The sequence below is a fragment of the Acinetobacter genomosp. 15BJ genome (genome assembly GCF_000400715.1).
GTDB lineage: Bacteria > Pseudomonadota > Gammaproteobacteria > Pseudomonadales > Moraxellaceae > Acinetobacter.
This window is the reverse complement of the sequence record NZ_KE007347.1, coordinates 1-55288: the sequence shown is the minus strand read 5'-3', so window position 1 is coordinate 55288 and position 55288 is coordinate 1. Positions and strand designations below refer to the sequence as shown.

General features: G+C 40.0%; 70 protein-coding genes, 3 other RNA genes and 1 pseudogene (1 of these 74 cut by a window edge). 25 read left to right on the top strand and 49 right to left on the bottom strand.

The annotated features are described in order from the left end of the window. The 3 genes from ubiH to F896_RS13670 form a co-directional block, all read right to left on the bottom strand. On the bottom strand, positions 1 to 1049 hold the 5' portion of the coding sequence (gene ubiH, locus F896_RS13660) for a 2-octaprenyl-6-methoxyphenyl hydroxylase (RefSeq protein ID WP_016163027.1). It extends 163 nt beyond the left edge of the window; 1049 of the gene's 1212 nt are visible here — the first part of the coding sequence; the start codon lies at positions 1047 to 1049; the stop codon falls past the left edge of the window. A 452-nt stretch (positions 1050 to 1501) separates the two neighbouring features. Then, a complete protein-coding gene (gene pepP, locus F896_RS13665) occupies positions 1502 to 2821 on the bottom strand; it encodes a Xaa-Pro aminopeptidase (protein WP_016163026.1) in 1320 nt (439 codons plus the stop codon). A gap of 69 nt (positions 2822 to 2890) precedes the next feature. Next, positions 2891 to 3523, bottom strand: a complete 633-nt coding sequence (locus F896_RS13670) for a UPF0149 family protein (RefSeq protein WP_005202352.1) — start codon at positions 3521 to 3523, stop codon at positions 2891 to 2893. A 66-nt stretch (positions 3524 to 3589) separates the two neighbouring features. On the opposite strand from F896_RS13670, the gene F896_RS13675 reads away from it, so the two are divergent. The 6 genes from F896_RS13675 (at position 3590) to F896_RS13685 (ending at position 7087) form a co-directional block, all read left to right on the top strand. Then, positions 3590 to 4144 (top strand): hypothetical protein, encoded by a 555-nt coding sequence (locus F896_RS13675; RefSeq protein WP_004808598.1) that lies wholly within the window; start codon positions 3590 to 3592, stop codon positions 4142 to 4144. Positions 4145 to 4146: 2 nt separating this feature from the next. Then, positions 4147 to 4431, top strand: a complete 285-nt coding sequence (locus tag F896_RS13680; RefSeq protein ID WP_016163025.1) for a cell division protein ZapA — start codon at positions 4147 to 4149, stop codon at positions 4429 to 4431. A 309-nt stretch (positions 4432 to 4740) separates the two neighbouring features. Then, positions 4741 to 4930: non-coding RNA, 6S RNA (ssrS, locus tag F896_RS20360), on the top strand. Between the two features lie 139 nt (positions 4931 to 5069). Beyond that, a non-coding RNA gene (gene ssrS, locus F896_RS20355) (6S RNA) lies at positions 5070 to 5258 on the top strand. A gap of 137 nt (positions 5259 to 5395) precedes the next feature. Continuing rightward, a non-coding RNA gene (gene ssrS, locus F896_RS20350) (6S RNA) lies at positions 5396 to 5577 on the top strand. 148 nt (positions 5578 to 5725) lie between these two features. Beyond that, positions 5726 to 7087: a tyrosine-type recombinase/integrase gene (locus F896_RS13685; protein WP_016163024.1), complete on the top strand. Its 1362-nt coding sequence runs from the start codon at positions 5726 to 5728 to the stop codon at positions 7085 to 7087. A gap of 67 nt (positions 7088 to 7154) precedes the next feature. Here the strand turns inward: F896_RS13685 and F896_RS13690 are convergent, their stop codons facing one another. Further along, positions 7155 to 7904, bottom strand: coding sequence for a hypothetical protein (locus tag F896_RS13690; RefSeq protein ID WP_016163023.1), 750 nt, complete (start codon positions 7902 to 7904; stop codon positions 7155 to 7157). 102 nt (positions 7905 to 8006) lie between these two features. Here F896_RS13690 and F896_RS13695 point away from each other — a divergent pair, with 102 nt between their 5' ends. From F896_RS13695 to F896_RS13720, 6 genes are all read left to right on the top strand, one after another. Beyond that, complete coding sequence (locus F896_RS13695) at positions 8007 to 8651, top strand: SOS response-associated peptidase (RefSeq protein WP_016163022.1); 645 nt, start codon at positions 8007 to 8009, stop codon at positions 8649 to 8651. A gap of 122 nt (positions 8652 to 8773) precedes the next feature. After that, complete coding sequence (locus F896_RS13700) at positions 8774 to 9400, top strand: LexA family protein (RefSeq protein WP_016163021.1); 627 nt, start codon at positions 8774 to 8776, stop codon at positions 9398 to 9400. A 14-nt stretch (positions 9401 to 9414) separates the two neighbouring features. Further along, positions 9415 to 10710: a Y-family DNA polymerase gene (locus F896_RS13705; RefSeq protein WP_032882118.1), complete on the top strand. Its 1296-nt coding sequence runs from the start codon at positions 9415 to 9417 to the stop codon at positions 10708 to 10710. 5 nt (positions 10711 to 10715) lie between these two features. Beyond that, the gene (locus F896_RS13710) at positions 10716 to 10934 is read left to right on the top strand and encodes a hypothetical protein (RefSeq protein ID WP_016163019.1); all 219 of its coding nucleotides are present in this window, start codon (positions 10716 to 10718) and stop codon (positions 10932 to 10934) included. 189 nt (positions 10935 to 11123) lie between these two features. Beyond that, positions 11124 to 11363, top strand: a complete 240-nt coding sequence (locus F896_RS13715) for a PAAR domain-containing protein (RefSeq protein WP_016163018.1) — start codon at positions 11124 to 11126, stop codon at positions 11361 to 11363. A gap of 42 nt (positions 11364 to 11405) precedes the next feature. Next, complete coding sequence (locus F896_RS13720) at positions 11406 to 12014, top strand: hypothetical protein (RefSeq protein ID WP_016163017.1); 609 nt, start codon at positions 11406 to 11408, stop codon at positions 12012 to 12014. 215 nt (positions 12015 to 12229) lie between these two features. On the opposite strand, the gene F896_RS13725 is transcribed toward F896_RS13720, so the two are convergent. The 40 genes and pseudogenes from F896_RS13725 to F896_RS0119665 form a co-directional block, all read right to left on the bottom strand. Next, positions 12230 to 12538, bottom strand: coding sequence for a ubiquitination-like system serine protease family protein (locus tag F896_RS13725; RefSeq protein ID WP_016163016.1), 309 nt, complete (start codon positions 12536 to 12538; stop codon positions 12230 to 12232). After that, a complete protein-coding gene (locus F896_RS13730) occupies positions 12535 to 13113 on the bottom strand; it encodes a glycoside hydrolase family 19 protein (protein WP_016163015.1) in 579 nt (192 codons plus the stop codon). The genes F896_RS13725 and F896_RS13730 overlap by 4 nt, the downstream gene beginning before the upstream one ends. A 59-nt stretch (positions 13114 to 13172) precedes the next feature. Continuing rightward, positions 13173 to 13394: a hypothetical protein gene (locus F896_RS13735; protein ID WP_016163014.1), complete on the bottom strand. Its 222-nt coding sequence runs from the start codon at positions 13392 to 13394 to the stop codon at positions 13173 to 13175. Beyond that, positions 13384 to 13665, bottom strand: coding sequence for a phage holin family protein (locus F896_RS13740; protein ID WP_016163013.1), 282 nt, complete (start codon positions 13663 to 13665; stop codon positions 13384 to 13386). The genes F896_RS13735 and F896_RS13740 overlap by 11 nt, the downstream gene beginning before the upstream one ends. Positions 13666 to 13733: 68 nt before the next feature. Beyond that, positions 13734 to 16223, bottom strand: a complete 2490-nt coding sequence (locus F896_RS13745) for a phage tail protein (RefSeq protein ID WP_016163012.1) — start codon at positions 16221 to 16223, stop codon at positions 13734 to 13736. Beyond that, positions 16220 to 16645 carry an NlpC/P60 family protein gene (locus F896_RS13750; RefSeq protein ID WP_032882326.1) on the bottom strand — a complete coding sequence of 142 codons (426 nt, stop codon included), beginning with the start codon at positions 16643 to 16645 and terminating at the stop codon, positions 16220 to 16222. Before F896_RS13750 ends, F896_RS13745 begins: the two co-directional genes overlap by 4 nt. Beyond that, entirely contained in the window at positions 16645 to 18411 is a 1767-nt protein-coding gene (locus F896_RS13755) for a hypothetical protein (protein ID WP_016163010.1), read from the bottom strand. The genes F896_RS13750 and F896_RS13755 overlap by 1 nt, the downstream gene beginning before the upstream one ends. A 62-nt stretch (positions 18412 to 18473) precedes the next feature. Next, positions 18474 to 19331 (bottom strand): DUF2163 domain-containing protein, encoded by an 858-nt coding sequence (locus tag F896_RS13760; protein WP_016163009.1) that lies wholly within the window; start codon positions 19329 to 19331, stop codon positions 18474 to 18476. Then, entirely contained in the window at positions 19328 to 19978 is a 651-nt protein-coding gene (locus tag F896_RS13765) for a DUF2460 domain-containing protein (protein ID WP_016163008.1), read from the bottom strand. Before F896_RS13765 ends, F896_RS13760 begins: the two co-directional genes overlap by 4 nt. A 9-nt stretch (positions 19979 to 19987) precedes the next feature. After that, a complete protein-coding gene (locus F896_RS13770; RefSeq protein ID WP_016163007.1) occupies positions 19988 to 22969 on the bottom strand; it encodes a hypothetical protein in 2982 nt (993 codons plus the stop codon). Between the two features lie 114 nt (positions 22970 to 23083). Beyond that, on the bottom strand, positions 23084 to 23671 hold the full coding sequence (locus tag F896_RS0119680) for a hypothetical protein (RefSeq protein WP_016163006.1): 588 nt from the start codon (positions 23669 to 23671) through the stop codon (positions 23084 to 23086). Positions 23672 to 23751: 80 nt separating this feature from the next. Further along, complete coding sequence (locus tag F896_RS13775; RefSeq protein ID WP_032882117.1) at positions 23752 to 23985, bottom strand: hypothetical protein; 234 nt, start codon at positions 23983 to 23985, stop codon at positions 23752 to 23754. 26 nt (positions 23986 to 24011) lie between these two features. Then, on the bottom strand, positions 24012 to 24323 hold the full coding sequence (locus F896_RS13780; RefSeq protein ID WP_016163004.1) for a hypothetical protein: 312 nt from the start codon (positions 24321 to 24323) through the stop codon (positions 24012 to 24014). A gap of 6 nt (positions 24324 to 24329) precedes the next feature. Continuing rightward, entirely contained in the window at positions 24330 to 25097 is a 768-nt protein-coding gene (locus F896_RS13785) for a hypothetical protein (protein ID WP_005312810.1), read from the bottom strand. Between the two features lie 59 nt (positions 25098 to 25156). Continuing rightward, positions 25157 to 25600 carry a hypothetical protein gene (locus F896_RS13790; RefSeq protein ID WP_016163003.1) on the bottom strand — a complete coding sequence of 148 codons (444 nt, stop codon included), beginning with the start codon at positions 25598 to 25600 and terminating at the stop codon, positions 25157 to 25159. Then, on the bottom strand, positions 25593 to 26075 hold the full coding sequence (locus F896_RS13795; protein WP_005312806.1) for a hypothetical protein: 483 nt from the start codon (positions 26073 to 26075) through the stop codon (positions 25593 to 25595). The genes F896_RS13790 and F896_RS13795 overlap by 8 nt, the downstream gene beginning before the upstream one ends. 5 nt (positions 26076 to 26080) lie before the next feature. Beyond that, entirely contained in the window at positions 26081 to 26272 is a 192-nt protein-coding gene (locus F896_RS13800) for a hypothetical protein (RefSeq protein ID WP_016163002.1), read from the bottom strand. Positions 26273 to 26282: 10 nt separating this feature from the next. Then, positions 26283 to 26666, bottom strand: a complete 384-nt coding sequence (locus tag F896_RS13805) for a DUF4054 domain-containing protein (protein WP_016163001.1) — start codon at positions 26664 to 26666, stop codon at positions 26283 to 26285. Positions 26667 to 26674: 8 nt separating this feature from the next. After that, positions 26675 to 27073, bottom strand: coding sequence for a hypothetical protein (locus F896_RS13810; RefSeq protein ID WP_016163000.1), 399 nt, complete (start codon positions 27071 to 27073; stop codon positions 26675 to 26677). A 13-nt stretch (positions 27074 to 27086) separates the two neighbouring features. Further along, on the bottom strand, positions 27087 to 28082 hold the full coding sequence (locus F896_RS13815; protein ID WP_016162999.1) for a DUF2184 domain-containing protein: 996 nt from the start codon (positions 28080 to 28082) through the stop codon (positions 27087 to 27089). 6 nt (positions 28083 to 28088) lie between these two features. After that, positions 28089 to 28559, bottom strand: a complete 471-nt coding sequence (locus tag F896_RS13820) for a structural cement protein Gp24 (protein ID WP_016162998.1) — start codon at positions 28557 to 28559, stop codon at positions 28089 to 28091. A 16-nt stretch (positions 28560 to 28575) separates the two neighbouring features. Next, positions 28576 to 29775: a DUF2213 domain-containing protein gene (locus F896_RS13825; protein WP_016162997.1), complete on the bottom strand. Its 1200-nt coding sequence runs from the start codon at positions 29773 to 29775 to the stop codon at positions 28576 to 28578. Between the two features lie 155 nt (positions 29776 to 29930). Further along, positions 29931 to 30488 carry a hypothetical protein gene (locus F896_RS13830; RefSeq protein ID WP_016162995.1) on the bottom strand — a complete coding sequence of 186 codons (558 nt, stop codon included), beginning with the start codon at positions 30486 to 30488 and terminating at the stop codon, positions 29931 to 29933. A gap of 39 nt (positions 30489 to 30527) precedes the next feature. Next, entirely contained in the window at positions 30528 to 31340 is an 813-nt protein-coding gene (locus F896_RS13835; RefSeq protein WP_016162994.1) for a phage head morphogenesis protein, read from the bottom strand. Beyond that, complete coding sequence (locus tag F896_RS13840; RefSeq protein ID WP_016162993.1) at positions 31294 to 32619, bottom strand: DUF1073 domain-containing protein; 1326 nt, start codon at positions 32617 to 32619, stop codon at positions 31294 to 31296. Before F896_RS13840 ends, F896_RS13835 begins: the two co-directional genes overlap by 47 nt. 8 nt (positions 32620 to 32627) lie before the next feature. Next, positions 32628 to 33992, bottom strand: a complete 1365-nt coding sequence (locus F896_RS13845) for a PBSX family phage terminase large subunit (RefSeq protein ID WP_016162992.1) — start codon at positions 33990 to 33992, stop codon at positions 32628 to 32630. After that, positions 33955 to 34407: a DUF2280 domain-containing protein gene (locus tag F896_RS13850; RefSeq protein ID WP_016162991.1), complete on the bottom strand. Its 453-nt coding sequence runs from the start codon at positions 34405 to 34407 to the stop codon at positions 33955 to 33957. Before F896_RS13850 ends, F896_RS13845 begins: the two co-directional genes overlap by 38 nt. 59 nt (positions 34408 to 34466) lie before the next feature. Beyond that, a complete protein-coding gene (locus F896_RS13855; RefSeq protein ID WP_016162990.1) occupies positions 34467 to 35108 on the bottom strand; it encodes a putative metallopeptidase in 642 nt (213 codons plus the stop codon). Continuing rightward, on the bottom strand, positions 35077 to 35538 hold the full coding sequence (locus tag F896_RS13860; RefSeq protein WP_016162989.1) for a hypothetical protein: 462 nt from the start codon (positions 35536 to 35538) through the stop codon (positions 35077 to 35079). The genes F896_RS13855 and F896_RS13860 overlap by 32 nt, the downstream gene beginning before the upstream one ends. Before the next feature lie 494 nt (positions 35539 to 36032). Further along, positions 36033 to 36788 carry a hypothetical protein gene (locus F896_RS13865; protein ID WP_016162988.1) on the bottom strand — a complete coding sequence of 252 codons (756 nt, stop codon included), beginning with the start codon at positions 36786 to 36788 and terminating at the stop codon, positions 36033 to 36035. A gap of 169 nt (positions 36789 to 36957) precedes the next feature. Then, on the bottom strand, positions 36958 to 37386 hold the full coding sequence (locus F896_RS13870; RefSeq protein WP_016162986.1) for a hypothetical protein: 429 nt from the start codon (positions 37384 to 37386) through the stop codon (positions 36958 to 36960). Then, the gene (locus tag F896_RS13875) at positions 37383 to 37604 is read right to left on the bottom strand and encodes a hypothetical protein (RefSeq protein ID WP_016162985.1); all 222 of its coding nucleotides are present in this window, start codon (positions 37602 to 37604) and stop codon (positions 37383 to 37385) included. The genes F896_RS13870 and F896_RS13875 overlap by 4 nt, the downstream gene beginning before the upstream one ends. A 245-nt stretch (positions 37605 to 37849) precedes the next feature. Further along, positions 37850 to 38203, bottom strand: a pseudogene (locus F896_RS21125) (HNH endonuclease); the annotation flags it as partial. Next, entirely contained in the window at positions 38200 to 38727 is a 528-nt protein-coding gene (locus F896_RS13880; protein ID WP_016162983.1) for a hypothetical protein, read from the bottom strand. The pseudogene F896_RS21125 and the gene F896_RS13880, both read right to left, overlap by 4 nt. After that, positions 38724 to 39830 (bottom strand): replication protein, encoded by a 1107-nt coding sequence (locus tag F896_RS13885; RefSeq protein ID WP_016162982.1) that lies wholly within the window; start codon positions 39828 to 39830, stop codon positions 38724 to 38726. The genes F896_RS13880 and F896_RS13885 overlap by 4 nt, the downstream gene beginning before the upstream one ends. Beyond that, positions 39827 to 40681 (bottom strand): phosphoadenosine phosphosulfate reductase domain-containing protein, encoded by an 855-nt coding sequence (locus tag F896_RS13890; protein WP_016162981.1) that lies wholly within the window; start codon positions 40679 to 40681, stop codon positions 39827 to 39829. The genes F896_RS13885 and F896_RS13890 overlap by 4 nt, the downstream gene beginning before the upstream one ends. Further along, the gene (locus tag F896_RS13895) at positions 40678 to 40974 is read right to left on the bottom strand and encodes a hypothetical protein (RefSeq protein ID WP_016162980.1); all 297 of its coding nucleotides are present in this window, start codon (positions 40972 to 40974) and stop codon (positions 40678 to 40680) included. Before F896_RS13895 ends, F896_RS13890 begins: the two co-directional genes overlap by 4 nt. After that, on the bottom strand, positions 40971 to 41162 hold the full coding sequence (locus F896_RS13900) for a hypothetical protein (RefSeq protein WP_016162979.1): 192 nt from the start codon (positions 41160 to 41162) through the stop codon (positions 40971 to 40973). The genes F896_RS13895 and F896_RS13900 overlap by 4 nt, the downstream gene beginning before the upstream one ends. 48 nt (positions 41163 to 41210) lie before the next feature. Beyond that, the gene (locus F896_RS13905; protein WP_016162978.1) at positions 41211 to 41711 is read right to left on the bottom strand and encodes a phage regulatory CII family protein; all 501 of its coding nucleotides are present in this window, start codon (positions 41709 to 41711) and stop codon (positions 41211 to 41213) included. 92 nt (positions 41712 to 41803) lie between these two features. After that, positions 41804 to 42079 carry a hypothetical protein gene (locus F896_RS0119665; RefSeq protein WP_016162977.1) on the bottom strand — a complete coding sequence of 92 codons (276 nt, stop codon included), beginning with the start codon at positions 42077 to 42079 and terminating at the stop codon, positions 41804 to 41806. 130 nt (positions 42080 to 42209) lie between these two features. Between F896_RS0119665 and F896_RS13910 the strand changes: the two genes are divergently transcribed. The 13 genes from F896_RS13910 (at position 42210) to F896_RS13970 (ending at position 48953) form a co-directional block, all read left to right on the top strand. After that, entirely contained in the window at positions 42210 to 42941 is a 732-nt protein-coding gene (locus F896_RS13910; protein ID WP_016162976.1) for a LexA family transcriptional regulator, read from the top strand. A 14-nt stretch (positions 42942 to 42955) separates the two neighbouring features. Then, complete coding sequence (locus F896_RS13915) at positions 42956 to 43156, top strand: hypothetical protein (RefSeq protein WP_016162975.1); 201 nt, start codon at positions 42956 to 42958, stop codon at positions 43154 to 43156. A 196-nt stretch (positions 43157 to 43352) separates the two neighbouring features. Beyond that, the gene (locus F896_RS13920) at positions 43353 to 43808 is read left to right on the top strand and encodes a hypothetical protein (RefSeq protein WP_016162974.1); all 456 of its coding nucleotides are present in this window, start codon (positions 43353 to 43355) and stop codon (positions 43806 to 43808) included. A gap of 2 nt (positions 43809 to 43810) precedes the next feature. Then, positions 43811 to 44131: a hypothetical protein gene (locus F896_RS13925; protein WP_016162973.1), complete on the top strand. Its 321-nt coding sequence runs from the start codon at positions 43811 to 43813 to the stop codon at positions 44129 to 44131. An 11-nt stretch (positions 44132 to 44142) separates the two neighbouring features. Then, positions 44143 to 44898 carry a hypothetical protein gene (locus F896_RS13930; RefSeq protein ID WP_016162972.1) on the top strand — a complete coding sequence of 252 codons (756 nt, stop codon included), beginning with the start codon at positions 44143 to 44145 and terminating at the stop codon, positions 44896 to 44898. Positions 44899 to 44907: 9 nt separating this feature from the next. Further along, complete coding sequence (locus F896_RS13935; RefSeq protein ID WP_016162971.1) at positions 44908 to 45114, top strand: hypothetical protein; 207 nt, start codon at positions 44908 to 44910, stop codon at positions 45112 to 45114. Next, positions 45111 to 45794: a putative quorum-sensing-regulated virulence factor gene (locus tag F896_RS13940; protein ID WP_016162970.1), complete on the top strand. Its 684-nt coding sequence runs from the start codon at positions 45111 to 45113 to the stop codon at positions 45792 to 45794. Before F896_RS13935 ends, F896_RS13940 begins: the two co-directional genes overlap by 4 nt. Position 45795: 1 nt before the next feature. Continuing rightward, positions 45796 to 47085, top strand: a complete 1290-nt coding sequence (locus F896_RS13945; RefSeq protein ID WP_016162969.1) for a hypothetical protein — start codon at positions 45796 to 45798, stop codon at positions 47083 to 47085. Positions 47086 to 47224: 139 nt separating this feature from the next. Then, positions 47225 to 47461, top strand: a complete 237-nt coding sequence (locus tag F896_RS13950; protein ID WP_016162968.1) for a hypothetical protein — start codon at positions 47225 to 47227, stop codon at positions 47459 to 47461. Beyond that, on the top strand, positions 47458 to 47694 hold the full coding sequence (locus F896_RS13955; RefSeq protein WP_016162967.1) for a hypothetical protein: 237 nt from the start codon (positions 47458 to 47460) through the stop codon (positions 47692 to 47694). The genes F896_RS13950 and F896_RS13955 overlap by 4 nt, the downstream gene beginning before the upstream one ends. Before the next feature lies 1 nt (position 47695). Then, positions 47696 to 48301, top strand: a complete 606-nt coding sequence (locus tag F896_RS13960; RefSeq protein ID WP_016162966.1) for an HNH endonuclease signature motif containing protein — start codon at positions 47696 to 47698, stop codon at positions 48299 to 48301. Next, positions 48295 to 48699, top strand: coding sequence for a helix-turn-helix domain-containing protein (locus F896_RS13965; RefSeq protein ID WP_016162965.1), 405 nt, complete (start codon positions 48295 to 48297; stop codon positions 48697 to 48699). The genes F896_RS13960 and F896_RS13965 overlap by 7 nt, the downstream gene beginning before the upstream one ends. Continuing rightward, a complete protein-coding gene (locus tag F896_RS13970; RefSeq protein ID WP_016162964.1) occupies positions 48696 to 48953 on the top strand; it encodes a helix-turn-helix domain-containing protein in 258 nt (85 codons plus the stop codon). The genes F896_RS13965 and F896_RS13970 overlap by 4 nt, the downstream gene beginning before the upstream one ends. A 394-nt stretch (positions 48954 to 49347) precedes the next feature. On the opposite strand, the gene F896_RS13975 is transcribed toward F896_RS13970, so the two are convergent. From F896_RS13975 to F896_RS13995, 5 genes are all read right to left on the bottom strand, one after another. Continuing rightward, the gene (locus F896_RS13975; protein ID WP_016162963.1) at positions 49348 to 49788 is read right to left on the bottom strand and encodes an SMI1/KNR4 family protein; all 441 of its coding nucleotides are present in this window, start codon (positions 49786 to 49788) and stop codon (positions 49348 to 49350) included. An 80-nt stretch (positions 49789 to 49868) separates the two neighbouring features. Next, positions 49869 to 51107, bottom strand: coding sequence for a putative solute-binding protein (locus tag F896_RS13980; RefSeq protein WP_005202349.1), 1239 nt, complete (start codon positions 51105 to 51107; stop codon positions 49869 to 49871). Positions 51108 to 51337: 230 nt separating this feature from the next. Continuing rightward, complete coding sequence (locus tag F896_RS13985) at positions 51338 to 51538, bottom strand: hypothetical protein (protein WP_004808602.1); 201 nt, start codon at positions 51536 to 51538, stop codon at positions 51338 to 51340. A 418-nt stretch (positions 51539 to 51956) separates the two neighbouring features. Continuing rightward, entirely contained in the window at positions 51957 to 52748 is a 792-nt protein-coding gene (gene tpgA / locus F896_RS13990; protein ID WP_016162962.1) for a trimeric autotransporter adhesin/peptidogylcan-associated protein TpgA, read from the bottom strand. Between the two features lie 65 nt (positions 52749 to 52813). Next, positions 52814 to 55288 (bottom strand): YadA-like family protein (locus F896_RS13995; RefSeq protein WP_016162961.1); only part of this gene is annotated, 2475 nt, incomplete at its 5' end.

Genomic DNA, 55288 nt, shown 5'->3' with positions numbered 1-55288 from the left:
TTCAAACGTGATTGTTCATAGGCCAGTAATTTTTCAGGCGAGCCAATATCATCTGATTTCGCAAGTTGCTCCATCAAGAAACGAACCAACACATCTGCATCACGCAAGCACAGGTTAAAACCTTGTCCTGCCACTGGATGAATGGTATGTGCCGCATTACCCATCAGTACCACACGCCCTACTGCCTGCTTATGTGCCAAAACCTGAGCCAATGGATAGCTAAAGCGCTTACCTGTTTTTTCAAATTTTCCAGCACGATCACCATAGGTTTCCTGTAAAGCATCGAGGAAGTGCTGATCATTTTCTTCACCCAACCACTCAGCTTCAGTGCCTTTTTTTACAGGCCAAACCACTGAGCGACGGTATTCACCTGGTAATGGTAACAAGGCCAATGGTCCCAATGCGCTAAAGCGTTCAAAGCCAACGTGCTGATGCGGCTTAGAAGTCTGTACAGTGGTCACAATCGCGACTTGGTCATAATCATGCTCATCTACCCCCACCCCAATCGCTTGGCGACAGAAAGAATCACGACCATCAGCTGCAATCACCAACTTGGACTTTAAGGAATGGATATATTCACCATTGCGCATGGCTTCAATTTGGACTTGATCTACGTCTTGGGTCAGTGAAGTTACTTGTACCCCATCAATCAATTCAATCAAAGGCTGCTGACGTACTTGGGTCAGCAATACACGACCTAACCAAGCATTCTCAATCACTTGCCCAAAGCTTTCTACTTTTTCTTGTTCTGCAACTAAGCGGGCCTTACCAAAACTCCCCTGCTCAGTAATATGCACTTGCAGAATTGGTGTGGCATGTTGCTGTAAAGCTTCCCACAAACCTAACTTTTGGTAAATCTGTACGCTGCGGCGTGACAATGCCGTGTTACGTGCATCAAAACTGGAATGATATGGCGCAACGTTTTCGTCATCATAATTCGGATATTTCACAGCTTCTAATAGCTTTACTGCGATATTAGATTTTGCCAACATTAAAGCAAGGCTGAGTCCAACCATACCTCCACCGACAATGATGACTTGTTGCTGCATAATATTATTCCTTATCAGTTTTTCATGACTTGATGTTAAGGGTCTATTGATAGTTCATCTATGCGTTGCGTTATAGGCTAAAACAACTTAAACGAGGCATGAAACGTAGGCAATGGCCACCCCCTTGTCAAGTTTCATAACAAAGTTTAAGGAAGTTTTAGCCATAACCCTACGGGACAGGAACATTTTGTGTCGCTACGGCGTTACGGCTTATTTATTTAGAATGACTAAATTGCATAAGCCATGCCTTGTATCACCTCAAAAATGTCCACTGTCGCAACAAGCATTTGTGAACTATCAATAGCCCCTAGCCTATCTTACTCTAACTCAAATCAGGATTGGAATTTGTACTTTGTTTGGTCTATGTTTTTAAAATATATTCAAAAGTTGTCTTGGTCATCAAACGAAATAAAAAAGGCCTATCTATCGATAAGCCTTTTCTCAATCTCAACTTAATGGCTTGCCATCAAGCTTTCAATCTCTTCAACAGTTTTCACTACATTCTTGGTCAAAACCAATGGACCATTTTCAGTTACCACAATATCATCTTCGATACGAATCCCGATACCCCGCCATTTTGCATCGACGGTTTCATCATCCGGTGCAACATATAAACCTGGTTCAATCGTCACAACCATTCCCGCTTCATAAGCGCGCCAATGTTCGTCAGTCTTGTATGCACCAACATCATGTACATCCATACCGAGCCAATGACCTGTACCATGCATAAAGAACTGACGGAATGCTTCGCTTTCAATCAATTCATCAACATCGCCACTGATCAAACCAAGATCAACTAAACCTTGCGTTAAGATTTTCACTGCAACTTGATGTGGGTATTTATAGTGATTACCAATACGTGTCACATCAATTGCAGCAAGCTGTGCTTCTAACACAATATTATATAAAGCCTTTTGTTCAGGACTAAACTTACCATTGACAGGGAATGTACGCGTAATATCTGACGCATAGAATTCATATTCACACGCTGCATCAATGAGTACTAAATCACCATCTTTGAGTGGCTTGTTGTTTTCAACATAGTGCAAGATACAGGCATTTTCACCGCCACCAACAATACTGTTATATGACGGTACGCAGCCGTTTTTCCCAAAGATATAATTAAGTTCTGCTTCCAGTGCATACTCCATCATATTCGGTTTAACGGTTTGCATAGCACGAGTATGCGCTTCGGCACTGATATTCGAGGCAATCTGCATCAACTCAATTTCTTGTGCTGATTTTTTCAGGCGCATTTCATCAACAATACGATCCAGCTGAATCAACGCAGCAGGTGCAGCACTACCACGACGCTGTTCTGCATCTGCCTTTTGAATCCACTGGCTGACACGTGCATCAAACTCAGCTTGCTGACCAATACGATAGTAAAGACGCTGTTTATTTAGAATTTTTTCGATGATTTCTTCATCTAATAAGTCAATCGCATAAGCTTCATCTGCATCATAAATTTCAATCGCGCCATCAATACCCGCACGATAGCCATGCCAGATTTCCATTTCACGATCACGTTCACGGCAGAACAAACTGTAGCTATACTCCTCACCTTCGGCAAAGGTTTCAATAACCGCAACTGCCTCGGGCTCAGCAAATCCAGTGAGATAATAAAAACTACTGTCGGCACGATATTTATAATCAGCATCGCGATTACGATACATTTCTGCTCGTGTCGCAATAATTGCAATGCTATTGCTACCTATTTTTTCAGCGAGAATATCACGACGTTGTTTAAAATCGGCTTGACTTAATTTCATATAGTCCTTCTGATGAAGATGAATGATTGTAAGTATCTTTATTTATAAGGTGTTAAGGCATCGCCCGAGTTAACTCGGACGATGTGGGGTAAACATTTCTACCACTGTTTGTGGATCAGCTGGATTGTCTTGATTTCTGCTTTTCGCATGAAAGTTTTGTAATAAAGAACTTTCGGCTACAGGAATCTTGGTGCGACCAATCGATAAGCTGACAGGAATCAAGCGTACAAACTCATACAGTTCCTGATAGCTCTCTTCACCTTCTTCATCATTATCCGAGTCTTCAAACTCAACAGCTGCAACATCTTGTAAATGTTCAATCAACTCTTGTTCTTCTGCACGAATATGACCAGAAGCTAAACCAAAACCAAGTACTACGCCTGCACACCAATCTGCCAAGGCTTGAACGCGATCAGCTAGCAAATGGTTGTCATCTGGGAGCATCGGTAAATAATCTAATTCATCATCCGATAAAGCATGTGCCACATCTTCTGCTTCATCGGTTAAACTTTGCAGTGCTTCTGGCTGTAAAGCAGGCACATTCAGGGTGTTTAAGATTTGTGACCATTCATCTTCAGTCGGCGCTTGTGTCACACAAACTATACCAGTTAGTAAACCGTGTAACTCACTTGGACTTGAAATTTCTTCAATCCCATCAAAATGAGCATTCCATTCTGTCCAACCTGAAATATCGTCTTGCATTCGTTTATCCAACCTCTATACTGCTGTATATATTACCTTTGATTGCAACTCTGTGCGACCTTCGTTATGTTAGAACAATTACAGCGTCTACAAGCGCATATTGGTGTTTTAAAAACACGCTTACATCACTTAGAGCGAGAAAATACTTCGCTCACCGAAGCTAAGCAATTAGCTGAAACGGACCAACATGCACAAATTGTGCAGAAAAATAGCATCATCACGCAAAAGCAGGAAGAAGTTGATAACTTAACTGAACAACTGACTCAGTTACAAGATCAATTTAAACAACTGAATCAAGATGCAACAACTTTAGCGGAACGTTATAGCCGCTTAGAGAAAAGCACCACTGATTTGAAAAATCGCTTCCAAGAAATCTTGGCTGAGCGTAATGACCTACGTGTGAATAAAGAAAAATTACAAGCACAGCAACGCCATAGTCAGCAAGAGATTCAAGATTTACAACAAGATCGTGATCGCTTATTACAAAAAAATGAGCTAGCAAAATCTAAAGTCGAGGCTATTATTCAGCGCCTTTCAATTTTAGGCACAGCACAGGATCAGCATGCACAAGAAATTCAGCAGCTTGCTCACCCTAATGCTGAAACCCAAGAGGAGATCTGATCATGAGTGAACCAATCGTTGTCGAACTTCGCTTAATTGAACAGACTTTCCGTCTTAATACGACAGAAGAAAAACGTGAAGAGTTAGAGCGTGCCGCAGAGCTACTTAATCAAAAATTCCATGACATGCGTCGTAGTGCCCCACGAGTTGAACATAATAAGCTTGTGATTATGGTTGCGTTACAGATGGCACAAGAAGTGTTTAGCTTAAATAAATCTTTGCAACAGTACGCTCATTGCGAACGGCTTTTAGAAACTATTCTAGAAGATGTTGAACAAAGTATCTGAATGAAAAAAGCCTGAAATGCAAATTTCAGGCTTTTTTATTAAACAAGCTTTCACACAAAAATAATTTTTCCTTTTTATCTTACTCCCATTGTAATTTTTATCACTTCTCTATCTTTTGACCTCAATCAAAGTATTAACATAGAGTCAATTCATATGTTTATTTTTTAAATGTTATTCAGGAAAAAATGAATAATCCTGCTCTTTTCTTGCATAAATGACCTAAACATAAGCTTACACATTGTTAAGCTATACTTACAAATAATATTAGTGGAGTCCTTGCAACATCGTCAGAGTTCACTATAATGCAATCCATCTCTGGAGTACTCGCCAGCCGGTCTGATTCCCCTGAGCCGTGATATCCTTCTTAATCGGAAAGCGTTTCTGAATATTTAGCGTGTATGCCTACCCTGAGTAGGAAACCCAGACAATATACAGCGCTCTCCACCTTGAACCTTAGTGTTCAAGGGTAAAGACATGCAGCGGTACTTCTGGAGATTATTTTTTAATTAAAAAATCGATTTATTTATTATATTTTTCAATTCAGTCACTTCTATTTAACACCTTAACTGTAAACTTTAACTTACAAATCTCTCTATTTTCTCCCCTTGCGACAGCCCCTAATTTCACTATAATTAAAAACATCTCTGAGGTGTACGCCAGCCGGTCTGATTCCCCTGAGCCGTGATATCCTTCTTAATCGGAAAGCGTTTCTGAATATTTAGCGTGTATGCCTACCCTGAGTAGGAAACCCAGATAATATACAGCGCTCTCCACCTTGAACCTTAGTGTTCAAGGGTAAAGACATGCAGCGGCATTTTGGAGACCCATATTTGATTTCAAATAATGATTTATCCAGTTTTTAGATTTTATAATCTTATTAAACTTAATTTTCTAATTGTTAGTAAAACATACAAATCACAATATTTAACTCTTGTGGTCGTTGTTGATTTAACTATAATAGAAAACATCTCTAGGGTGTTCGCCAGTACGTCTATTCCCCTGCCGATACTTAAATTTATGGATGTGTTCTGTGTATTTTGAGTGTATGCCTGCCTCGAGTAGGAAACCCATTAAGTATGCGTCACCTCCACCTTGAACTCATCGGGTTCAGGGTAACGACCATGCAGCGGCATCTCTGGAGTATCTTTTTTAATATAAAAACAACAACTTACAATCAATAAAACATTTTTAAGAGTTCACCTTTCTACTTCATTTCATCAAAAATAGGCTTATAGTAGGCTGCAAAAATATTGTGCTATATTGCCGTGTATCGTTTCATACTTTTTAAATCGACATGAGCCAAAGATATAAACTTACTAAAACTTTTATCGACAGCATCCCTCTTGAAGAATCTGGCAGTAAATTTTATCGCGACTCCATAACGATCGGCTTTGGCTTAATTGCAACAAAGTCTAAAACCTATTTCGTTGAAACGAGAATGCCAGACGGTCGAAATAAAAGAAAATCTATTGGTAAACATGGCGTCTATACTCTTGAACAAGCCCGCACTGAAGCAAAAAAAATATTGTTGATGATGCACCAGGGTATTGATCCAGTCGCCCAAAAAAGACAATTAAAATCAGATTTTAAATCTAAAAAAGAAGCGAATGATTTGATCCCAACACTAGAAAAAGCTTATGAAATCTATAAAAGTAAAAAAAAGCTAAGTGCTAATACAATAGATGCTTATGATCGATGCGCGAATGATTATTTCAAAGACTGGAAAGATATTAAAATTACTGAAATTTCTCAGAAAATGACTTTACATAAACACATGGATTTATCTGTGCGAAGCTTAGCGCAGGCAAATCTAGCAATGAAGTTTTTATCAGCAGTCTACAACTTTAATGCATCAATTCTTTATAACGATCATGACGAAAAAATTATTACTGAGAAAAGCCCTGTAGGAGTTATTTATAAAGAGAAAAAATGGAACAAGATCAAACGCCGTAAAGGTTACATTCGATCTGACCAGATACATGATTGGTCACTCGCTGTATGTACTACCTGGTGGGCTGGCAATCAAAATGCAAATCATCGTGGATATATAAATCAGGACTTTTTACTTTTATTAATCTTAACTGGTTTCCGCAGAGAGGAAGGCGAAACACTTGAGTGGTCAAATGTTGACTTAAAATATGGAACTATAAAAATCCAAGATCCTAAAAACCACGAGGATCTCCTTCTACCAATGGGAGAAATGCTTTGGTATATCATGGCAGAACGGAAAAAACTCACTGGTAAGAATAAATATGTTTTCCCTGGGGATTCGCTTGATTCACATATCATTGATAAACGTGAAGCTCGTTATACAATAACGGAAACAACTGGCATTCAATTTACATTTCACGACTTGCGAAGAACATTTGGAACGATCGCAAATAGTCTGGCAATCGGTAGTTATACAATCAAAAAACTTATTAATCACACTACCGAAGATGATGATAACGATGTGACCGATGGATATGTCCAAGTAACTTTTGGTGATCTTCGCAAAGCTATGAATATGATTGAAAATGTTGTGCTGTCTGACATTTCCAAGGCTCTAATCAAAAATAGAATTTACTTTGAACAAAATAAATCCATAAGGAATATTCAAGAAAAGTGGATTGAGCATAATAAAATCATTTTAACCAGTTGCCATGAACAAACTTAAAGATTAATATTTCACTAATTTATTTAATTTTAAAGCTATTAAGGAGAACTTAATAGCTTTAATTCATCTATTTACTTTTAGATAATACTGCTGAATAATCTCCATTTATATACTTAAAAATCACATAATTGGTAAAAATTTCTGAGTAACCCTGTTGAATTAGAAAATCATTAATAATTCTTTCATTTAGAGTTTCACCAGTTCTTATTCCTATTCCATTGTAAGCTTGATCCCATTGATTTTCAATAATACCTGTTAAGGTTATAAATGAGGTTTTTTGTTCCCCATTAATAATATATACAAGAACAAAAGGATGATTACCTGAATGCACTATTCCATTAAATGATTTTCGTTGTTTATTAATTATTTTGTATTTACTCTGTATACTAATATTTCTCTTATATGATTTACAAGTTATAAATTTATCAACAGAATCCAACAATATAGTTGCTTCAAAGTAATCAGGTTTAAAATTATCACCATTTACAATTAATCTGCTAAATGGTTTTGTTTTAACGCTTACTGATCCATATGGCTCAATTACCAAAGGTGGATCACATAACTCTAATTCAAGTAACTCGTTATCTTTAAATAGGGCGTATACACCAAAAATTGGTACAGGCTTATCTTTGTAATTCACAAGAACAATATCATCGATTCTTGCAGCTGAAAGTGTATCTGATACTATCTTATAATGTGCAGAGACTTTATTTCCCAGCTTTTTTGAAGATAAAAAGATAGCAATTGCAGTAGAAATAACTATAATTAAAGGTCTAAAATATTGATCAACAACACCAACGATATCTTTTAATTCCATTTCTTATCCAATTAATTTTGTTGTAAGTATATTACACAAAACTTCATAAGTAATTAACACTAATCTACTGCATAGTTAATTTAAAAATTCAGGTCTATTGCTATGTGCGCCAACTACGAACCTATAAGAAAAAGTCGAGCTCAACTATTAAATTTATATGAGCCGACATTCGAGTACAAAGCTGACCTATTCCCTGGTTATGATGGCCCTATCATAATTTCGACTGAGCAAGGGTTAGAATGGCGGGCGGCTAGGTTTGGTCTGGTACCAAACTGGGCTGATGACATCAAAAAAGTTCGAAACACATATAACGCTCGTTCTGAGACCGTTGCATCTAAGCCAAGCTTTCGCCATGCCTGGTCTAAAAATCAATTTTGTTTGATTCCAGTCGAGACAATTTTTGAGCCTAAATATATCGACGGGAAATCACATTGGTACGGGATTTATCGTGAAGATGATATGCCTTTCACAGTGGCGGGAATTTACGAACATGCGACTGTTAACGGCGAACCTGTTATATCAATGAGCATGTTAACGATCAATGCTGATGACCATCCCTTCATGAACCGATTTCATGCGCCTGATGATGAAAAAAGATCAATCGTTGTGATTCCGAAAGGAAGGCGCAATGATTGGCTCACATGTGGACATGATCAAGCAATGGACTTTTTAGTAGATATGCCTGTAGATGAGTACACTGCAGCCCCAAAATCAGAAATGCATAAATTCCGACCAAACACACACTGACTAGCGACAACTTTTGACTTGTCCTTGTTTATCCACAGATAAATAAATTTGAATTTATAGTGGTAAAAATCTTATCCTAAAATGGTAAATCCAAACACGCCCAGTAGCGTAGGAGAAACCAAATGTCTAAGAAGTTGCCTATTTACTTCTCGGAAGGCGCATGGACGAGTCTACAGACTCTCATGGGCCAAGATGGGAAGCCTAGCCCCACTATCAATACCCTGCTAGAACAGATCTCAATGCAAACAGATCTGATCGACAAGCTTGGGCTTACCCCTATCCTGCCTAAATCAAAAACCTCTATTCCAATGGCATTAGAGCGTATTCCTGCTGGCCCTGCTTTCGCAACCAAAGATGATTTAGATACGACCGTAGATCTGAATGAATACCTAATTCATAACCCGATATCGTCATTCATGGCCAGAGTTGACAGTGAGTCAATGCTTGGTGCTGGTCTTGAAATTGATGATCCAATTATCATCGATCGAAGCATTGAAGCAGCGCACCAGGATATCGTTGTTGCGTTAATCGATAACAAAGACTCAACGATTAAGCGCCTTATGATTACAGCGAAAATGTCCAAGAACGACATTAAAGAGATCTTTGGTGATGAGGATTACCCTCTCCCAAAACTCTGGCTAAAAGCTGAAAATCCCGCTTATGAGCATATCATCCCTGCAGATAATCAAACCGTGGTTATATGGGGTGTGGTGACATTCAACTTAAAGCGTATGCATTACCGCTCATAATAAGAAGAATAAACATGAAAAGTAAAACTCGCATATTCGCTTTGGTGGATGTGAATAACATGTACGTTTCGTGCGAACGTGTTTTTAATCCAAAACTCAATGATATTGGATGCCTAGTCCTTTCTAATAACGATGGCTGTGCCGTGGCAAGAAGCCAAGAAGTAAAGGATCTGGGCATCCGTATGGGTGTCCCACTTTTTCAGATTGAGGACATTGTTAAAAAGCACAACGTTCAAGTGCTATCAAGCAATTACGCACTATACGCTGAAATGTCACGCCGTTTTATGAGCCTCCTTGGCCAGTATGTCGCACCAGGAGAGCAAGAGATTTATAGTATTGATGAAAGTTTCTTAGAATTAACTACTTACGCAAAAAACTATGATCTGACGGCATATGCTCAGGAAATGAGATTGAAGGCTTTGCAATGGCTGGGGCTGCCCTGCTGCATTGGAATTGGTCGCTCCAAAACAGAGGCTAAAATCGCAAATCATATTGCGAAGAAGAATAAATATTTTGATGGTGTGTGTAATTTAGCTGAGATGGATCCGTGCTCTGCAGAACAATTGCTCTCGCAGGTGGATGTAGCTGAAGTCTGGGGCGTTGGCCGTCAGAACTGCAAAAAACTAAACTTAATGAACATTAAATCTGTATTGGATCTGATTGAATCAAATCCGAAGGAGATCAAAAAGTCATTTTCAATTGTCATGGAAAAAACAGTACGCGAGCTGCAGGGAGTTTCATGCATCGATATTGAAAATGAGAATCCATCAAAGCAACAAATTATTAGCAGCCGCTCGTATGGCCAGCCTGTCTATGAGAAAGATGACATCAAATCCTCAGTGCGTTTATTTGTGACTCGAGGCGTTGAAAGAATGCGTCATGATGGCTCCATTTGTAAGATGATTGGGGTGTTTATCCAAACTGGCCGCTTTAATAAAGAGGAACGTTATTCCCCTTACATTATTGTGCAAATGCCTGAACATACTGATGATTTGTTAGAGATTACCAGGGCAGCAATGAAAGGAATCGACCAGATCTACAAGAAGGGATTTAAATACAAGAAAGCAGGAATTGTTCTTCTCGAGTTAATTCCTAAATCGAAATTTGTTCCGGATCTATTCACTGACTACACACAACGAAATCAACGCGAAAAGCTTTCGCAAACAATGGAAGCAATCAAAGAGAAGTATGGAAAAGATCATGTCTCCCTTGGCCTGTGTAATGACACTAAGGCTATATGGCAGATGAATCAAAACCGCCGCTCGCCCTCATACCTCACCAACTGGAACGAACTTTTTAGAATCGGGTAACCACTATGCATATTTTTAATTTAACAAACGAACAGCTTGCACAGATCCTTATTCCGAAGCGTTTTGTACCTGAGAAACCACCAGAATTGGAAGGCAAAAACATAGTGTATGTTTTTGATAGTGAAGATAAGTTTGAATTAACTTATGACGAACTAGTAGAGATTATTGCAAAGGCCCGTTTAGCAGGTCCTCAGTTGATACCAATCATTGGGACTGTAGATTAATTTAGATTGCCCTCTTTTGAGGGTTTCTTTTTATCTATCAATATTTAATTTCTCATAATAGCCCAAAGTGATAACAAATAATTCCTATAAAGTTAAATTTATCAATTATTTAAAGTATTTTATATACTATTTTTTTTACATTGATATTATCCCTCAATAACAATTTTAAAATATGAGGGTAATACCGCAATGGAATATATAACGGTTGATTGGCCAACCTCTAGCGGCGGTAAAGTCATCAGTGGAAATAAGAACTTTTTAGTTGTTGGGAAAGCAATCACCTGCGTTGGTGATGAGGCAACCTGTCCACTTCACAATACAATAGCATTCATTGTTACTGGTGACCCAACCTATCATATTGGCGGTAGACCAATAGCACGAGTGGGTGATTCCCTCTCATGTGGATGCAAGCTAGTTAAAGCTGGATAAATTTGAATGATAATTTTCTTAGTAAAAAAGGAGTAAGGCTGTATGCAATGGTGGGAAAAAACAGTTGAATATTTTTTCATAAAAAAATATGTTGCTGATCATTTAGTAGCCCCACTAGATGGGAAACATGAATTAGCTGGAGATGCCATTCTCTCTGATTATCAACAAAAATGGATAATCATCGAATTTAAAGCTCGTGCAGAATCACTGGATACTGAAAAGAAAAAATTTAGATCATATGCAGACGCTTATATGGCTCTAGAAAAATACGACCACCATCATTACCTCATTTACGGTGAAATATTAAATGGTGAGTTTGATCTGGTAGCAAAAACTTATTTTTCTAGACGAGAGCAAAAAGATATAAAAAAAATACTTGAATATGGCAAAGATATAGATAGTTTTCTCAAATATTTAAATTTTTTTATCAAATTGAAAAGTGAGAAAGGTACTTCATCCAGCGGAAATCTAGGTAGTTATGCATTCATTGCTGGAGTAAATAACAACAATGAAATAACTACTTGTATGAGTTTACAAGAGTTTGGTTTAAAGCATGAACTTAATCTTGAATCAACTCCAAAAGAAGAAAAACAAAAGGAAATCACAAGAGAACGTCAGAGAGATAGGGACGGGCCATCACTTGGTTTTTAAATAATTCCCAAAGATGCCAATTTATAAAATTGGCATCTTCTTTGAAAAAACAGCTGAAAATTATTTTCAAAATCGTCTAACACATTTCCCAACATGAATATCGTTGTTGATGGTGTGAGCGGTGCAACCGGGCACAAGACACAAAATTAAAACGCTCAGAATCAATGAAGATAATGAGCGTTTGCATTTAAATTTCTGGATCTGAGATTGCATAATCACCCATCATCAATCGGTACCATCTCAACTGTCTGGCCTGCCAATTCATGGTGACAGTCAGATAAGAATTGAATCTTTCCGTCTGTTAGGAATAGGTGGCATCGGCTTTCAGTATGATGATCATTCACCAGTAAGGATGGTGTGAAAGTTGGTTTATTTACATCACCATTAAAATTCCATTTGCTGCCGTTTGGATGTGCGTTGACATGAAATGGATGTAAATACTTGCAACCAGGGCACTTAAATAAGTACATGCCGCTACTCCAATATTCCAAATATGGAGTTAGTAAAGTTACTGTTTCGCTCATGACAACCAACCTTTGATTTTGCTTAGTTGATTGGTACGATCCGCAAGACCATTGAAACCACCATTGATACGCTTTGTGATGATTTTAATATCATCTTTATCCGCATATTCATTCAATTCATTATCAGACCAGTACTTACATGCCACCAGCATCCCAATACTCGGTAATGCAACGATTTGCGGGTTGTTTTCAAAATCAATGCCAAGAGCTTGACCATACTTACGGTAATTTGCACGGCCAGTTAACTGAATCGGTCCACGGCCTTTATATCGAGTGCCATCCCCCTTTTCAGTGTTGCCTAGATCCTTACGTCCTTCGTAGGCTGCACCACTGGCGATTTCTTCCATATAACGGAAATTACCAGATTCATGTGCCAGCTGGGCAATGAAATGTGCCAGTCGTAAATCATTATCTAAAATATGATATGACTGCATGTGTACATTCGCCGCAAGTGCAAGCTCTTCAGCACGTGCATGTGTTGCACCTAGTTTTTTGAATAAGGCCGTCAGCGTTGCACGGCCAACGATACCGTCGTCTTTAACGCCCAATGCTTTCTGTAAATTTTGAATGCTCATCACTTTTCCTCATGCATAAAAAACCGCCGTGAGGCGGTCATATTGTTTTAAAAATTTAATTACTGATTGGGACTGTCTTTATCTTTTTTCTTTTCTTGCTCTGAACTACCGAAGTAGAATCCGCAAGCGGTGGTCATTGCCCCTGCAATAAAACCCAAGGCCGTGTTTATTAAGTTACTGTTTTCCCGTGGCATATCAACAAAGAATAATGCGATTACCAGGACAAACATTAATGCAACTAATGCAAAGGCCAGATAAGCCCGCGTTTGTTCACTTGTCATCTAAATCACCTTTTAAACGCTCTTTAGTTTGCTCGTATTGTTTCTTTCTCAACTCGTGGATCTCTTCAGCACGCTTGTCATCACGCCGTTTAAAATACAGTGTAGTGAAAAACGAAATCACACCAATAAAAACCGAAAACCATACCGCCCAATCTACACTTGCTGCATACGCTGCCACAGATGCCCCCGCCGACATATAAGATACTTTTGGTGCTGCTGCTGCGATTGTGTTTGTAGCAGCTTCAACCGCGCTTGCTGCCTGTTCTTGCATTTTCTGTCTCCAGAAATAAGAAAGCCTCCGTAAATGGGAGGCTAATTATTTAGATTAAAATCTATGTTTTAAGCTTCAGATGTACTTTGAGTAATCTGATTTGAATAGTTCCAGGTTGTTTCTTTCCATACGTCTCTCGCTGCGACACGAATATAATATGGCGTTGTTGCTTGTAACCCTCCTATAGTGGTTGTTAATGTTGTACCCGTCCAAGACGGCGCTGTTGTTGTAGGGTCGAAGTCTGCAGTCGCACTCAACCAAACTGCATAATCCTTAAGATCAGGAACATCACTTGGCACCCAATTGATCGTGATTGAATTAGCATTGGACGCGGTATAAATATTACTCAATACAGGTGGTACCGGATTACTGATACTCAACTCAGCAAATGTACTTAAGTTCGCCCCGCGCTTGCTGGCTACTCGAATTGTATAAGCACGCTGAACGCCATCAACTTTGGCCTCTTCAATCGAATAGCTGTAATCCGTGTTAGTGGTTTCAACCTCTCGCAACTTCACACCATTGGACCATATCTGAGCAATATAACTATTTGCCCCTGCAGTACTTTGCCATTGGACTTTAAACGATGTCCCCACAAATGGTGATTGTAGTGATAGACCAATCACACCAGATGGCCGTCCACCGTTCAACGTATAGCTATATGCAGTGACTTCATCCAACGTTTGCTCTTTTTGTTCAAGTCCATTAAAGCTGGTGAACTTCAAATAGATCTGTTTTCCAATAAGATTGGTATTAAAGCTATATTCAAAGATAGCCCTGTCCAAACGTATAAAGCTTTCACCTGCATTGTGATTTTGAGCATCATTAAAACGGCCACGCAAAACATCACTTAATGTGTACAGTCCAGATCCATTCAAAGTGGCTTCTTGATAGTTAAAATACTCGTCACCCACTTTGCATATCGTTTGATCTGTTTGAGCATCAAGCAAGGTACCACTGAATAACTGACTTGCTGTATTTAACTGAATCTGCATGGATGTGGCATTATTGGATATTGGTACAACCAACTGACCATATCGAGCTGAACCATAAATCGTTCCAATGAGTTCATACGTGGTGTTATCAAGACTGGCCCAAACATTACAACCACCCCAATTCAAACCACCCGACACCGCCATCCATACTTCATTTTTACCATCAGTCATATCTAGTGGCGGTTCAAATATCGCAGGTGCATTTACATTACCTGGCTCTTCATTACCGCCTTGATAACCATTAGATGCTTGCAGATCATATTCAATTGCAGATCTAGAACCCTCTGCCACTTCCTCTGCAGTAATGGTTAACACCCCATCGTCATCCTCTTCCACCCGAGTAATACGAACCGCAAACTGATCCAGACCTAATGAAACATCCGTGATAGTCACAATATCCATCGGCTCAAGCAGGCAGTACTTCCATCCCAGTTGAAACTCGTATTCATTACGAACATAGAGCAATCGCTGTAAACGTAGTTGGGCCACATGCCTGGCAATCTTTGGCTCACAAAAAAAAGTTAGCTTTTGAGGCTCTTCCGATCGCAATCCAAACATTTCAATATTGGCCTGATCCTTGGCTTCGACCGTTTCCGTGTTGTACTGGTTGTATCGATTGATGTACTCAATCTGCACGTGGTTATAAGCATCAGTATCACGGCTACGGCGAACTTTGACAGGCTCATCTTCACCAAGAAAATCATCATCATTTAAATGGTAAACCGGTGTAAGATCTGGCGTGAACGTTACGCCGTGGCCAGTCATTGCGGCATCGCCAAACGATTTGATTTTTAACCCATCAGGACTTGGTACGACAGCACAATTTACGGACTCAACGATCTCATTAATAATCTCATGTGCTTCACGCTGTTCTGTGAAGGCAGGCGAAATTAAAAGATTTGCAGCTCGGCAATAGGTCCTAAACTCGTTCAAATTAGCGATATTTAAGCTTGGAGCTGCGCCGTAGCGCGGATTACTGATTAAGTCCTCTATCACATCTGCTGGATTGGCATCATGAATAGTTGAAGATAGTGTGATTGTGCTAATCACTTCAAAATTATGATTAGACAGACTAGCACTACCACCCAAGTCATAGTTTGCTGCTGCAACGTAACCAAGAAACGGATAATTCAAAGCTTGGTTGGGGTGAGCACTGGAAATATACCCCCACATCGGATTGTTATTTCCGTCAAACAACTCGAAGCCAAGCTGATCGATCGGCTGAAGGATTACACCACCCTCTTGCTTGGCCACAAGCTGATCTTTGTCCACCCATATCATGCCAATATCTTGAATCTGGTTTTCACATAGACCAAGCATTAATGAGGCGCTATAAGTATAGGTAGTATTCTTGGTTTTGGTCTTGCCGCCTTTACCACCAGATTTTGTCGTTGTGGTATGAGCGATTGCTTTAAAATCGCCATACCAGAACATATTCGCGGCCACACGGGTTTTTCCATAGACCAATGGCTGACACAATCCATAAGCTGATTGTTGGATCCGCATTGAATTAATGCGGGTATCTGACATGCTGATTGTGGTACTACCAAACACTCCACTCATTCTTTCAGCCTCTTCATACGAAAAAAGCCCGCACAACGGCGGGCTAAACTTCCTTTTGTGCCATCCTGCAGGATGACGCCTAAATGAATATAGGAATGGATAATGGTTGGCCATTCCACAACAATTGCACCATGACTGATGCATTTGCCAAAATGATATAAAACCAGATCACCTGGTTGAGGTTCTTCCACTTCATAACACACGCTAAGGACATGTTCTAAATAGCGCTGTCCCATTTGGTGCATATGCCAATCGGGAGGGTATGGCCGAGGATCCAAGTGATCCATCAGCCCTACCTTTTCAAAAACCTCACAAATTAAAGTGCCACAATCAACACCAACACCTTTGATACGGCCTTGGTGATGATATGGCGTGCCGAGCCAGGTCATGGCCTCGTCAACAGCTTCACTTGCTTTGGACATCATAAACTTGAATTCACTGAAATAATGGAATCTGTTTCCCAAACTTCGCCTATAGCTGTTGTATGACGCTCTGTGCCAATAAAGTTTCCAGCTACCGAATAGTAGAATTTGTTGTAGTTAGTTGGGTTCGCGATATAGAAACAAGCGGTCGGATTGTTCGGATGCTTTAGAAACTCTACTGAAGCATCAATACCCGTTGGCCCCCATATCTGGCATGCTGGTAAAGAACCCATTGTTAACGTTCTCTCAAAATCAGCCTCGCCAATATTTTCTATTGCATAAAGCGGTTCGCGGATTGCTTTATCCGTAATCTGCTCACCAGAAGTGTCGTTTTGTTTGCGCTTGATTGGCAACATCGTTAGGTAAGCAGTTTTGATAATAAGAGACATCACCCATTTTACATACTGCTTTAAGCGTAGTTTTCTATTCTCAAAAATTAGATGCTTGGTATGGTCTGCTACTTTAATCTGCGTGTTCATCCGGAACATATCTGACACCTGGATAAGTTCAAACTTCTTGCAGACAAAGCTTTTTGATACGGAAGGATCGATCGGCTTGCCATCAACCATAAACATGAATGAAGTTAAAATCTCATCCCCATGCCAGCCACCCATAAAATCACCTTTACCATCCTCAAGAATCGCGCACTCCATCTCTCCTGCAGTCACAATTTCACGGGTTCGGGTAAAGCCAAAACTGGATTGAGGTTTATCAACTTCATATACCCCTTGGATACGCCAAACATCAACATTACCGAGCTGGTTATTAGGATCAAAAGGTGCCGTTTGCCGGGCAATTCGCCAATCGGTATATTTTGTTGATAAGCGCTTAGACCCTTTCATGTAAATATCTATTGCAGATGCGCCCACAAAAACAACAACATCATTGTCGTCAAGATTGTTATAAGGGATATCCAAATTAACAATAGTTGGTTTCGGGAACCCACCGACCGGATAGTGCTCACCATCTAATGAGGTATTATAAATATAAAATGGCAACTGGTTTGCCAGGTTTTCAAATGATTCCGTTGTCGCGCCACCAGTGTATATACCAACTTTAACCGCCTCCTTAGGAATATTCCCTCCAGCATCTGCTAAATTTAAGTCAATATATGCTGTCTGCAATCCTCCACCAGAAAAAGTAACGCTACCAGCTTCAAGCCGGTACCGACGATTTAGACCACGATTAGGTAAGAAGAATGTACCACTCCATGACAGGGTTCTTGTTGATGCATCAAAATAAACTCTATTCGTGCCATTCTTCAACCAAATATCGCCCACCGGTCGAGCAGTATGCCGATAATGCCCAAAAAGTAAGCCGCCATATCCATATAAGTCGTTTATAAATAGTAATATCTTTCGGCCTTTAAGAAATGCATCTTTACCCTCCGCAAGCGAAAGGTATCCCATATCCCCTGAGGTTACAGTCAATTGAGGTATAAGGCGATTGTTCACAGGCGCACTATCCAAATCTACATAAATAGCCTGCCCAGCAGCCAATGTATAAGTGCCACCGGCTACACGTGCACCACCATTTCCTGCACCTTTAGCAATAGTTAAATCAGTAAAAGCAATCTCAACGGCTTCCGATGCTACTACTCGTTGCTTAATTATAAAACCTGATAGTAGATAGCTTGAGCGTTCAGCCCTTTGATTTACTAAATCCACAGAAGCAACATTCTCAACCAATAATTTTAGTGCATTTTTAAACTGCGCCTCGGTTGTGGATGGATCTATGAATTGATCTGCAGTAGGTAATTCGGCCATTTTATTTTTTCCATAAAAAAAGCACCCTTTCGGGTGCTTGGCTAAAACGAATAAGAAATTATTTAAACGGATGTCTCAGGAACAGGAACAAATGGAGCGCCACGAAAGCGTGTACGGTTGTTAAACCGGTTTTGGCATGTTTCAAGGCGCTTGTCGCAACCTGGGTAAACTTTAATTGCCTCACCAATTGCAGGCATTTCTAAAAGTGGCAAGGTAAGCAGCAAGGCCCCTGACTCATGAAATCGAACCGTACGTTTAATCCCCCGATTAACACCTTGGGTGAACTCGACTACGCCTTGAGTAAACCACCCCTGAGGTTGATTTAAGGTACATATAATACGGCTCGGTGTGCTGTTTGCTTCGATTGCTGTATTGACCACAAATGCTGAACTCAACAAGCCACACCCGCTATCAAATAGCGTATTTAAACAACTCGGTTGGTAAAGATTGCGTGGCATTTTGACATTCAGAATATCGGTATCTGAGGCGGCATTGACGTGGATCTGATTGCGGTCCATTTCTGGTTCAATCAAACTCCCTTCAAATAATGTGATTGCACCAGCACTGGTATCAGTTGGAGTATTCATATCCATAAAGACACGCTCCAGTTTGAACCGCGCCCCATCCAGAATACCATTATGAAATGCTTGGACTATTGGTACATCACTAAACAGCGTATCGTCATTTACCATGATTGTGACCGATAAGCTGTCCACCTCAATACCAAGATTTTGGGTGATGCCTTCACGCTCTATGATGGGACCATCTGAACGATATAACTGCCCTGCTATTGTCAGATCAAAATCATAATTGGTGTATCGGTACACATCACCCTGAATGGTTGTGATGGTATATAGATCAGCCATTAGAAATTGATCCGCATTTAATAGTGCAATAAGTTTTGTTGAGGCCTGTCTCATATCTTATTCCCCAAGGATCCAACAAACTCGACCTTGCTGGCCTTCCAAAGTTTTTTCATAAAATTCACATATTGCTGTTCGTCCTCCTTAAACCGGCAACGATAGTAATAAATGCCTTTGATATTGAGCATCTGGCCAACACCCAAAGGAGTAGATAAAACCACCTTGCCATCGGCAGTTATTTGCGAAGAACTGTTATTCCACATCAATGTTTGATCGTTGGCATTCCACATCAATTGAGAACTATTGGCATTCCACATCAAAGGGTTTGTTGGTTGTGATGTGGCTTTGATGTTTCGGATTGGCAACTGTAAATTATGCATTTGCTTATACAGTTGGAATGTCGTAGTTACGCCATCACCCACAAAAGTACAATCAAACTCAAAATCATCTGGCATTTGGAACAAGAAAGAATCGAAAGCACCACGGCGAGCCAGAAAAAAACTCTCAAGAATCTGGAACTCTTTTCTGTTCTTATTCTCCCTGAGAAAGGCATAAGACATAGAGATCTCATACTTTGGCACTGCTTGATAACTGGCCCGCAGCTCACGACCATTGACGGAGGTCATGATCTTGGTGTTAAAAGTAGGTGTCTTGGTCAGATCCCACTCTAAACCGGGTAATTCTGGAAATAATTCATTCGACATGCTTCATCCTTATTTACCAAAGTTACGGTTATAGCCCTTTAAGCCACCTGCCAATTCACGCCCATGTTTTTTCATGAAACGTTTTAAGTCTCTTGAATCCCATGCTTGAATGTTGATTGGCTGCGGTGCACCGACATCTGCATAAGCCATATCAGGATTTTGACCTCCACCCGCCATTGATCTACCCAATGCACGAATTGTATTGGCATGCTGTTTTGGTAAAACCATTTCCTCTTCATGCAGTTGTGTAACAGGATTGACGCCAGATGGAATGTCATAACCACCACGGGCAGATTTGATTTTGCCTGCAAGACCAGCCACCAAACCAAATGCAGCCGCGCCAGCACCAACAGCGAGAATAGGACCGACATAAGGAATAGCTACCATGGCTTTAAATGCACCCGCCATCGCTTCCCATGCTGACATCATAATTCCCTTAATTGCTTCAGCCGCTTTTAATCCTAAACGAGCGATGCCACCTGCAGCAGTAACACTTGTCCTGGTGGCCTCCCCTGCGATTGTTGCCCCTGTTTGTGCAGCCTGGCCAGATGATTCGGCGGCAGTTTCCGCACCAACAAAACCAAGTTTACGAGCTAATTTAATCGCTTGGATTCTTAGCCACCCTTGAAGCTCCTTAGTAGCTGACTGCAATGCAAATGTACCCATGTCAATCAGTACAGCTTTAGTTGCATTACTCCATGTGAGAGTCCCATTCATCAGAGACTGAATGCCCTTATCCCAAAGGTTAGAAATTCGAGATGTGAAACCACCAAACTTAGCTTCAAAGTCTTTCATTTCCGCATCACTAATTAAGCCATTAGACTTAGTGTCAGCAACATTCTGATCTGTGGCTAAATCAGAAATATTGTTAAGAATCTGATTTTGATTACCTTGCTTTCCAGACTTTCCACTCATCTGGTTTTCAAGCTCAAGACGCTCCTCTAAACCACGCCGTTTTAATTCACGTAACTGATCTTCGAGTTCTTTTTCCAATTTATACTTTTGAACATTGGAAATTTTCTTGGCATCAAAGGCAGCCTGAATCTCCGCTTTGTTAATTTCAAAAATACGCCGGGCTGCGAGTTGCTCATTCTCTATCCTTTGTTCTTGGAGTTTTTTTACCTCCTCAAACTCCTTGACACGCAAAGCTTTGGTTTTATCACTGGCCTCTTTTTCAGCAACAATTCTAAATTTAGCCTTTTCAGCTTCAGCTACTTTTGATTTCTCAATTTCGCCTAGGGCTTTTTGTAGATCCAGCGCAATCTTTTCTTCTTCAGTTGCATACTTATATCGAATGTCAGCAAGGGCCTTAGCTGCCTGTTCAGCTGCTCTCTGTTTAGCCTTAGCATCGGCATCAGCTTTAGCCTTAGCTGAAGATCCACCAGATCCACCTGCATTTTTAACACCGGTACCTATGCCAAAGTTTGGGTTAAACGTTGGTGATGGTGGTGGTGCAACTTTAGGACTATTTGCAGCAGGGAAAAACATATTAGTAAGTTGATCATTGCCTTTTGTAGCTGATTGAACTGATGCGTTTTTAAATGCACTCCAAGAGTCCTGAGTGGTCATTACGCCCGTATTCCATACGGATTTAATATTCGATAAACGAGACTGCATTTGGTTGCTATAACGATCAGTGATTGAACCTATTTGAGATAAACCATTCTCCCAAGATGCTTTTGCTGCCGAAAAGTTAAAGCTAAGTACGTTACTAACGACATTTCCAAATGACTGGAACTTAGCAGACAATACATCTAGCCCATACTGAATGGTTTCACTAAACCCTGCAAAACCATTTATTACTGTACCAAAGGCTATATTGATTGCCTGACATACTGTGGATACAACCGCTCTAATAGCGGCAAATGCAATCTCAATACTGACTCTTAAGCCCACAGCCACGGCAGCAAATCCCTTCATTGCCCCTGAAACTAAGTCCATAAAGCTGATTTGTGAAATTGCTCCGTCACCGATATCTGCTGTTAAATCGTTCCAAATATCAGAAATCAATGTAAATACGGATTGCACAATACCAAGCAGGTTTTCAAATATTGTAATAATTGCCGTTACAGATCCATCAATTCCATTTTTGGACCTCGCAGCAAAATCAAGAAACTTGTTAGCTAGATCAGTCAATATTGGTGCTGCCTGGGCAGCCATGTTATTCAAGACGCCTTGCATAGTTGCCTGAATAATGCCAAGTGCAGAACTAAACTCTTTTGTGGCACGAATGGCCTGCTCATCCATCACCAAGCCTAGATCATGCGCTTGCTGTGAGAAGTCCTTTAATTTATCTGAATTATTTTCTAGTAGTGGTGCTAGCAAAGTCGCATCATCAGCCAAAGACTCCATATAAAATGTCATTTCAGCTTGCGATACATTCGCCTTTTGAAGCGTCTGGTAATATTTTTCTAGGATTTGTGGACCAGATAAGCCTTGAAACTCTTTGGAAGTAACACCAACCTTTGGTGCAATTTTCTCAAAGAAATCGGCCATCTCCCCGCCGCCCGTCTGCATGAAGTCACCAAACTTATCATTCACATCCTTCATGACATCTGAAAGCTTATCTTGCTCAACTGAAACTTTCTTAGCAGCAAATGCCCATTCTTGAAATTCTGTTGTAGTTGCATTCGCCAAACGAGCTTGGTTTTCCAACTCTTTTGAGGCTTCACCAACTTGATTGGTTAAATTTGCCAACCCAATCATTGCAGTTCCTACAGCTGCGGTGATACCTAGCCCCACCATAGCAAAACTACGGGTAAAGCTTGCTGAGATGGATGTTCCGACCTCTTCAAACCTTGTGGTGACAAGTTGAGAAATTGAATCAATGCTACTTCTAAAGCTTGAAAAATCAGGAATAAAATCAATATTTCGTCCTGTATCCTCAATATTGTCCGCAGCATTATCAACGATTTGCTCAGCATCATTCATGCCTTGTTCGAGTTCAGTTGTTCTGGCGCCAACACGCACCTCAACACGATTGTCTGCCATATACATTTCCTCAGGCCTAAAAAAACCTGTCATATGACAGGCATAAAAAAACCGACATGAATGTCGGCTTAATAAAATTTAGTTAATAAGGTATTATTTAATACCTTTAAAAATTTAATCCCAATCTAATCCAGTACTATCAAAGCTAAATTGTCTATCACCAGTTTGAAAAAATGGTAACTCAACAATTAAATTTTCCCCTTTTTTTAATTTTTGAATAAAACTTTTAATTTGCTCTTCATTAGACATATATAGAATTTTAGAATTTTGATCATCACTCATTTTTAAATTAATTTTCTCAATAGAACCATTCCCAAATTTAATGGATCCAGTACAACCATCCATAGAGGCGCAAAAAAACTGACCTTTGTCAATTAAGAATCCCACACCATCAGAGTTGGGTGTTTGCGAATTTTTTCTTAAAGCAATTGTTAACTTTGAACCACCGTTGTAAGGAAATTCAAATTCAACTGTATTATTTGATTCTAATCCTGCAAATTTAAGAGAAATATTTCGCATTTCATCTTTGGATTCCTCATACCTCCAACTTGTTAAAGGTTTTTGATCAGAATTATTTCCTTTCTTTGCTAAATCGTCATTTGATGCTTCTACTTGATTTGTATCTGCTGATTTTTCTTCAATATGTTTGCTACATCCAGCTAGACCAAGAATTAAAAACCCAATAAATAATAATTTTTTCATACTAATGACCAGTTGTTTAATATTGGACTTAATTTATCAAACCAAAATATCTTTGTCACATTTATATAGCTAGGGCGATATTAACCGCCCTGGGGGAAATTATTTAATACCTCCATCAGATCATCTTCATCATCTGTGATATCTGACATAGGGTCACTATCTTCAATCCCCATAAATGCTTCTAAAATACGGCAAAGCCTTTGAACACCAATATTTGTGGGAGGATATTCTCGTTGATACGCATTTAGTGCTTTAAGCCGGATTAAATCCATTTCATTTCTGACATAATCATAATCACGCCCTAATGTAAGCACCAAATGGGTATACAACTCCTCCCAATCTATTCCCCCTGCTGGTCCTCTTTAACCTCTTTGCTTTGCAAACCAGATACCGACATTACAGCACCCATTACATCTTCTAATTGGTCCATATAAATGAGATCTGCAACATCATCACGGGTGATGTCGGGGTAATTGCGTTTCAGTGATTTATGCGCAACATCGATCACCAAACCAACATCAGAGGGCTGAAAACCTTGCAATGCAGGTAAAAGCTTTTCAATTGCACCCAAAGATAACGGTGCAAACATTAATGGTTTGCCGTCGATGGTAATCTCTTGGCCACGAGGGTTATCAACTTGTTTAAATTGCATCTGCTCTTACTCCGACAATGTTGCTTTAAATACGCGGCCTAGATCATCGGCCATGGGTTGAAATTCAAACTCAGGGATATCGTAATCATCCTGCTTTGAACTAAAACCAAGCTTATTACTGACATTACGGAAGAACTCCATACCCATGAACTTGCCTTTGTAGTCTCGTTGCAAGTTCACGGCAAACTCTGGCGTATATCCCATATCCAAGTTAGATACTGTGATCTGCTTGGCACCTGCCACCGTTGCCGAGTATTTAAAGCTGATAAATACCGTTTTGCCCACGTCTGCAGTAGCAAATGTATAAGCGCCTGTTGCAGCATCAACACTGTATTGCCCTGTGGTTGGTGCACTTGCTACGCGCTTCATTGGTACCGCTTTTGAATCTGTAACACCTAGATCCTTAACGTAAGTACCGGCATTTGGCACCACTGGAGTAACCAAGCCACCTGCAGGGATAATTTCGCCGTTAATGGTTTGCGCAATAGTCTCTATACCACCCTCAGCAATTACACCACCAAAGAAAATCGAATTAAGTAATGCGCCATTGATACGGCCAAAACTTGCCTTACACTTAATTGAACCCTTACCACGTGCTGCATCTACAGCAAATTGGCCACGGCCAAAGAGTTCCTTTAAGTCATAACTGATATCGACTGATACCGATTGCAGAACCCCTACCTCAACAGGCGTAGGATTACTGATCGGCTGACCATAAACATCCTGAATAGGTGTGGCAAAGATCTTGCCAGCACCAAATAAATACTGAGCCATTATTTTGACCTCTCAAAAATGACAAAACCGCCAAACGGCGGTCATTGAATGAATTGTGTTTAATTGGTTGTGAGGATCCGGACAGGAATAATTGCAATTGCCTGGTCATCTAGCATATTCTCAACCGCTTCATATACTTCAATTGTTCCGTCAATCCAGCAGTGCTCAACCAATCCCCCTAAAGTCTGGTATTCACACATTTCAGGGAAATCCGGTTTAATTGCAGCACGCACACGATCGACAAAAACATTTAATTGCGCTGATGGTGGTTTTTCCTTATCCGCTTCATGGATATAAAGATATAACTCAGCAGCAAGTTCTATTTTGGCATTTAAGCCCTTTACTGGTCCTTCTTGTTGGTTGCCCTGGGTAATAAACAATGCAGGGCGTTCAATTTGCTGCACGTTATTAAAATGACGTAAACGGCGGCTGACTGTCACCACCCCATCAACATGAGTGCTCAGTCGATCAAACAGCGCTTGATATATTGCTTCACTATCCACCTGCTATACCCCTTTGAATTGCGGCATCAATATTACGTGGCGCAATCCGACCAATCATGTCCAGTGAGTCACGCATAAAACGCAACTCTCTGAATCTGACATTCCTAGAATGCGCTCGGACGCTGATCTGTGTTGGTGATATCGGTTGACCAAAAGCTTGTTTAATCATTCTCAAGTGAGCTTTAACGCCTACGGAACCATTTAAACCAAACTCATGCACAAATGCATAAGGAACCAATGCACCGCCTGCACCAACTGTACCCTCAATCCAGTCTTTATCCTCATCCACTTTGGATGAAACAGATCCACGCAAGCGACCAGATTGGACCTTTAGCCTCTGGCCACTCAACATATCTTCCTGAATGGTTCGCTGCAGTCTTAAAGTAAGAGCGTTAATCGTGCGTCTTATTTCAAATCTAATGCGATCATTCATATTGTCAAAATTGACATGGACATCAACACGAGTATCGCTCATAGCTTTTACTCTTTAGCTGCAGCAGTGGTTTTTTTGGTTTCTACTACTTCAACATAACGCTCAAAACCTAAAGGCTTAAGAAACTGGATAATGTCATCCTGTGATTCAACAACGCCGTTATTAACTTCCAGATCTTGGCCAGCAATTGCTAAGGTAGTTGCTTTATATCCTGGCGGTGCTTGATATTTAAAACGCATATATTTTCTCCTACACAACAAAAGCACCAACACCCAAACGATTAGGGTTTGTGCCTTTATCATCAATTGGAATTGAATTTTTTAAGGCAAGGTAACGCTGGCCATAAATGCTCTGATCAAAGAAGGTTTCTTTTTGCGATCGGGAATAACTCACACTCTGGCCAGCAATGGTCATGCTGGATGCATTTGAAAACGCGCTACCGCCCTTACTGTTTGTTTCAACTTTAAGAATATGTGCTGCATACAGACTTACAGCACGTTCCTTTAATGCGCCAAATTCAAGCTGTGATACGACCAACTCGGCCTCGTCTAACGCATCCTGAATGACAGGATCCGATAGATTGGCTAACGCCGTATCATGGGCAAACTTTTGGCGAAACGTTTGTACGTCCATAACACACCTTATTCCTTGGCTTGAGCCAATTTAGCTTGCAGTTGTTCTAGTGTTTCATCATCACTAAACGTCACATCAAGCTCTTTTAATTCAGCTTTGGCAGCATCTAAGGTGGCTTTCTGCGCATCATCCGCAGCCTTAGCAGCATTTGTGGCTGTATCATTTTGCTTGCCCTTACCACCAGTGCTACGTCCACCCGTTCTACCAGGTGATTTAGGTTCGCCCGGTTCATCAATTTCTTGAACATCAATTTCACCCGATTCAATCAAATGCTGTGCGAATTTGTTGTCTTGAAGCTTCTTATGGATATCAGCATCAATTGATGTTGGAACGCCTGCAGGTAAAACAGCAAGGCCAGAAAAAACAAAAGCGGCCTGAGAGCCGCTATAGGTATATGAATATTTCATGTGGTTTTAATCCTTATACATGGTCCAAGTAACGAAGAGAATCAACACGCTTCAACCAAACGCCTTGATATTTGTAGTGACCAGGAACTAAAACATCCAAGCCTTTAGGTTGTGCCGTTAAAAATTCAACACTGTTCCCCTTAAATTGGATGCACGATGGATCACGGCGATAGATAATCGAACGATCAGCACCCGCTGTGCCTTTATCATTACCCCGTCCAGAACCACGAATCGTCAATGGCTTACCCTGAGTCGCAAAAATATTTTTTTCACTTACCCAATCTAAAAATGTTTTACCACCTGAGTCTGCAACAACTCGTGTTGATAAATTTAGGTACTGATTTGACGCCATAAGATAGGTATCTGGCTGAATCGATGCATCACCATCGAAAAGCTCAGATACTTCTGATAATGAATTGTTGAAATCAGCTAAAACTTGCTCAATGGTTGCAGTAGCCCAGTTGTACTGCGCTGCAACTACAGTTACACCAGTCTGATTCAAAAAGCCATTTACCTGAGTTAAGACACCACTTGCATTGGCTTTGGTATAACCATACCAAGCTACATTTGACATATGCTTTTCAGCCGCCAAATTTGCCGCTTGGACTTTATCAGCTTCTAGTGTGAGATTCATTGCTTGAGCCGTAGCCAATTCAACAACCGAATACTGATATCCAATTGTTCCAATTTTTACTGGCAGATTAACGGTGTCGTATTCCACCTCTGCAAGTGGGATATCATCACCAGTACCAGAATAATCTTTACCGATACCGACACCTTTTTTACGCGATAGGATCTCACCGCCGCCGTATACAGCTTGTACGTTTGTAACAGGGATGTACTTAGCGTAATCCAACACCTGTTCGAGCTGTGGAGTAATGTCGTTTTGCTCTTCAAGCTTAATAAATAGCTGCGCAAGTGCATCCAAATTGAATGCATCACCGATCTGAGCTTGAACTGCATATGAAATAGGCGTTAAACGAGCCTTCATTTTTACTAATTTGCTCATGTTTTATTATGCTCCACGAAGATTGATAAGGGCTAAACCATCTGCCCCTGTTAGAGTTTCCCAAACTGCACCAGGTAATGCGGTACCATCAGTGGCCACACTTGATAATGATCCCAACGGCGCACTTTCAGTACCATTCGCTGTCTTTACATATACAGCTGCTGTTATGTCGGTGACAGGTGCTGTTGGCTTTACCCAAATTGCACCAGAAAACATGACTGGTAGCATGTCGCCGGCTTTGTAAGCTTCTTTGCCTGCTGTATCTTTGCCAGTCTTGCCAACACCATGACGAACTACTACGCCGAAACGTGTTGGCGTTGCAGCTGAAACAGCTTTAACAGATTTTCCATCTGTTGTACGAACGACAACAACGCCGTCATTGACTAAAGTCAAACCTGATAACGGTAGAGATAAGACAGACTCATACGCCGTTAAGCGTCCTCGCTGCCCTACAACTGCATTTAATTGTTGAACCATGATTAAATATCCCCTTTTAGATTTTCTTGTAAGCGTCAGCTTTACTGTAGCCAGGTTGATCGTTATTACCTGATGGTTTACCGTCACCAGCATTAATATGTTGTTGATGGTTGAGGGCATCACCCACGGGATTGGTTGGTACCGTACCTTTTACTGCAGACAGCGCACGGAAAGCAGTATCAATCTGTTCAGGCTTGGCATCACCCACTGAAACAGATCCTAATAATGCACCCACCAAAGCATCACCAGCTTTAGCTGCAATCACATCGCGCTTGATCTGCTCACAACTGCAACCATCAGTTTTGATTGATGGAACCAACGCTTTGGCATCGGCAACTACGGCGGCGCGTTCAGTTGCAGCCTGTTCCAACTTCTCAGGTGTAATCTGGTTTTTTTCTAAATCCCCAACTTTTTGCTCAAGCGTGGCTTTATCGGTATGGAGTTTATCTACAACCGCTTGAACGGCCGTTAATTCATCCCCAATCGAAAATTGTTGATCACCTACTTTCAATTTTGCAGCTTTCATATTCTTCAGCTGCTCTTCTTGAATCTTTAATGCATCTGCCAGGGCTTTATTATCGCCAATGTCAAAACGCATGCCGTTTACCGATACTTCCATTGTTTTATCCTCGTTTGGATGATTGTGATTTTGGTCACCGATACGGCAATCACCACCGCAGCGACCGTATTTAACTAGTGCTACATGATTGCCTAAAAAGTTAATAAATTTGGCCTGATATGGTGTTCCATCAGGCGCCGTTCCTTGCTCAATAACAAGAATGGCTGCGTACCCAAGTGACATCTCGATACGCTCATTACTTTGAATAAGATCGATGCTGATCTTGTCTTTAATGAGTAAATCCCCAACCAGGTAATCACCCTCTTGGCGCACGTTCTCACAGTAGCCAATGTGGTAATCCTTCCAGTTGGATGCGTTAATCTCATTCTTGGGTGGGTGGTAGTCAGTAGCATCAACACCATTAAAGCTTTGGACCGCTTCAGGTTTAAATAGTTCGTCTGCAGGCGTGTAGACATTAATCGTCTGATCAGGGGTGAACCCTTCCAGATTGGAAAATTCATATGCCTGGTACTGGCGTACCTGAGGTGCTTTTGCCAAGCGTACAGTCACACATTTCAAATACCCTTCTTTGGTAAATGAACGTGATGATTCGCTTGGCGCAAAGTCACCAACTTTGAGTTGATAAATTATTTTCATAAATTGCGCCCATAAAAAAACCCACCAAAAGGTGGGTTATCTACTTCATAATTAATTACTTTGTCTTAATTGGTTTGTCATTAGATTTAACAACAAGCTCTGAATTCGGAGGTGGTACATATTCAGGTGGTTTGTTCTCACTCATCTATATTTCCTTAAAATTTGACTGTAGAAAATAATACATTACCAATAAAAAATGAACTAAGAAATATCAAAAGCAATAAACCTGAACATTTGATTTCAGAAAAAGCTCTCTTCAAAAATTCTGTCTTTTTCTCTATTGCACCCTTATAGCTATCTATCAAATTGACGTATTCAATGGACATTGAATAATAGAAGGTACTTAGCTTAACAGAATCGAAATAATCAATACCTTTTTGTGAATATGGAAAGCTTTTAACGCTTACAGGTTTTAAAACCATAAATATAAATCGCCATGAAGCTGAAATGCTTAAAACCAATAAACATAAAATAGAAACTTGAATTGAAGACAAAACGTTAAGCTGAAAATTGTTAATGACTTCTTTGAACAACACTAATAATATTCCCGATAAAACTGATAGTGATGTCAAATATTTAGCAGCTTTATCCTCGACCTTGTAATATTCATTCCTTAAGGCATCATATTCACTTTTATAAAAATCAAATAAAACTTTATATCTCTCTGTTTCAGCCTTTAACTCTTCTTTTTCAAACACACCATTATCAGTCACGTTCTTACCAAATAATTAACGTAATCCAAAAAGTATAAACTATTCGATCAGAATATCCTCATAATTTGGCAACGCCGTACAACGGCACCGAATAGGTTCTCCAGGATGGCCACCAGTTGGAGGATTATCCCATCTAAATGTCTTGCCCTGCTTATGCTGATGGTCTAAACGCACTCGTTCATCCTTAGCAGTTTGCCAGGTGTAAGTTTCAACCCCCATGGATAACTGACGAGCCTTGTTGATCTGGCCATTAATCTTACCCATCTGATCTGCTGCAATTAAACGTGCACGGGAATCAGTCGTTTGACCGAGCTTGGCAATTTCCTTTGCTAACTCTTCATTTGTCTGGCCTGTCTGCAATGCATTATGGACCAGTGCCTCAACTTTATCCGAGTATTGCTGTGGTATCGATTTGATTAAAGCGACATTGGCCTCAATATTGGTATCAACCACATCCTGAATATCAGCAGCACGATAAAACGGCGTTAGGTCCACCCCAATAATAGACTTGGTATGTTCAGCAATTTGCTTATCCACTTCTTTGCTTGTGTCACCAACAACTTTCTGAGCAATTGGCCTAGCAATTTCGATTACATACTTAGTAAGCTTTCCTTTAAACGCAGCAATCATGTCAGAAAACCAAGCATCACCGATATTCTGGCCAACTGTTGGGATAACTAATTCCTTAGTCTGATCTTGACAATATTTAGAAATGGCCAGTAATTGCCGTATATAGTAAAACTCAATACGGCGATTTACTTTTACTGGTCTTAATTTTGTTGCCTTACGCCCCTTTTTACGTTTCTTACTTTCCTGCAGGTGGGGTTTCAGAATCTTGATTATTGTCGTCATCTGGCGTCACCATTAATTCAAGTTGCTTGATATGGGCTTCATCAATCACAGAGTAAACCTCGTCAATTAAAAGCTGACGTGCAATCTGTGGCTCAGTAATAACACCCATATCGAGATATTTAGCATCCCGCTCAGCATTGGCCTTTTCCACTTCGGATCGGACTTTAGCGTCTAGTTGCCATAATGGGTTAAAAACAACCCCAAGCTCTGGTATCAATCGTCCAAAAGTGGTCTGGCAGATCACATCTAAAAGCTGCAACATGAAGGGCTTAAGCATCCATGTTTGCTTTGTGGCTATGCTGTCGTAATAGTTGCGGGTGTCATGTTCACCAGTGGCATTCATGCCAGCAGGTGATTGGCCAAACAAAATCGTATAAGGGATATCAGCTGCACCAGACGCTTGAATAGAGAACTCACGCATCATGTCTGGCAGACCCGCAAAGTTATAGGTCTTAGAGTCGTATTCTTCTTCCTTATCTAAAACGATCATACCGTTAAGGCTCTTTAACAGGCCTACACTCAAGAATCGTTCAGCTACTGCCTTCATATCGTCCCTGATTTTGTCCACTAATCCTGGTGTACTGATCACATCGATTTTTGATTCATGGACCAGACTGGCTGAACCCTTTTTAACTGCAGCATGATCAAGCAAATCTTCGTAGACTTCTTGCAAAATACTTTGCGGCTCTTCATTAACCACATCAGCATGGCAAAGCTTAATCAAACGCGTGTAGTGAATCCTCTGCTCAACTGCTCCATCGAGTTTAAGTTTATAAAACTCAGGTTGTTTTAGCTGGCCACCACATTTGCTTGGAGGTAAATATTTAGTGGTATCGGCTTTAAGATACTTTTTCTTAAGTACAGTAAAGAACTCTAAACGGCCTATTCCCAATTTGTTTAAATCAAAAGGCTGATCTAGGTTGCCTCCATCGACGGTACCTAACAGGATATATGCAACGCCGTACAAGCGAGATAACACCAAACTAGACAACAGGACATTGTCAAAATTAAAACGCTTACAGGCCTCCTCAAGCTTTGCCAAGTCTTTATCCTGAATCCCTTCATAAAACCAACCTGCTCTCAACATGTCACTAGCAGGACGGTTTACAATCCGCTTGGCTAACCAATGTTGATAAACCGCTTCAAGTTGATCATCTGGAATAACTTTGTTTACGAAATGTCCATGTGATGCCTTATCACGCTCTGTACCAATATTGGAAACAAAATTCGTATATGCCCCAGCATCGCCAATAGCATCGGGCTTTTTAGTCTCAGACATATATTTTCCTAATCAAATACTGTGGACGCATGAGCGGTAGGCGCAAAAGTCATTACAACTGCATCTGCAACGTTAGGACTTTCTACACCGCGTTTCTTTAAATCCTTTTTACTCTCTACCTTTACACGTCCATCATCTGCAAATTGTCGCCTTGGCGCTGATAGCTCATCCATTAATTGCTCAAGGTGTGAGCATTCGCTTGAGATACTGATTAATTTATCAATAGGATACTTATGACCTTTCTTAATGGCGTTATAGGTATTTCTAAACCGATCTGCCAATAACCACCAGGACTGTGCTTTCAGGTTGTAGAACATGTCTTTATTTTTAACCTGAGTCCCGTCATAAACGCCTTCCGGATTGTGTACTGCATCAGCCGCATTAAACTTTAGATATTTAATGTGTAAATTCCTTTGAGCGTTTAATTCTTTAAACTTAGATCCTGATGTGGCCCCCACACCAATTGAGTCATAAATTATTCTAGCTTGATGCTTTTCTGCTAACGTATAAGTACGGGTGCAACTTGTTAAGAGCTCATCTTCAAGCCCTTTCCATTCATCTACATCATGCAAGATAGATCCATGACTTAATGCATTAGCACATTTATCATCGCCATCATCAGCAACGTCAAAACCTACTCTCTTGGTACCTAGGCCTTCAAAACCTAATTCTAGATGAGCATCAATACTAGCCAAGATCCAACTACGTTTGATAATGACTGAATCATCATCCTCTTTTGCATAACCTAAATAGATATGGTTGTAGTTATCCTCATCCTCCTCTTTTGCTGCAGCAGCAATAGCAAGAGCTGTTTGAGAAAGGAACGGATTATCTGGATAGTTAATTTTACGGACCACTGTATTAGGCGGCGGATTGGTCACGAAACGGCGATATACAAAATCAGTGGTCAACTTTGGATTAAATACAATCCAAAACTGTGAATGCTCCTTACGGATAGTCGGCTCTAAAATTTCCCACTGCTCCTTTGATATATTGTGCGCCTCTTCCAGCCAACATATATCAACACCCTCTAATGATTTAATCTCATCAATGTTGCGCCATAGACCGTAAAACAAAAACTCAGCGCCAGTGTGAATATTCTCAATTTTGTTATTCAATATTCTGAATCGATCTTTAAGACCAAATCGCTCAATCTGAACCTTAAGAAGTGAATAAACAGACTCCTCTATTTTGTTCTGAAATTGACGAGCACATAGGACGCGCAATTTATAATTATCTGCAAGAAATATTGAGAATCCAGCAGCATCCCATGACTTTGATGAAAACCGCCCGCCGTATAAGACTTTATTACGCGCTGGCTCCAACCAGAAATCCTCAAGAACTGGATTCAGAGTCGGTAGATTTTCTTCCATAGAAATGTCCTAAACCTGATGGATATGAAATTTCATTTTTAATTGAATTTTCAATTTTGTTCGTGAATTGGCCTCCGCTATCCTTTGCAGCTTGCTCCATGATCTTTAATGCCATCGGGATATTTTTTACCTTATTTAGCAACTTGTCATATTGCCTCATGCGGTAATGCTTACTTGCAATTGGTATATCTATAAGCCCATCGTCAAACTTTTTACGTGTTTCATTAAAAAGTTGAACATACTTTTCACTTAAATTCTTTCCAGAATATTTTGTTGGATCATATGCCTGGCATTGGCTACGACTAATTTCGATATCAAATTCTTGTTTGACGTGATCAACTACTTGCTGAGGTGTATCACGGCACGCAAGAGCTTGAACAATAAATATTTTTACTGGCTCTTTTAATGCTGCCATGTGCTCAACCTCGTACAACTAGGTACAACAAAATAGGCAAAAAAAATGAACCTAATGGCTCAATTAATAAGACAAGTCCCACAGCACTTGGAAATATTTACATCTGATACAAACGGCGCTTGCTTTGCGACTTCTACTAGTCGCTTAACATTCTCGCTTGCTCCCCATCGTTTGACCACACCGACAAACTCCTCAACATCGTGGCCAGCCAAATAATGCTTTGGTAACCCTGTCATGTCACTGTAGAGAGGCTCGCCATCCTCATCACGTTCCACGCCGATGTGATATAGCTCATGTTCAATCAAAGCACAAAAATCTCTATCGCTGGATTGCTCGCAAAAACTGGCATCGATAGTGATCAAATAAGATGGTACATAACCGAACCAGTCTCGCATCTGTTGCTCTTGTCGTGCTTTTCGCCATCCACCAACGTTAAACATGACTTTCTCACATTGGCCAGACACCATTTGTTTTTTTACAGTACATGCCTGTGATGCCCATGCAAATGCTAAAAATCCCTCACAATCATGTAATAACTCAGCGATATGATCATGATCAGGATTGTGCAATGGTCCACCTATAGTAAGAAAATTATCAATTACCCACTGCATAAGATCTGGTGCAGGTGCAAGGCGTATTGCTTCCTCACTATCAGCTTGATCGATCAAGTCAGTCGGTGGAAATGGTCTTATTTGGCTCATTAAATGTATGCCTCTTTAAATTTTTAAGCCATTGCTGTGCAAAGCTAGCTTGTATCTGTAATGGCCCCGCTTCATTAATTTTAAATCTTGCGGCTGACTCTAACCGTACGATAGTAAATCCCATTTCATATGCGGTGTATTCACGATCAGCATCATGTGAAAACTGTTTTCTTTTCCGACCTGCAGACCAAGGTCCACCCGCTATTTCAACTAGGATTCGAAACTCAATTAAATGGAAATCAAAGCGCCAATGTTTGGTTGATTTAAACTGGAACAATGTTTCATATTTAATTTCCAAAATCTGTAAGGCTCGCTCCATATCCTCAAAAGCTTCTAAGTATTTTTCATTCGCTTTCGGCAATGGCTTGAAACGTGGCTTTGTTTTATGCTCTCGTTTCCTTGTAAGTTGAAAATATTGATTGGCTTCCATTCAAATACCCTCACATCACGGCGACCTTTAAGCCAGGATAATTTTTTAATGGCCAAAAAAAATCGCTCATCTAGTTGAGCGATCTGTTCGGCTGTTAGGCCCTTGGTTGTACAACTACCTACATGCTTTAATTCTTGCTCGGTTTCCCGAATCTCTTTATCAATATTTCGATCCATGGTTTCTCCAAACAGGAAAAATAAAAAGCCCCGCAGTAACTAGTATGTTAGCGGGGCTTTCATGTGCCGAAATACGCTCGGCTAGTTGACTCGCATTGCGCTACTGCGAGTGAGGGTTGAAAGGGTGGGCAATTTATTCAATATGCTCTTGCCCAAGGTGCATAAGGCCCCGTAGAAAATAAACCCTTCTACGGAGTTCGCTAGGTTATACCAGACATAAAAAAAGCCCGCATATGCGAGCTTTGGAAACCTTTGAGGGCATCTAATTAATAAAACGCCCATTTTAGAAATACTTATACTGAACTGTATACCTTGCTGTCAAGCAAATGATGCAACTTGATTTGAATCGTTAAACTCAAAATGAAATGACTTAGCCAATTTGTCCCGGATCTGATTCTCCCACTCTGCAACTATAGACTCCCCAAGTTGCTCATATTTTTGATAACTCTTGATGTACGCAGTCTTGGTAATTGTTAGATGAGCAATGTCTATTTTTTCTTTAAGTGTATAAGGTCGCTTTCCTGTGCCCTCACATTTTTGGCAAAACTTGGTACTGGCTGGATTATTTTTGCTATCAAAAATTTCTAATTTACCTAAGCCCTGGCACGGCGGGCACATTGCTTTTACAAATAAATGGCCGCGCAAAACAACCTCTGACATAGCTTTGGCCACGTTCTCTAAAGATCCTTGTGGATTATTGGGCTTAAAGTTTTTTTTGATCATTTCCTGGTGAATGATTCTGGCCATCTTGTTGCGGACTTTAAAAAACAAAGCTGATTTGATTTCACCAGTCTTAAACTCCACTTTCCCTGGCTTATCTTCTATACGGCGTTCAACTTGATAGTTAAAGTCATATTTACTGATAAATAACTCGGTCTGTTCCTCTGCGGGTGTGATGATAGCAATCCTCTCAAAATCAACGCGCTCAAGGAGAAGTTCTGCCCACAACTTTGCACCTGGTGATAACAAGGTCATTTCACCAAGTACAACGCTTTTAGTAATTTTTCCTTTACCCTCACTTTGAGCAATAGCAAGACGCAACAACTCCAAAAAATCAAACTTTTCAACTAACATACATTGCGCTCCTACTGCTTAAAAAACTTACATGTGAATTGAGTTCCATTAACCCAATACACCTCTTGACCTTTACAAACTTGAACCGTGTTCCATGTATTTACCGCCACAACAACGATGGCGAATATGATGAATGCAATAATTAACAACCAATCATTATTTTTCTGTCTCATTTCAACCGTCCGAAAATTAACATTGCTGCATCGCGGCTGTGCTCGCTTGTTATGCCTACCCAGCCAGTTATTTTTTTAAAATATGCATCTTTGGTTTTTGTCATGTTTGCTGCTGGATGTACCAAATCAAATTTAATACCCTGCTCTTTACAGAATTGCTCCCAAATACTGCAGTCACGATTAACAGATCCTACGCCCTCACGTACACCAGCCCCCGACTTAGCTTGTCGCGCATCTGCAGATCCGAACCAAGTGCGCAAACGTGCATCCTCAATACGAACAACTAAATCAGGATCTTGACCATGAAGCTCTTTGACCGCTTCCATCGCCTTTGTAATCGTCAATGTCTCAACTCGATTCAAAACACCTTTGGTGGCCACAGCAAAACCTGTCTTAACGCCGCAATCGATACCGACTCGAATCATGCTTTATCTCCCATCACATAAACGTATTGTTCTAAATGCTTGGACCAGTAAACGGTTTTACCTTGCTTGCTTAATTTGCGTTTACGTCTACGAGAAATCGGGCGTTCTTTGGCCCATGAGTGATAAACGCGCTGACCATTTATGGTGCCAAAACCGCAAAACAGGCATGCAACGTCATAACCGTGTTGGCATTTTTCTTGGGTTTGTATTGTGTTCACTGGCTTTTCTCCTCTGGACGTTGCTCAAGAGAATCTTTCCAGTCTCCACGATAATGATTTAAATAATTGCTTCTGCGATCGATATTGAAAAAGGCTGAAAGATGAGACTGGTGTCTCCAAGCATCGCCCATGATTTGTGGCTTCACTAACCAACCACATGCCATGCCATCTTCATCAGTTGCCATGAATTGAACGTGCTCAGGAATTATTGACCAGTTATACTTACTCTTTGGCTGCTCCATCCATTTCTCGAAATGAAAGACAACTGGCTTTTGAATAAATTGGACTAAACCAAAACGGAGTAAGTGGCGAATTTGAGAGCAATCTCGAATTACCTGTACATCACGATAATGAGTTAATAGATCTCGCCATGATTCAAGCGACATTGATCGCTTGTTGTGGTTGCACGGCGTGCATGCAGGCATTAGATTTTCATAAACATCATTTTCAGGCTTAGTAGGCTTTCCTGTAGTTAAATCTCTGACTACTGCAATTAAATGATCTGGATGCCATTTTCCGCCCAATTCATCACCACAATAGGCACAATAACCACCAAACTTTTGCTTTAAATTTTCTCTTTGAGATTTTGATAATTTCATGGTCCATCTCCCAAATATTCAGCCATTTTTTTAACCTGGCTTAAAAGCCCTTTCCTGCGGATCAGCATGTATTGGCTATTTGCTTGTTTTGCCTCAGGTGATCTATTGCCCTGCACATATGCACTGCGCAAAATCATCATTTCTGCATAGCCCTTTGGTTTGTTGGCTACTGCGTCTGGATCTAAGAGATCGACATCAGAAACGAAACAGCAAAATGGTCTGCCATCATCCAATCGACCAAATACACGGCCATCTTCACAACGATCGACAACACCATGGCCCTTGAATCTAATACGGCGCATCCCTTTGTCTGGTACGTGTGAGAAATCAACTTTGATCTGGACCCCTTTGCGCAATTCAGCCGCTTTCACTGCAGCACGTATTTTTTCAATGTCTGCCTCGCATTGGACCAGCGTGTAGTGTTTATCAAAGAAGTAATCGCGCTCGACATACAAACAAGCATCAAACTCTTGAACGATCGCTTTCAGGTTTTGAATACCTGCAGGCGTATTTAAATTAATCATGCTGCAGCTCCTTTGGTCGGTTTAAAGCCCAACTCGAATAAATATGGGATATATGGTTTTTGTTTGACTGGATCTGATAGCAGTGTGGCCATGCGTTTTGCCGCATCCTGCCAATCTTCGCCACGACCACAAAATGAATTTTTGAACTCGGGATGAAAAACCAATTGTCTTGCGAATGTGTACAGCTGCTTGTCAGAGGCAAAATTAATTACCTCAGGTACTGTGTTTTCAGAAAGTGATTGCTGGCCATTGGAATTTTTGTTTTCAGAAAAACGTTGTGCCGGTGTTTTCATCTTCGCGTATTTGGCACGTGCTTTTAGCATCCACTCCGCGAAGAAAGTAACCATCGCCTTATCTGAGTGATTGCGGTTTTCATTGAAGCCAACGAAGTTGTTGTATTCACGGTTAAACCAATCCGCATTAAAAATCTCGTTGGTATCGATTGAGTTGTCGATCGAAAGAATTTCACTTTTCAAATTTTCAAAAATAAACCACTTATTTTTTTTATTTTGATTAGTGTGTTTTGATAGTGTGTTTTGTGTGTTAAACGCTTTAACTAGTAAAGGTAAAACGCTTTTACTAGCAGGGGTTAAACGGTTTAACTGGCTAGGTGATTCAAGGTAGTTAAACGCTTTAACTAGCAAGTTTGATTTATGCGGAAAATTTAAGCGAGGTTTTTTGCTTTTTCTGCCTCTGTTGGATTTTTTTGGAACAAGCTTCTGGTAGTTAAACGTTTTAACTAGCTGACCATTAAATAAGCTGAATGCCTGAACCAATACGCCGCTTTTACCGGGGAAATTAATCAAGGTCCCAACGTTATAATTATCGGTTAATGAAAATACATTTCCATGCTCAGATTTCTTATGTAACTTTACTAGGCCAACCTTAACCAACTCAGTGGTACATTTAACAACTGTAGGGCGACTTTTCCCTGATAGCTTCTCTAATTGAGATATAGATAGTGCATCCTCCTCCTTATTCCAGCCGCGTGTCTTACGGTTAATGATTAGATAAATCTTAACCGCGGGATCTGATATCTTATTCATTGCCTCATCAACAAACGCATTGGTTACCTGGAATGAATTCGGTGTGTATTTGCTCATGCTGCAACCTCCAGCACTGGAATACGTTTTCTGTAAGAGCGCGTATTGGAAAATTTTGAAACTAGATCCTGGTATTCAGTTAAAAGTGAATAATCGGGCTGAATACCGGTTAGATCTGGCAGGGTTCGCATACTTGCGTGTAATGCATATCCTGTGACCTGTTCAATTAGACACATCAATGCGTAGACTTGTGGGTTTTGGCTTGCACCATGGATAAGATCTGCAGCACTGGCCATAATGCAGGTAATGCAACTCAGCCGATCGTTATTCTGATACGCCCAATGCGGTTGTTGGCCATCATCTTGAATAGTCCTAAAAACCATACTCATGCTAAAGTCATGGATCGGCAAATAGTTAAACCATGCACGTCCAGCTTTCCCATTTTCGCCGGTAGGTTTGTAAACTTCTTGCTTTGCTCGGTTGTCAGATTCCTCTGCACGCAACCCCATACAATTAACAATTCGATTAAAACCATGAGCTTTGGCGTAACGGCGAACTTCTCGTTTAATCGGATCTCGTTTCAAGTCACTGGTGCACTGACGATATTTAGGCGCAGGAAAAGATGGAACCTCAGGGCGTTCCTGGAACCGCTTTAGGACCATATCAAGGAAAGACTTTTTAGCTTTGGCCACAATAAAATCAACACCAGCTGCAGCAGCTTGATCGCGGGCCAGTTCCATTGCACCTGGCCACTCCATAAAGCCCAAACTGGCATGCACAACAAGGATTTGATCCTTAGGTACAAACTCAAGTAGTTTTATCATCATGGCTTGGCTGTCTTTGCCTCCGCTATGATTAATCACAAACAAAGCGCCTTGCTGAATTTCAGATTGCGCTGATTCATGTATCATGCTTCACCGCCCTGGTCTGTCACTTGAATGAACCGGCCGAACATGATGATTTTTTCACATCGATGCAGACTAGAAATAATCATCCCAGCATCTTGATATGAAATTCGATGATCTTTACTTAATGCTTCGATTAGCTCATCACGTGTTACTGCAGCATTAGCCTCATCTCGATTAATCTTGCGTAAATTCGCCTTCCGAACATCCAAATAACTGTTTAGAGTTCTTAATGCTGGCTCATGCCAAGATTGGATTATCTGAGTTTGTTTATGCTCTGGAAGTTTAGAGGAATTCATGAGACCTCCTTTTGCGCTGCAAGTGCTTTACTCAAATGGATCTGCACATCATTGGAAATTGATTTGCATTTTGGAGAGATACGATTTTCAATAAATTCATCATCACCCATCACTAGACAGGTACTGCACTGCTCATCTTTAAAACTGGTGCACTTGTTAGCGCATGGGTGTTTTGATATATTTGTCATGTTCTTGATTCCTTCGATTAATGAACACAAAAAGCTTGATGGACCAGATCAGGCTTTTTTTGTTTGTATGGCCGATAAATATTTGCCGCATTCTTTTTTTAGGGCTTGCCTGATTGCCTGAATATTTCTTTCTATTTCTTCCAAAATTAAATCTGCATCATTCAATTCATCAGGGGTGACAACCCCGTCAGCCATAATGTTGTGGACTGATTGGTTTATCTGGCCATTTCCAATATTCATACTGAGTAATGACTCAAGCACTGACATTTGATGCTCATTCTCATTGGTTGTATTAGCCGGCACGCAAAGCAAACCAAATTTATGAGCCCAGGCTTTTATCAAAGCGGTATTTCTTGTGTACGTCATGATTGCCTCAATAGCTTTTAAGCTAGGCATATGCTGGTCCATATTAGGATTGGCATAATTCAGGACAGTTTTATGTGATACACCCAACACTTGGGCAATTTCCTTAGGTTCAATTTCGCCGGATTGGTTAATCATTGCGTTGATTGCAATTTTGGCTTCGCGACTTAAAGTTATTTCACTCATATGTGAATCCTTGTTTTTATTCACGTTTACTAAAAGTTAAATTCCTTCTACATTTGCAGCTGATTGCAATATGTGTAAGTGTGCATTTCTACCTACTTACTGATGCTTTGTTCAGGCTTTGCTTTGTCTTTTAACCAAGAAGCTGTAAAAGCTCCTTGGCTATGTTTTGCTAAGGTTTCTGCGTAATTGGTTTCGCCTGTATATTCCGTTCTAGGTAGTACTTTTCTCTTTTCCATTTTGCTCATTGCCATGTATGAACGATTTAAAAGAGAGGCTGCTTTGGTACGGCCACCAACCATATCAAAGGCATATTTAATGGGATTATCGACCTCAGAGAGATCTGTATTTTCTACTTGGATTCGACTCATGATTTAAATCCTATGGTTAATTCTCAAAAAATTAAACCATAGATTTAATTTCAATACAATCTATGGTTGCTTCAATCTCATTAAATTAACTATTAAAATTTTAAACCAATGGTTTGTTGTGATTATCGTTATGGATCTACTTGTTCAACGAATTAAAAGTGCGTTAGATCATGCTGGCCTTTCATGGTCAGGGGCTGCAGTTAAAATTGGCTATTCAGCCCAAGCTGCAACTAACTGGAAAAATGGAAAGATTGGTCGAGATACCCTAAAGAAGTTAGCAGCATTAACAGGTGTTAATTCTGGATGGCTTTTGGATGGATCTGGTGTAATGCTAGAACCAGAGAAAAGTAATGCAGAAGTTTCTGAAATGCAGGTAATAACATATAGTTATGACGATCCTGTACCGGATGGATATGTGGCAATAGATTATTATGATGATGTTTATGTAAGTGCTGGGAATGGATACTTGAATCTACAATCTCCAAGTACCAAAAAAATGCTTTTCCCTGCTGAACTTGTCCGCGAATGCAATGTTCAACCATCTTCCACCAAGGTAATCCATGTCCGAGGTGAAAGCATGTTTCCAAAATTAAAAGATGGCCAAGCCATATCAGTTGATATGTCTGCTACAACAATTTTCGACGGTGAGATATACGCATTTCAAGTTGGTGATGATACAAAAATCAAATATTTATCAAACTGGAATGAAGAAGGTAAAGGTGGTTTTAAAGCTACCTCAGCCAATCCTGATAAAAATCAATACCCAGATGAATACTATTCTCCTAAACGTATTGAAGCGGAAGGAATATTTATTATCGGTCAATATTGGTGGAAACAAGTTGTAAAGCGAATTAGAAGATAACTTAAGGAATTACTATGAATTTCAACAACTCAGAATTACCAATCAATAAATTACTTGATAAAATCAACCATTATGCATCTAACAATGAACCACTTTTATTAAGCGTAGATGAAGTTAAGTTACTCTCAGAGAGCTGTGGAGATAGTGTCTTTATTCCGATATATACAAATGAACAACTAGTTGAGTTATGCAAACGAGATAAACTACAAAAGTAAATTTAATTTTATCAAAACTGGCATTTTGCCAGTTTTTTTATTCTTAAATTATAGATTTAACAAGTTTTTAAATCTACAGTTTAAACAATAGTTGCAATCGATTTAAATCTAAGGTTTAATAAATCTCATAGACAGCAAAAAGCCCCGAAAAATCTTGGCGGACTAGACGGGGCCTTTCACTTACATGAGGTTCATTATGGAACAAAATGTTTTAAACCACAATCGCAACTATGCAATGGGCAAGAGCTTGTTAAAAAATTGCACAGTTGCAGCCCTTGGTATTGGTGCTTTGACTGGTGCGTATGCACTGGTTACCAAGCCTGTTGAAGTTACCCCTTCTTACAACTATGCAAATACGCAATCAACTTACGGCGTGTTAGCAGTTCAAATCACATCAGAAAGTACAGGCCAAGCGGTCATTAATCTTGATGGCTTCCGAGTTTATACAAGCTTTGACTTTGATTCTTTCCAGGATAGCAATGGCCAGCTTGGTGGTGACTTCACAGCAATTGATATCAAGAATCTAGCAGTTGACCAAGTATTTGATGCCAATGGCAACAATTACGGCGACTTCACAAACGCTGATGATATCCGAAACATGATCTCTATCATCACCGCCCATATCGAAAAAAACAAAATGGTTCGGGGGTGATTATGAGCATTACCAAATTCACTACCCCATTCCGCGAGTTCATTACTCGCGATGACCAGGGGCGTTACCACGTTCGTTTAGGTCCTCAAATATTCTCTTCAAACTGGAAGCTTACGGATATTCGTATCGAAAACGAGAACGGCGGCTCACCAGTTGAACCTGAGTATTTGAAATCTAAGCCATGGATTATGCGCAATCTAAAACAAGAAGTAGCTAAGCAGCGAGACCAAGAGCGTAAAGCTATGTTCGCAAAGGATTGTTTTCAGCGCACCCCATACAGCGCAAACCAAAAAATTGCATATAAAAATGCACGATCTAATTAAGGAGATCTGACATGTCAAATCAAGAAAAAATGCCAAATCTTCATATTTGGAATAGCGTTAAACAAACACCGACTAATTTCTTGAAAAAAATTGAGTTTGGCTATCTGAAAGGTAAATCTGACATCAACCCTCAGTGGCGATTAATGGCAATGACTCAAGCATTTGGTCCTGTGGGTCATGGTTGGACCTATAGGAATGTTCGATTATGGTCAGAGGTCGCAGCTGATGGCACAGTTATGGCTTTTGCAGAGGTCGCTGTAAAAACCAAAATTGATGGTGTATGGGGTGAGGAATTTTTCGGTAATGGTGGTTCAGCTATTGTTGAAATTCAAAAAGGTAAATTGGTTGCAATTGATGAAGGCTACAAAAAAGCTGTAACTGATGCTCTTGGCGTTGCTCTTAAAGCTGTAGGCGTAGCTGCTGATGTTTACCTGGGCAATTTCGATGGCAGCAAATATTTATATAACTATGACTATGCCTATCTTGAGCAAAATTCTCATACACCTGCTCAAAACAATGCCTCAAATAATGCAAAGCAAGGCAGCCAATCTAAACGCTCTATTCATCAGCTTTATCAGGATGCTTTGAAAGCAATTAGCAACACTGAAGATCCTGACGTACTGGTTAAAGCGATAAATCGATTCAAGGACACGCAATACGGGGCAGGAATTAATAATAGTTGCCGAGCTAAATCCGATCTAATGGGCTGGAACATCAATATTCCCGCTCACACCCCATCCCAACAAAATAGCCAAATGCATCACTAGGATCTGATTATGAAAACTTATATCTGGTCCTATGAGGCCACTACCTGTAACGGCGTTGGAACAATCAAAGGACGTGTAGAAGCTCCAAACGGCTATAAGGCGCAGTTGGCTGTTAAAGACAACAATCTAATGATTGAATCGGTAAAAGTTAAGTTGCTTAAAAACCAAAACCAAGCTCGCAAAGAGCGATTTGAAACTGCAGGATTTCATGCATGAACGCAATAATTTTAGATACCGAAACCCACGACATGAATGGTTATCCAATTGAGATTGCTCATGTTCCTGTAAGTTTTCTTGATAGCGGTGAATTAATTGTTGATAAAGATGCTTGTTTTGATGAGTACTTTTCAAGCCCTAAGCCAATTAGCTACGGCGCTATGGCGGTCCACCACATTCTTGAATCAGATATTGAAGGCAAGCCAGGTTATGAAACTTTTCGCTTACCTGCAGGCATTCAATACATCATTGGCCACAATGTTGATTATGACATTCAAGCCATAAAACTGGCTGACAAATCAGTTGATGCAAAAGCAATCTGTACATTGGCCCTATCTCGAATGGTTTGGCCAGATGCTGCACACAATCTTTCAGCATTAATTTACATGTTGGCAAAAGGTTCTGTTAAGTCACGCGAATCTATCCGCAATGCTCACAATGCAAAACAAGATATTTTGCTGACTGCAGTATTACTTAAACAGATCTGCAAATCACTCGGCATCAAAGATATGCAGTCTTTGTATCTATTCTCAGAACAGGCTCGCATACCTACCCGTATGCCTTATGGCAAACATAAGAACACCCTAATTAAAGATCTGCCTGCGGATTATGTGTCATGGTTACTCAGACAAGATGACTTAGATCCATATATCAAGAAAGCATTAGTAAAAGGACAATAACATGAACAATATTTTAAATGCTCAAGATGCTTTCGCGGCTCTGCAAAATGGTAAAAATCTATTATGTCGATATCTTGAATCTGATTTCCTCCCGCTTGACCAGTTCCCTGGTACCGTGTTTGGAAGTCCTGATTATCAGTTCTGCATCGATATTGAAAAGATTGAATTAGCCGGTATTTCATTTACCAAACCGTGCACTATTGAAGAACTCACCCATGGCCAAAAAATCTTTGTTGTTAATTTCTCTCAAGCAACAATTAATGAAATGGCATTTAAATCAAATGTTCCTGATGCAAACAATCTTGTTTATTGCGGCGTTGTGCAGCGAGATTTAGAAAATGCAAAGCTACAGATGAAAGCCTATCATGCATTTTTGGGTTTGGAACTGGCAATAACAATTAGTGATGTCCCCGATGCAGGAAGAAAACAACCTAAGAAACGGGAAAGCAAAAAAGTTGATGTAGATCCACAGGTTGAACACAACAAAGATCTTGTTATTGATGCGATCGCTACTTGTTTGACTGCAGAAGAAGTCGAAACCACTTGTTATGGCCTGGATAGAAACGGTTTCACTGAAGCGCAGCAAGAACAAATAACAGCCGCTAAGCTTGCCAAACTTGAACAGTTGGCACAAGAAAAGGCTGCAGCTGAAAGCGAAGATCATGAGCTATTTAACCAGGATAAATCTGAACCTGAGTTATCTGTTCTTTGTGAAGCATTTATTGGTGAAATTCAGCAAGCCAACTCATCTGCAAAATTAAACACCATTCATGGCCGTATTAATACGAGCAATGGATTGGAAGATTATGAGCATGCGGTTCTGGCCAAGCATTTAGAGGAGAAATCAGCCTCTTTAGTGGCAGATCAGACACCTGCGGATACAGCGAGTGATCAGAAAAAAACTGAACGCAAACCAATTGAGGAGGACGAGGATAAATACCAGGAAAAACTTGCCACACTAAAAAAACATGTAGATGAGGCTCAAACACCTGCGGAGGTAAACGCGGCAGTTAAATATACAAATTCATGGTCTGCTGAACAGCGCCAGCCATTAATCAAATATATGCACAAACGTTTAGAGGAACTTCAAAACGATAAAGCAACTAAACAACCATCATTAATGGTACAGATCCAAAATGCACCAGATTTAACTGCGCTGGATGCACTTGAAATCGATGTGTCAGCTATGGACCCAATAGCTCAACCAGAAATGATGCGTTATGTCCGTTCGCGAAGAGCTGAACTTGAACAAGCCGCCTCTGCAACCTCTATAGATGAGGATCTGCCATGAAATTTAATTACTCCACCCAAACCAGAATACTTTATGTATTCGGTGGAAATATGACTCACATTTTCCAAAATGTGAATGAATCAGAAATAACGGATCTGGTGGCCAACGCCAAGTTTAAAGAATCGATTTGGAGAAAATAATGAAAAATATCGCTCAAAATGGTTTTGTTCTGGTACCAGTTGAATTAAGCCAAGAAGCAGCAACAAAGCGAGCTGAAGAACAATTTATAGAGAATTTAGATTTCTTTAAAAGCATGAACCGATATTGCACTTCACAAGAACTTGAACGCCAAAAAACCCGTTGGATTGAACACCGTGCAGCGCAACTTCAAGAACAATATCGCGCACTGGTTAAAGTAGTTGGGAGAACTCCATGAATACATTAGGTGATTTAAATAAGGCTCTATTTGCCCAACTTGATCGACTTTCTAGTGCAAGTAAAGAAGATCTGGCCACAGAAGTTATTCGTGCTCAAAACATGGAAATCATTAGCGAGCAAATCATTAAAACACATGAAACTCAACTTGAAGCAGTGAAACTAGTTGCTGAATACAAAGGTTTAAGTGAAAACCAATCAGCGCCGCTGCTCGATGTTAAATACGAGGGTTAATATGCCAAGAGGTCAAGCGATTAAATACACGCCTGAGCAATTAGATTTTATCAAGTCTAATTGCAGCCTTGGGCGGAATGAACTCACAGCTAAAGTGAATTTTAAATTCAACGAGAATTTTACTGTTGATCAAATCAAATCACTTTGCACACGTAATCAGTGGAAAACTGGCAGAACCGGTTGTTTTGAAAAAGGTGATAAACCTTGGAATACGGGAACTAAAGGCCTGGTAAAACCCAACACTGGAAACTTTAGATCTGGCCAGGTTGCATGGAATAAAAAGCCAATTGGCTATGAGCGAATTTGCTCTAAAGATGGTTATGTAATTATTAAAATTGCTGAACCAAGTGAATTTGCTCACAAGCATCGTGTTGTATGGGAAAAAGCTAACGGTCCTATTCCAGATGGCCAAGTGGTAGCGTTTAAAAATATGGATAAAACCGACTGCCGCTTAGAGAACCTTATGCTTATGACCAAAGCTGAAATGGTTCGATATAGCCAAAGCTTTTACAAGTTGGCCAACTCAGAAACCAATGAAACCTGTCTACTTATGGCCAAAGTTAAATCTAAAACACACCAAGTAATTAAAGGCGGTGCGTCATGTTAAATATCAAAGTTGAGCAAGCATACTTTACAGACCATGTTAAAGCCTTAGGTGTGCTGAAAATTGATTGGACTGAAAATGGTTCAATTCAATCAATACAAAGAGATACAACCTGTATCTTTAGATTCGATCAAGTTGAAGCTTTGTGGGATACCTGGCTAAAGGCTAAAACCAGTGGGATTGTTCTTTGTGAAAATGATATTGAGAGTGCCATTGCTGTTGAAGGTACCGCTGTTAAAAAAATCCTCTCACATATTGAAATGGCCATCATTCAAAAAGCATTAATTTTCAGCAAAGGCAACCAGCGTCTTGCTGCAGATCAAATAGGCATGAGCCGAACTAAACTCGGGTACCGCGTCAGAGGGGTTAAATCTAATTCAAGTGTGAGGGCTGCAGCATGAGAACATTGAATAGTGAAGAAAAACAAGTGGAAATAGATAAATTCAACACTGCCAGTAATGATGCTTCATTTTCACCAGAAGAAATTGCTGCGGTACTAGATGTGTCACTCTCATGGTTGCAAAAAAAACGATGTGAAGGTGGCGGAATCCCCTTTTCTAAATTGCATTATCGAAAGATCATGTATAAGAAATCTGATGTGCTAGCTTATATAGATAGTCAGCGCATAGAATCAACATCACAAATGGCGGTTTAACCGCCTTTTTTATTGTAAAAAATTAGTAGGCAAAAGATAGGCAAAAAATTTAAAAAAATAGGCAAATTAGGAGAAATAGGCATATAGTAGGCAAATTATATATATTGTCATGCACTTGTATATTGTTTCAGATACTTTTATTTATTATCTTTTAAATACATAAACTTAAATTACTTTATTGTGTGTTCAAATGTTGCCTAATATCGTTTCATATTGCTTAAAAACGCTTTACCACTGAGAACTCATCGGGTTCAGGGTAACGACCATGCAGCGGCACCTCTGGAGTATCTTTTTTAAATATAATTAAAATAATAATTTAACTTCTAATTATATCTTTAATAAAGCATTTATCTCGAATGAACCTTATGCTTTTAACAGTCCCCATTAATTATTTTTATAATAATTCATCACTATCGATTAAATATTGATTTAAAAATGCTGTGAAAGAATCTGCAATTTTTACTTTTTCTGCCCCTCCCACTTGATATACAACACCATCCAAACCAAGCTGATCGAGTTGTACCACATACCCCCAACACCAGACTAGATAGTCCGAAAATACAAAACAGTTCGGATATAAATACTTATCTTTATCATAGTAGCTTGAAATACTTTCGAATAATTGAAAGTCAGCCAGCGACAAAAATGTAAAATAGTTATCATCCATATCTCGGTTAGCTATACCATTAAACTCTAAGAAGTAAGTTCTTAAAATTGGCGATAATTTGACTTGATACTTGTATTCAAAAGCCAAAATTTCCTGCCATGTTGCCGGTGTATTCAAGCTTACATTCTGTTTTTGTAATTTACTTTTAATCTTATTAATCACATCCATGATTTACTCTAATAGATATCAATCTAAATAAAGTAAATCATTTCTGCAGACTCAATGATCAATTCTTTGGATATGACTTATCACTCATCTTTCAAAGCACATTCATAATTGCTTGGATCTTGTGAGCAACGTACCTGTTTCAACAACTTCATCATATCTTTGTCGTAAAAACCTTCTTTGGTCATTTGAATCCTCGCTTCACGCATCAATCGAACATAACCAGGTTTGTCGCTTTCATTCAATTTCAACCAAAATTTATCAGGAATTTTTGCTTCAATCTTGTCGACAAATTCAAATGCAGGATTTAACTGCTTAGAAATGACTTCACGTGCAATCGATCCCATACCTGCTGGAAACTTATTACGGTGCATAATCAGCGTCCCTGTCACCTGAATCACAGGAAATTTAATAATTCCACCGACGGCCTTACCTGATTTATCCGTCATACCCTTTTGTAACTCAAGCGGCTCAAATAAAATGGCCGGTCCCGCCATGATATCAACTTCTTTATTATTAAATTTACCACCTACTGTCACCAAATCGACAGATACAGGTTGTGCACCAACATTCTGCACCAATTTTTTTTGAGTTTCATCAAATTGGAAAACGGCAACCTTCTTACCTGCAGCTTTAGCTAAGGTATTAATATTACGATCAGTCACCATGATATAGGCTGCACCTAACGGTACAATTCCAACCACTTCATAATCATTATTTGTCATCTTTTCATCAAATTTTGGATTAGCCAAAACCTGAATCACTGAACTGAGCTGCTTATAGGTTTGTAATGCACCTATCGCATCGACACTGCCCACAAACTTATTGAACTGTTTTGCGCGCAGGTTACTAATTCCAGCCCCATCACAACGTTTACTACGGAAATCTTCAGTTAATACAGCTTCATTGGTATAGACCTTGAGATTGACCACAGTCGATGCCTGTTTTTTCAATTTTGGGTAATCAAAGTCTAATTTGAATTGTAAATGTGAAGGACGTGTCACGTTCATGTTTACACCAAACTGTTTGGCTACACGGACGATACTTGGAATTTCTGTGATGTAACTGGTTGCTTGCTCAAATGCTTCACTATGCTCACCATTCGGAGAAAACACACATAAAGTGACTTGTTTAGGAATCTGTTGCCAAGTTTTGGGATCGTTTAATAATTGCTTAACTTTATTTTGTGAATGCGGAGAAAGCGTTAAATCTAGTTTCCCTTCGGGCGCAGCATAACTTGGACTTATCACCCCAAATGATGATGCCAAGATACATGACACAGCGAAAGGCCTCAAAAATGTCGTGAATTTATTATTTTGCATCGCCTGTTCCATCCTTAGCTATTTCCCAATAGTTTTATTCAAATTAAGGATAAAGCATAGAAATAGAATTGACTGCTTTTCTTTGGATGGTGTCAATTGAGTCAAAATACAAAAAAATATTGACTGTACGAGAATAAACATCCAAATCACAGAATTGCACTATAAAAATAAGCCATTGAATAATAAAATTTTATGACCATTTTTTCGACTCAGATGCTATTCTTCTCAGCTCAAATAAACGACCAAACTACATTTTCATCTTGTCGCTTTAATAGAAAATTGGTCTGATAATCATCTTCGACCACAATGTGCTGATTCGAGATCATCTTTACTTTTAGTAATGTGTCATTTTCATAAACTAAATCATTTTTGCCTTCTTTGGTGAGGACAAGTATCTGATCGAGTACAATAAGTTCTTTAGAATCCAACATTGTTTTTCCCTCTATAAAACTGCTTTAAAAAATTTGAATATTTTTATCAAGCCAAGAAGTGAAATCACTCTCGTTACTTACCCCACAAATATTCAATCTAATTATTTAAATACATGAAACTGACATCTGAAAATGTTATTTCATGGGGCGCATATTAGATCACTTTTTAAACAAAGTTAGATTAAATTGTAAGACAGTTCACAAAAATTATTATTTATGTAAAATAAAACAATAAAATTAAAAACCGCATAAAATCAATAAATTAAAACAAAAAGTAAGATTAAAAAATAGACAAATATTAATACCACTTATAGCAAAGTACTGAACACCGCTCAAATTAAGGAGAAATTTTTACCATCAGGTATTACTCGGGAATAAAAAAGGCCACCCTTAAGCAGCCATTTCTTATTGAATAAATTTACCAGCTTATATTTACACGTCGATTTGGAGCTAAGCAGCCTACAAGTTGACTATTTGCCCTATGTCCAGCACATTGCTGGTATAGATCCGTTTGGCTATTAGCTTGAATTTGAATGCGATTCGCATCAACACCTTCATTGACCAACAGCTTAGCAACGGTATTGGCACGTTGTGCTGATAATTGATGGTTATAGGCAAATTTACCTAAAGGATCTGCAAAGCCAGCAACAATTACAGGGCTATTCGCTGGCGCTTGTTTGATCCGTTGTGCAATTGCTGCCACTGAACTAGGTCCCTGTTCAATTGCATTGGCATTTGAACGATCAAATGCAAAAAATACACTTGATGAACGTAGACTATTTAAATTGGTATCTGCTGGAACTTGATTATTCGCTCCCCAAGCCATTAAACCTTCACAGGCCTCGCCTTTCCACGATAAGCGTTCTGATAATGCTTGCTTGTCAAAGTCTACACGCAACTGACAACGTAAATAATCTTGGCTATTCGGCTGACGAACATCTAATACGTAGTTCCAAGTTTTAACAAAGAACAGACCCTCACTAAATTGAGGATTTCCCAATACATGTCGGATTTGGTCTTTGGTTAAACCTGTTCCTAAACGAGCAACATTATCGTATTCATAACGTTGTACTTGTTTGAGATAACTCTTTTCAACTGTTGGAAATTTGATTTCCTCTTGTTGAACAGCAACTTCATCATCTGCTGCAAATGTCACCATTGCAAAAGAAGATGTGATCCCGATAACCAATGCTTTTATCATGTTTTTCATATTTTAACTCTCTTTATCTATTGGAGATGAGGAGAGCCTAAGGGCTCTCCTACATAATGAGTCCCTTAGTCAATTACGCCACTGATACCGATACGTACGCTTGGATCACCTTGTGATGCAGCAGCTACACCACCCGTGATTGACCAACGACCATTATCAGCAGTCTTACGTAAAGTTACGCCGACTGCATTTTCACCACCATGATAAGAAGCACCTGCTGAGTACGTATATTTGCCAGCGATATATGGTGCAGCTTCCAATGCCATCGCCGCAGCAATACCGGCATTGGCTTTTTTCTCTACGTCATCAATACGTTGATTGGTTGAGTAGAATGCTTGCTCAAGACGATTACTTACATTGTCAATTTTACTATTCAATGCTTGATCGGCTTTGTTTAAAGCATCAACCGCCCCGCCAACATTGTTGTAATCTTTGCCTCCAACATTGTAAGTTGGATTGGTGAAGCTATTGGTAATGTTGTCATAACCAGCTCCGCCGCCTAAGAATTCAACAACTTTTTTGTTTGTTGCATTCAACTGAGAGCCATTCACCGCATCTTTGGATGTCGCACTAATTGCACCATCTTTAACGCCAGTTACAACACGATCACCATCTTTACCAGCCACATTGACACTTGTACCACCAGTGTCTTTACCAACCGTAATTTCACCATTGGCAGTCTGCTGTTGAACCAGACCAGACTTACCGTTGTTAATGTTACTAATGTTGTTATTAATGTTCTGAATATCAGTTGAGTTTTGATCAACTTGCTTCTGAACATTCCACAATTGACCACCATTGACAGCATCTTTAGAACCCTGAGCAACAGTACCATCTTTCACATTGGTAATCGTGGTGCCATTGGCTCCACCACCCAATGTAACCTTGTCTTTGTTGGCATCGTCGTACTTCACTGCATTATTGGCAAGCTCATTCACAGTGTTATTCACATTGCTGATTGCACTATCCAATTGACCTTTGTTTACTGCATCAGTTGCTTTCGTACCTGCTGCAACATTGATAACTTGCTTATTGCCTGCATCAATGCCTTTAGTCGTCACACTTGGACCACCATCAATGATTAATCCAGTGTTGTTTAACACAACCGTATTATTACCAATTGTGATGCCAGCATTATTCAGAACAGTGTTTCCTGCTTTCACAGAATCAACAGTTAAGTCTTTTGCTGTTGCAACTTCATAGTTATCAGAGCCATCTGCATTTTTGCTCTTATTCACAACAATATTCTGACCATTGGTTACAGTCGTTTTCGATGTTGTTCCTACAGAGCCAATCGCTTTGTCGAGTGCCGTTAATGCATCGCCAACATTGGTTTGATTACCTTGGGCTACATTATAAGTCGGTCCTGTAATTGTACCGTCATTATTAACTTTAGCACCACCACCCAAGCTATCTACAAGCGCAGTTTGAGTCTTGACAACTTGGTTACCCACAGCTTTCAACTGAGCAACATTCACGGCATCGGCATCGGCACTACCTGCTGCAACACCCGTGATTTGACGATAAATACCACTCGCCGCATCACCCACTGCAACTGCACCAGTAGTTGAAGTTGTTTTATCAATTGCTGTCTTATCTGCACTTGTGATAGCAGATAATGCATACCCCGCAACACCCGCACCCGTTGTCGCTGCTGAACCATTACCCAACACAACTGATCCAGCTACTGTTTTGGTTACATTGTTACCAAGGACAAAAGTATCATCTGTAAGTACCTGGTTATTGTTACCCACAGAATAACTGTTTGCACCATCAACAATCGTTGGATCACCGATCGCACCAGAGTGATCACCTTTCACTTTGTTACCAGTACCAATACTGATTGATTGTAAACCTGTTGCCTCAGCACCTTGACCAATTGCAATTGACTCTTTTCCTCCAGCCTTACTGTTATGACCTAAAGCAACTGCACTGTCTGCACCAGTTGAAACAATTGCATTTACACCAATCGCAGTAGAGTTGATACCACCTGCACTTGAGTCATTGGTTGCTCCTAAATCGCCTTTAGAAGTATCCGCATTGGTATGGAAGAATTTAATACCATCGGTATTCATCTTCTGTACTGTTTGACCAATCGTCAGACGATCTGTCGTTTCTTGACCTTGCTTATCATAGGTTAAGAACAATGAATCTTGGTTCTTGTTATCTGGATTTTTATTTACAACTTGGTCAATAATATTCACCTTGTTGCCATTACCATCAACAACTTCAGTGATGTTATTACTGATCGCAACTTTCAATTGCTCTTCAGTTGCAGCTCTACCTTTGGTTGCAAAATCACCCGCCGTAATGTCTTTATTGCTCAAGCCTTCAATTGTATTGCTTGATTTATCAACAACTACACTTCCTACAGTCACTTTGTCGAAGTTTACATCTTTCGCTGTTGCAACTTGATAATTGCTTGAACCATCTGCATTAGTCGTTGGGGTTACAACAACGTTATCCCCAGCAGTTACCGTTGTTTTCGCTTTGGTTGCTGCATCTTTAACGCTGGTGATCGCACCATCAATCGTGTTCGA

What these genes read in the sequence shown, in the direction of transcription:
- F896_RS0119680 (WP_016163006.1), bottom strand. Translation starts at nt 23,671, where the DNA reads ATGAAAAAATTATTATTTATTGGGTTTTTAATTCTTGGTCTAGCTGGA.
- F896_RS13740 (WP_016163013.1), bottom strand. Translation starts at nt 13,665, where the DNA reads ATGCAAGAACAGGCAGCAAGCGCGGTTGAAGCTGCTACAAACACAATC.
- F896_RS13795 (WP_005312806.1), bottom strand. Translation starts at nt 26,075, where the DNA reads ATGAGCGATACTCGTGTTGATGTCCATGTCAATTTTGACAATATGAAT.
- F896_RS13720 (WP_016163017.1), top strand. Translation starts at nt 11,406, where the DNA reads ATGCAATGGTGGGAAAAAACAGTTGAATATTTTTTCATAAAAAAATAT.
- F896_RS13980 (WP_005202349.1), bottom strand. Translation starts at nt 51,107, where the DNA reads ATGCAAAATAATAAATTCACGACATTTTTGAGGCCTTTCGCTGTGTCA.
- F896_RS13695 (WP_016163022.1), top strand. Translation starts at nt 8,007, where the DNA reads ATGTGCGCCAACTACGAACCTATAAGAAAAAGTCGAGCTCAACTATTA.
- F896_RS13815 (WP_016162999.1), bottom strand. Translation starts at nt 28,082, where the DNA reads ATGAGCAAATTAGTAAAAATGAAGGCTCGTTTAACGCCTATTTCATAT.
- F896_RS13820 (WP_016162998.1), bottom strand. Translation starts at nt 28,559, where the DNA reads ATGGTTCAACAATTAAATGCAGTTGTAGGGCAGCGAGGACGCTTAACG.
- F896_RS13935 (WP_016162971.1), top strand. Translation starts at nt 44,908, where the DNA reads ATGAAAACTTATATCTGGTCCTATGAGGCCACTACCTGTAACGGCGTT.
- F896_RS13840 (WP_016162993.1), bottom strand. Translation starts at nt 32,619, where the DNA reads ATGTCTGAGACTAAAAAGCCCGATGCTATTGGCGATGCTGGGGCATAT.
- F896_RS13915 (WP_016162975.1), top strand. Translation starts at nt 42,956, where the DNA reads ATGAATTTCAACAACTCAGAATTACCAATCAATAAATTACTTGATAAA.
- F896_RS13710 (WP_016163019.1), top strand. Translation starts at nt 10,716, where the DNA reads ATGCATATTTTTAATTTAACAAACGAACAGCTTGCACAGATCCTTATT.
- F896_RS13735 (WP_016163014.1), bottom strand. Translation starts at nt 13,394, where the DNA reads ATGACAAGTGAACAAACGCGGGCTTATCTGGCCTTTGCATTAGTTGCA.
- F896_RS13955 (WP_016162967.1), top strand. Translation starts at nt 47,458, where the DNA reads ATGAATACATTAGGTGATTTAAATAAGGCTCTATTTGCCCAACTTGAT.
- F896_RS13850 (WP_016162991.1), bottom strand. Translation starts at nt 34,407, where the DNA reads ATGGCAGCATTAAAAGAGCCAGTAAAAATATTTATTGTTCAAGCTCTT.
- F896_RS13845 (WP_016162992.1), bottom strand. Translation starts at nt 33,992, where the DNA reads ATGGAAGAAAATCTACCGACTCTGAATCCAGTTCTTGAGGATTTCTGG.
- F896_RS13885 (WP_016162982.1), bottom strand. Translation starts at nt 39,830, where the DNA reads ATGAGCAAATACACACCGAATTCATTCCAGGTAACCAATGCGTTTGTT.
- F896_RS13685 (WP_016163024.1), top strand. Translation starts at nt 5,726, where the DNA reads ATGAGCCAAAGATATAAACTTACTAAAACTTTTATCGACAGCATCCCT.
- F896_RS13835 (WP_016162994.1), bottom strand. Translation starts at nt 31,340, where the DNA reads ATGACGACAATAATCAAGATTCTGAAACCCCACCTGCAGGAAAGTAAG.
- F896_RS13865 (WP_016162988.1), bottom strand. Translation starts at nt 36,788, where the DNA reads ATGTTAGTTGAAAAGTTTGATTTTTTGGAGTTGTTGCGTCTTGCTATT.
- tpgA (WP_016162962.1), bottom strand. Translation starts at nt 52,748, where the DNA reads ATGAAAAACATGATAAAAGCATTGGTTATCGGGATCACATCTTCTTTT.
- F896_RS13880 (WP_016162983.1), bottom strand. Translation starts at nt 38,727, where the DNA reads ATGATTAATTTAAATACGCCTGCAGGTATTCAAAACCTGAAAGCGATC.
- F896_RS13760 (WP_016163009.1), bottom strand. Translation starts at nt 19,331, where the DNA reads ATGAGACAGGCCTCAACAAAACTTATTGCACTATTAAATGCGGATCAA.
- F896_RS13890 (WP_016162981.1), bottom strand. Translation starts at nt 40,681, where the DNA reads ATGATACATGAATCAGCGCAATCTGAAATTCAGCAAGGCGCTTTGTTT.
- F896_RS13750 (WP_032882326.1), bottom strand. Translation starts at nt 16,645, where the DNA reads ATGTCCAAAGCAAGTGAAGCTGTTGACGAGGCCATGACCTGGCTCGGC.
- F896_RS13920 (WP_016162974.1), top strand. Translation starts at nt 43,353, where the DNA reads ATGGAACAAAATGTTTTAAACCACAATCGCAACTATGCAATGGGCAAG.
- F896_RS13785 (WP_005312810.1), bottom strand. Translation starts at nt 25,097, where the DNA reads ATGGCTCAGTATTTATTTGGTGCTGGCAAGATCTTTGCCACACCTATT.
- F896_RS13825 (WP_016162997.1), bottom strand. Translation starts at nt 29,775, where the DNA reads ATGAAAATAATTTATCAACTCAAAGTTGGTGACTTTGCGCCAAGCGAA.
- F896_RS13965 (WP_016162965.1), top strand. Translation starts at nt 48,295, where the DNA reads ATGTTAAATATCAAAGTTGAGCAAGCATACTTTACAGACCATGTTAAA.
- F896_RS13970 (WP_016162964.1), top strand. Translation starts at nt 48,696, where the DNA reads ATGAGAACATTGAATAGTGAAGAAAAACAAGTGGAAATAGATAAATTC.
- F896_RS13910 (WP_016162976.1), top strand. Translation starts at nt 42,210, where the DNA reads ATGGATCTACTTGTTCAACGAATTAAAAGTGCGTTAGATCATGCTGGC.
- F896_RS13805 (WP_016163001.1), bottom strand. Translation starts at nt 26,666, where the DNA reads ATGGACGTACAAACGTTTCGCCAAAAGTTTGCCCATGATACGGCGTTA.
- F896_RS13895 (WP_016162980.1), bottom strand. Translation starts at nt 40,974, where the DNA reads ATGAATTCCTCTAAACTTCCAGAGCATAAACAAACTCAGATAATCCAA.
- F896_RS13670 (WP_005202352.1), bottom strand. Translation starts at nt 3,523, where the DNA reads ATGCAAGACGATATTTCAGGTTGGACAGAATGGAATGCTCATTTTGAT.
- pepP (WP_016163026.1), bottom strand. Translation starts at nt 2,821, where the DNA reads ATGAAATTAAGTCAAGCCGATTTTAAACAACGTCGTGATATTCTCGCT.
- F896_RS13975 (WP_016162963.1), bottom strand. Translation starts at nt 49,788, where the DNA reads ATGGATGTGATTAATAAGATTAAAAGTAAATTACAAAAACAGAATGTA.
- F896_RS13765 (WP_016163008.1), bottom strand. Translation starts at nt 19,978, where the DNA reads ATGTCGAATGAATTATTTCCAGAATTACCCGGTTTAGAGTGGGATCTG.
- F896_RS13755 (WP_016163010.1), bottom strand. Translation starts at nt 18,411, where the DNA reads ATGGCCGAATTACCTACTGCAGATCAATTCATAGATCCATCCACAACC.
- F896_RS13770 (WP_016163007.1), bottom strand. Translation starts at nt 22,969, where the DNA reads ATGGCAGACAATCGTGTTGAGGTGCGTGTTGGCGCCAGAACAACTGAA.
- F896_RS13745 (WP_016163012.1), bottom strand. Translation starts at nt 16,223, where the DNA reads ATGAGTGGAGTGTTTGGTAGTACCACAATCAGCATGTCAGATACCCGC.
- F896_RS13800 (WP_016163002.1), bottom strand. Translation starts at nt 26,272, where the DNA reads ATGCGTTTTAAATATCAAGCACCGCCAGGATATAAAGCAACTACCTTA.
- F896_RS13730 (WP_016163015.1), bottom strand. Translation starts at nt 13,113, where the DNA reads ATGAGCATTCAAAATTTACAGAAAGCATTGGGCGTTAAAGACGACGGT.
- F896_RS13810 (WP_016163000.1), bottom strand. Translation starts at nt 27,073, where the DNA reads ATGAAATATTCATATACCTATAGCGGCTCTCAGGCCGCTTTTGTTTTT.
- F896_RS13700 (WP_016163021.1), top strand. Translation starts at nt 8,774, where the DNA reads ATGTCTAAGAAGTTGCCTATTTACTTCTCGGAAGGCGCATGGACGAGT.
- F896_RS13940 (WP_016162970.1), top strand. Translation starts at nt 45,111, where the DNA reads ATGAACGCAATAATTTTAGATACCGAAACCCACGACATGAATGGTTAT.
- F896_RS13950 (WP_016162968.1), top strand. Translation starts at nt 47,225, where the DNA reads ATGAAAAATATCGCTCAAAATGGTTTTGTTCTGGTACCAGTTGAATTA.
- F896_RS13680 (WP_016163025.1), top strand. Translation starts at nt 4,147, where the DNA reads ATGAGTGAACCAATCGTTGTCGAACTTCGCTTAATTGAACAGACTTTC.
- F896_RS13690 (WP_016163023.1), bottom strand. Translation starts at nt 7,904, where the DNA reads ATGGAATTAAAAGATATCGTTGGTGTTGTTGATCAATATTTTAGACCT.
- F896_RS13870 (WP_016162986.1), bottom strand. Translation starts at nt 37,386, where the DNA reads ATGATTCGAGTCGGTATCGATTGCGGCGTTAAGACAGGTTTTGCTGTG.
- F896_RS13860 (WP_016162989.1), bottom strand. Translation starts at nt 35,538, where the DNA reads ATGGAAGCCAATCAATATTTTCAACTTACAAGGAAACGAGAGCATAAA.
- F896_RS13930 (WP_016162972.1), top strand. Translation starts at nt 44,143, where the DNA reads ATGTCAAATCAAGAAAAAATGCCAAATCTTCATATTTGGAATAGCGTT.
- F896_RS13960 (WP_016162966.1), top strand. Translation starts at nt 47,696, where the DNA reads ATGCCAAGAGGTCAAGCGATTAAATACACGCCTGAGCAATTAGATTTT.
- F896_RS13780 (WP_016163004.1), bottom strand. Translation starts at nt 24,323, where the DNA reads ATGCAATTTAAACAAGTTGATAACCCTCGTGGCCAAGAGATTACCATC.
- F896_RS13985 (WP_004808602.1), bottom strand. Translation starts at nt 51,538, where the DNA reads ATGTTGGATTCTAAAGAACTTATTGTACTCGATCAGATACTTGTCCTC.
- F896_RS13725 (WP_016163016.1), bottom strand. Translation starts at nt 12,538, where the DNA reads ATGAGCGAAACAGTAACTTTACTAACTCCATATTTGGAATATTGGAGT.
- F896_RS13715 (WP_016163018.1), top strand. Translation starts at nt 11,124, where the DNA reads ATGGAATATATAACGGTTGATTGGCCAACCTCTAGCGGCGGTAAAGTC.
- F896_RS13705 (WP_032882118.1), top strand. Translation starts at nt 9,415, where the DNA reads ATGAAAAGTAAAACTCGCATATTCGCTTTGGTGGATGTGAATAACATG.
- F896_RS13925 (WP_016162973.1), top strand. Translation starts at nt 43,811, where the DNA reads ATGAGCATTACCAAATTCACTACCCCATTCCGCGAGTTCATTACTCGC.
- F896_RS13905 (WP_016162978.1), bottom strand. Translation starts at nt 41,711, where the DNA reads ATGAGTGAAATAACTTTAAGTCGCGAAGCCAAAATTGCAATCAACGCA.
- F896_RS13855 (WP_016162990.1), bottom strand. Translation starts at nt 35,108, where the DNA reads ATGAGCCAAATAAGACCATTTCCACCGACTGACTTGATCGATCAAGCT.
- F896_RS13675 (WP_004808598.1), top strand. Translation starts at nt 3,590, where the DNA reads ATGTTAGAACAATTACAGCGTCTACAAGCGCATATTGGTGTTTTAAAA.
- F896_RS0119665 (WP_016162977.1), bottom strand. Translation starts at nt 42,079, where the DNA reads ATGAGTCGAATCCAAGTAGAAAATACAGATCTCTCTGAGGTCGATAAT.
- F896_RS13945 (WP_016162969.1), top strand. Translation starts at nt 45,796, where the DNA reads ATGAACAATATTTTAAATGCTCAAGATGCTTTCGCGGCTCTGCAAAAT.
- F896_RS13900 (WP_016162979.1), bottom strand. Translation starts at nt 41,162, where the DNA reads ATGACAAATATATCAAAACACCCATGCGCTAACAAGTGCACCAGTTTT.